This window comes from Pseudomonas laurylsulfativorans (genome assembly GCF_002906155.1).
GTDB classification, from domain to species: Bacteria; Pseudomonadota; Gammaproteobacteria; order Pseudomonadales; family Pseudomonadaceae; genus Aquipseudomonas; species Aquipseudomonas laurylsulfativorans.
The window spans coordinates 576717-634387 of the sequence record NZ_MUJK01000001.1 but is presented as its reverse complement, the minus strand read 5'-3'; the positions used below and the strand labels follow the sequence as shown (position 1 = coordinate 634387).

Sequence of the window (57671 nt, the reverse complement as noted above, 5' to 3'; positions counted from 1 at the left end):
GTCGGGCGCCATGTCTTCATGTTGGTTTTGGTCTCTCTTGAAAGAGAACGAGTCGACATCATAGACAAGTTTAAGAGATCAATAAGAAATACACCTGAAATTATGACTGGTTACTATGTGACAGGTGATTCTGATTTTGTCCTGGTTGTAACTTCTAAAGATATGGAGGATTACGAACGATTCACAAGAAAATTTTTCTACGATAATTTGGATATTAAGCACTTTAAGACACTGGTCGTCATGGATCGAATAAAACCTGGCTTTACTCTTCCGATAGAGATTGAGTAGCTGTATCGCTCGCCATGTCGAAATTTAACGGAGTTATCTGTCCTTCTGTTGATAGGTAGGGCGGTCTTGAAAAAATTCAATTTTTTTTAGTTCAGTAATTGACCTGAATTGGGAATTCCGTGTTGGCGACGCTGATGGTAGTTGTTTTAAGGCCAGCGCGTCGCTTATTTAAAATAAGTCGAAATTTCAGCCTGTCTTTGGATATCTTGTAGTTTTATTGAATATGTAATTTGAGTTTCACTACTAAAAGGCGTTCACGCTCTTTTTTCTGTAATCTGACTGCCTAAGGAATTTTTTCAGCCGCAATATTGAGCTCCATGATGTTCGTCTCTCCTGGTGCTAGCCAAAGGATGTCATCACCGAACCGAGCCGTTTCTAGGCACACCATGTTTTTCCAAGAGTCCTCCTGAAACTGATCGAGGAGAAGCGCTCGCTCTTGCCATGGATTCCACAAGATCGCTGATCGGCTACCTTTTGTGGACACGAATATTCGGCGGTTCCACCCCAGGTCTTCAATTGTGAAACGATCTGGGGGTTGGATGTAGGCGCGAGTGGTTTCCTTGCCAATCACTGGTTCCTCGTGCTGCATTTTCTTCCTCCATGCGTCCAGCACATCGAAATATTCATCTCCCAAAAGGCCTTCGAACCTTACCATTTCAGCATTGCTGACCGCGTAGTGCAGACATTCGCCGACCAAAATTAAGCTTTCGTTGAGTGCTATGGAAAGCTGACCATCAATTGATCAAAGCTCTTTTCTTCAGTCGAAAGCTGAGATCGGTGTTGGCTATTCGCTAGTGCCAGAATGTACAAAAATGATTGCGATTGAGGACATAACGTATGGACTATCCAGATTGCTAGCCTCATGTCAGTCTCGTGGCACAAATTTTTTCGCTAGATCCTAGGGTCTATTGTTGATTGGCGTAGAGGCAACATGAAAAAAGTGAAGCTGGATCGTATCAACCGAGCAATCCTCGAAAATCTGCAATGCAATGCTCGGATCAGCAATCTGGAGCTGGCCGAGAAGATCAATCTTTCCCCCAGCGCCTGCCTGCAAAGAACCAAGGCGCTTGAGGATGCCGGCTACATTCGCGCCTACATGGCGTCGATCGATATCGATGCGATCTGTATCAACGTCATGGCCTATGTCATGTTCAGCCTGCGCGATCATGCTGGGCATCTGCGTGTTCAGTTCGAACGCTTCATTGCCAAGCGTCGTGAGCTGGTCGACTGCCTAAAAGTCGATGGCGAGTTCGACTACATCGCCCTGGCAACCTGTTCGACCGTTACCGATTTCAATACTCTCTGTGAGCAACTGCTCGATGAAAACCCCAACATCCTGAAAATCAGCAGCAACATCATTCTCGACAAAACCAAGTGGTTTGCCGGCTATCCGCTAGAGAATCTGATTTGGCGGGAGTGACGGCGAGCGAGCTGCACAATCTGCGGTAAATGCCCGCGCATCCCGCAACAAGTGCAATGCACACAGGCTATCTCAATCTTTTGCATCGCCGTCTTTGCGGACAATGGTGGTTTTATCCTGAGGGAGAGAACAACCATGTCTGCATCTGCGTACGTCACCCTGGAAACGACACTGGGGGCCTTTACACTCGAGTTGTTTGGCCGGCAGGCACCGCTGACCACCGCGAATTTTCTGGCCTACGTGGACAGTGGTCGCTATGACGGCAGCAGCATTTTCCGCATCGTCAATCCGTCCAATCAGCAACCGGAAGATCCTGTTCGCATTAGTGTCGTGCATGGGGGCACGCGCCCCCTGGCAGCCAATAACTTACCCATGGTCGAACTCGAAAGCACTTTGCAGACCGGCTTGAGCCATCGACATGGCAGTGTGTCGTTGGGGCGTGACGAGGCCAATAGTGCCGAGGGTGATTTTTTCATCTGCATCGGCGATCAGCCGCACTTCGATTATGGCGGCGCTCGCCATCCGGACGGTCTGGGCTTTGCGGCGTTCGGGCAGGTCTGTGCGGGCATGGAGGTGGTCGAGGCGATCTGGAACCATGCCGGGGCGCAGGAGTATTTGCCGCCCGAGGCCGAGATCGCCATCGTGCGAGCCTATCGTCAGCGGCGAGGTGTGTGATGGGGCGCCTTGCGGATGTAAAGGCGATGATGGCAGCGCGTCTATACGATGCGTTTTTGCTTCCCCGTAGCGATGCATACCTCAACGAAGACCTGGCCCCAGCTGACGAAGCCTTGTATTGGCTGACTGGTTTCAGTGGCAGCGTAGGGCTGGCGGTTTTGACACAGGAACGCGCGGCGCTGCTGGTCGATGGTCGCTATACCGAGCAGGCCCGCCAGGAATGCGCTCAGTTTGAGACCTTGATGCTGGACGACAGCAGCCTGTTCAGGTGGCTGCGCGGGCAGTTGAAACCCGGCGCAACCATCGCCTGCGATTCAAGGCTTCACAGCGTCGATGAGTGCGCGCGCTGGCAAGTCATGGCGACGGAATCGGGTTTCATCTGGAACGAGTCCCTGGACAATCCGGTGGTTGAATGCTGGCGCAATCGCCCGGCGGCGCCAAACAGCCAAGTGCTTGCCTGGGGGCTGCAACATGCAGGTATGGCTGCGCAAGACAAGCTCGAACACCTCACTGCCAGCTTGGGCGCTTCACAGTGCGATGCCTTGTGGCTGCCGGCGCCGGATATGTTGGCCTGGCTGTTGAATGTGCGGGGTCAGGATATCGATATCGCACCATTGCCGTTCAGCAGCGCCCTGCTGTACGCCGACGGCAGACTTGACTGGTTCATCGACGCTGACCGTCTGCAGCTGCCTCAGGGCTGGCTGCCCGCTGTGGTGTCTGTGCGTTCACCTCAATGGCTCGACCAGGCCATCGCCGAACTGTATGGCCAGCGGGTATGGGTTGATCGCCGAATGTGCACGGCGGCTGTTTATCGTCAGTTCGAGTCCGCCGGTTGTGTCTTTTATGAGGCGCAAAATCCTCTGCTATTGCAGCGTGCCTGCAAGCAGCCAGCCGAGTTGCGTGGCAGCCGTGAAGCGCATCGTATAGACGGGCTCGCCTTGTGTCGGTTTCTGTATGAATTCCACTGCCGCTGCGGCCGGTTTCTCGGGCAAAGCGAATTATCGGTTGTCGAATCTCTGGAGGGCTGGCGTACTCGGCATCCGGATTACCAAGGCGCGAGTTTCGAGACCATCGCGGCCACCGGTGCCAATGGAGCCCAACCTCATTACTTGCCCAAACCTGGGCGGGCGGCAAAGCTCAAGCACGGCGAGCTGTTGCTGATTGATTCCGGTGGCCAATACCCCCAGGGCACGACCGACGTGACCCGGGTGCTGGCTTGCAGTCCCGCCACCGCACGCCAGCGTCACCTCTATACGACCGTGCTGCGTGCTCATATTGCACTGGCCAGTTGTTTGTTCCCCATTGGCACCAGTGGCCAGCAACTGGACAGCGTTGCGCGTCAGGTGATGTGGCGAGAAGGGCTGGATTACGCCCATGGTACCGGGCACGGGGTTGGCAGCTATCTGCATGTGCACGAAGGGCCCCACAGAATTGCCCCCCACGCCAGCGCGGTACCTCTGCAAGCGGGAATGGTGACCTCAATCGAGCCGGGTGTTTACCTGTCCGGTGAGCTGGGGATCCGCATCGAGAACCTCTATGAGGTCGTTGAGGTCGAGGCGTATCCGGGGTTCCTCACGTTCCAGGCCCTTACACTGGCGCCGTTTGCTATCGAACTGATTGACCGTGGACAGCTGAGCCAGGTCGAAGCTCAATGGCTTGATGATTATCATTGGACTGTTCGGGTGTCATTGGCGGCCTCACTGGAACCAGACGTCGCCGCATGGTTGCTGCGGCAAACGCTACCGAACAACATGCAGTTTCGTGCTGAATAACCGTTGATTGTTTTTCCTGGCCCCTACAAAAGCGCAGTTAGATTTCAGTGGGGCTGACATCATGTTTCCAGCGTTCGCGAGCGCCTCAAAACAATTCTAATAGTCGGTTTGCCTCCCACTTCATATTGGGAGAGCAGGCGTTGCCAGTATAGAGGCGAGCATGAACAGTTCAGAAAGTGTGATTCCCGACGGGTACGATCGTATACCCGTGCCCCAGTCCGAAACGGTTTCCGGAACCGGGCTAGCGCTCATTACTTTTGGGATAGGGATGACCTTACCGGTGTTCTGGTTGGGTGCAGACGTGACTCAGAAAGTTGGATTCTCGACTGCTGCGCTGATTTTCGTCGGGGTATGTGCGGTGCTCGGCTTGCTGTTTGCATTGACCGCAATGGTCGGTGTGCGGACACGGCTAAGTACCTACATGATTCTGCAGTTTTCCTTCGGCCGCCATGGCGCCAAACTGATCAACCTGACCATGGCTGTAACCTTGCTGGGGTTCTACGCCGCCACGGCGGATATCTTCGGCAGTACCGTGGCCAGCGCGTTGCAAAGTTCCTGGGGCATTGTCACGCCGGCGTGGGTGCACTGTGTGTGGGGGAGCATCCTAATGACCTTGATGGCCATTTATGGGCTGCGCGGCCTCGATCGGCTGTCGATTTATTCGGTGCCGCTCATGGCGCTGTTCATGCTGTTTGCGTTGTACCTGGGTTTCCAGCGTGCAGCGCCCGGCCAGCTGGGTGGGTTCACGGGCTCGGGTGACAGCCTGGCACTGGCCATCGCCAGCACCATCGGCATGGTGATTCTGACACCGGTATTGATGCCTGATTTCACTCGTTATGCACGTACTGAAAAAGATGCCTTGATTGCCATTCTTGGAATGGCCGCAGGTTTTCCGTTTGTGCTTATCGTCGGTGGCTTGTTGTCGATCATTACCGGCCAGAGCGAAATCATGTTGATCATGGCTAGCCTGGGCGTATTGCTGCCGGCCTTGGCCGTACTCGTGTTCTCCACGTGGATTACCAACACTGCAAATTTGTATTCCGCAACGCTCACGCTGGCGACCGTGAGTCGCACAGCGAGCTGGAAGCTGACAGTGGGGGGGAGCGTACTGGCAACCGGCCTGGCGGTAGGTGGGTTCATGACGCATTTCCTGGATTTCGTCATGGCCTTGAGCATCGTGATCCCGCCATTGGCGAGTATCTATGTCACGGATTTCTTTTTGGTACGTCATCAACGCTATGACATCGATGCACTGAAGCATTCCGCCGCATTTGGCTGGCCGGCACTGATCAGTTGGACGCTGGCCAGTGCAGTCGCCTGGATGACGTCCTTTGAAGGCTGGACGCTGACATCGCAACCCACGTTGGACTCACTACTGGTCGCCCTCGTCGCGTACCTGGTGCTCCACCGATTGACCCCTGTTTCTACGGTAGTGCCGTCGCACTCGTAAACCGATAACTCCCCACCCAATGCGTTGACCCGGGGTTTACCCGGAGGGCGAAGCCATGCCCGTTTTTAGAAAAACGAACACTGCAGTGTGTGTTCGACGGGGCTGGCTCGCCTTTTTTCCGCCAACCGCAACGCCCATAAAAAGCTTTAGAAGTTCAGGAGCAGTTTCAATGAATATCATCCGACTCATCGTGATAGCCGCACTCGGGTTCAGTTGCGTAGCCCATGCGCAGGTGTCCAGCACATTGGCTTTGACCTCCGAGTACCAGGTTCGTGGAATCGGTTACTCCGGCAATGATCCGGCATTGAGCTTGAGCCTGGACTGGGCCGGCGAGAGCGGGTTGTTTGTCGGCGCCTGGGCGACAAACACCGACAGCTATGAAAGTGGCAACCCCTATGACGATGGCGCGAATATCGAGATCGACTTTTACGGTGGCTATAACGGTCAACTGGAAAACGGCCTGCGTTATGGCGTGATCGGTTACTACTACACGTTCCCTTCGACCAACTACAACATCAACTATCCGGAGATTGGATTCAGTCTCGGTTACGGTAACCTCAATACCTATCTCTACTATTCCAATGACATGATCAGCACGTCCCAGTCGTCACAGTATGTGGCGGCCGACTACACCTTCAATCTGCCGTTGGCAGTCGATCTCACTTTCTTGGCCGGTCACTCTTTTGGCGAGTACTTTCGCCAGACAGAAATGACGGGCGCCCATGAATACTCGAACTGGGAAGTTGCACTCAAACGCAGCTTCGGCCCGGTCAATACAAAACTGAGCTGGGTCGACACCGACTTGTCGGGTCGTTACTACAACAGTGGCGAGTACTTGCGTAACGACGGACGCCTGATCTTCACCGTTTCCCACACTTTTTGAATAACAGCCGGCGGCCTTGCGGCTGGCCGGCGTTAGCTTGACTGCCGGAGGACTTATGACAATCCGTGTGGCTACCGATATCGGTGGCACTTTTACTGACCTGGTTTACCTGGAAAACGGCGTGATCAACGCGGTCAAGGCCGACACCACACCGCCGAACTTTGAACAGGGACTGCTCAATGCGGTCGCCAAAAGTGGCGTCAGTTACGCCGATATCGAGTTTTTCGCCCATGGCTCGACTGTGGTGATCAACACCCTGACCGAACGCAAGGGCGTCAAAACCGCCTTGCTGACCACCCGTGGATTTCGCGATGTGCTGGAGATTGCCCGGGGCAATACACCGGATATTTTCAATACCTACTACCGCAAGCCGCCGCCTTTCGTGCCGCGTCATCTGCGCCTGGAAGTCTGTGAACGCTTGAATTATCGCGGTGAAGTCGTCACCCCACTGAACCTTGAAGCTCTGCCAGCCATGCTCGACATCTTGCGCGGGGAGGGCGTCGAGGCGATCGCGATCTGCCTGCTGCATGCCTATTGCAACCCCGTGCATGAACAGCAATTGATGGCAGCCGTGAGCGAGTTGTGGCCGCAAGTGGCGGTCATCGCTTCGCATCAGGTCAGCCGTGCACTGCGTGAATATGAACGCACCAATACCACGGTGTTGTCGGCTTATGTGATGCCGGCTACGCGAGACTATCTGGATAATTTGTCCACGCACCTGACAGATAAAGGGCTGCAGTCAGCGCCCTTCATCATGAAGTCCAACGGCGGCATTTCCCCGGTCAATGCGGCCAAGCAGGATCCGATCAGCCTGGTGGAGTCCGGGCCGGTTGGTGGCATTCTCGGGGCGCAGGCCTACGGCCAGTTGATCGGGGAAAACCAGTTGCTAGCGTTGGATATCGGCGGCACTACGGCCAAGTGTTCCTTGATCCATGACGGCAAGGTGGACATCAGCAACGATTACGTCATCGAGAGAACCGCGATCAGTGCCGGTTATCCGATCATGACGCCTGTCGTGGACATCGTTGAAATCGGCAATGGCGGTGGCAGTCTGGCGTGGGTCGACGCGGCGGGTAGTCTGCGTGTAGGCCCGCAAAGCGCAGGCTCCACGCCAGGGCCGGTCGCTTATGGTCGAGGCGGCATGGCACCGACGACCACCGATGCCAACCTCTATACGGGCCGGATCAATCCAGATGACTTCGCCGGTGGCGAAATCAAACCGGATGTCGACGGGGTGGAAAAGGCTTTTGCGAAACTGGGAGAACAGATTGGCGTATCGGCCAAGCTGCTGGCCCATGGTGTATTGCAAATCGCCAATGCCAACATGGTCAATGCGCTCAAGTTGATTTCGGTCAACCGTGGTCATGATCCTCGTGACTTCGCGCTCATGGCCTTCGGCGGTGGCGGAGCATTGCATGCCACTGCCCTGGCTGCGGAACTTGGGATTCCGAAAGTCATCATTCCGCCGTTCGCCGGTGTCTTTTCGGCGTGGGGCATGTTGATGCTCGATTCCCGCCGCGATTACATACAGACTCACCTTCAACTGCTCGATGACGAAGGGCTGCATGGCCTGACCAGGGCTTTTGCCAGTCTTCAGGCCACTGCCGAAGCACAATTTGCCGACGACGGCATGTCGCGCGAAAAGCTCCGTTTCGAATGGCACATCGATGCGCGTTATTCCGGCCAGGAACACACCGTCAAAGTCGCCCTTGATGAGCTGCAGTTGCCGTCAATACTCGAGCGCTTGCACGCGCAGCATGAACAGGCCTACACCTTCCGGCTGGAGTTGCCGATCGAGGTCGTCAACCTCCATCTGGTGGCATTTGGCGAAGTGCCAAAATCGCCCATGGCACCCATAGGTGTGAGTACATCGACTACAGCCGAAGCTGCATTGAGTGGGCGGCGCTGGGTCGAGTTCGAGCCTGAACAACCAGTCAAGACGCCCCTGTACCAACGCTCGGCGCTGCTCAGCGGTATGCGCATCGATGGCCCGGCGATCATCGAAGAAGCGACCACCACGACAGTCGTTCGCCCAGCCGATCGGCTTGAAGTCGACAAGTTCGGTGGCCTTCATATCCATATCAACGTGCAGGAGGTTTCGGCATGAGCAACGCCAATCCATTTACCCGCGAAATCATCAAGAACGCCTTGGTTGCGATTGGCGAAGAGATGTTCATTGCCCTCAAGCGCACCAGCATGAGCCCGATCATCTACGAAGCACTGGATTACGGCATTGGCCTTACTGATGCGACAGGCCAGTTGATTTCCCAAGGCAACGGCATTCCTGGCTTTATCGGCACACTCGATGGCGCCGTACGCAGCGTGATGGAGAAATTCCCGCTGACCGATATTTTGCCGGGCGACATGTTCATCACCAACGACCCTTACGGCGGCGGTGGCACGCATCTTTCGGATGTCTCGATGATCATGCCGGTTTTCCATAAGGAGCGTCTGATCGCCTGGACGGCCAACAAGGCTCACTGGACGGAGGTGGGTGGCAAGGATCCCGGCAGCTTCAGCTCCGATGCCTCGGAGATTTACCAGGAAGGCTTGCAGTTTCCTACCGTACGCATCTATGACCGTGGGCGGATCAATCAGGCTGTGGTGGACATCATTGCTGCCAACGTCCGCCTGCCAGACATGACGCTGGGTGACCTGCATGCCTGTGCAGCTGCGTTGCGCGTGGGGGAGCGGCGGCTGTTGTCGATCGTGGCCAAGTATGGCGAGGAAACCACCCTTGATGCCATCGAGCGGTTGCTCGAGCACGGCGAGGCGATGACTCTGGCGGCGTTTGCAGGTCTGCCCAAGGGTATTTTTTATGCCGAGGACGTCATCGACGAAGACGGCCTGGGCAACGGGCCGTTCACGGTGAAAGTCAAAGTCGAGATCGGTGAAGGTCGCTTCGTGGCTGATTTCACGGGCTCAAGCCTGCAAGCGCAAGGGCCGATCAACAATACCTTGTGCGGTCTGCAGTCAGCGGTACGCGAGGTGTTCATGGGCGTTGTGCGACCTGGTATTGCGGCCAATGCCGGGTGTTTCCGTCCAATTGAAGTGATCTGTCCGCCTGGTACCATCTGCACGGCTCAGCGTCCGGCGCCGGTGTCTGCTTACTTCGAGTCAATGGTAGCAGCAGCCGATGTGATACGTCGGGCATTGGCTCAAGTGTTGCCGGATCGCTTGATCGCTGGGCAACTCGGCTCCGTGTGCTCAATGGTATTGAACGGGCGCCACTCCATCACCAATGATGAGTACCTCATGGTTCAGCCGTTGGTTGGCGGTTGGGGCGCCGGGCATGACAAGGATGGGGAGAGCGGTCAGTTCTGTGTGGGCAATGGTGAAACCAGCAATATTCCGGTCGAGTTGACTGAGCGTTGTTATGAGGTGTTGGTCGAGCGCTATGGCTTTCATCATGAAGAGGGTGGCGCGGGGCGTCACTGTGGCGGAAGAGGGGTAATGCTCGATTATCGAATCCTTTCGCCCAAGGCTTGGGTGTCAACATTCTTCGGGCGCGGCATCACCCCGCCGTGGGGCATCGACGCGGGTCATGAAGGCTCGTGCAACTACGCCGAAGTCATTCGCGCACAGGGGCCAACCGAGCGCTTCAGTCGAGCCAATCGTGTAGAGCTTGAAAAAGGCGATTTGCTGCGTTTGGTCACGGCGAACGGCGGTGGTTGGGGGCCGACAAAAGCGCGGAGCCTGGAGTCCATTCAGGACGATATCAAAAACGACTACATCTCGGCTGAACAAGCTCGGCGCTACTACCCCAAGCAGATGTCACGGATTGAACTCAACGGCGACGTTTGATTGCCGAGTCTGGTAACGACACACATGCCAGCAATACCTGCCAGGGACGGCTTGGCTTCGATTGTTTTTATCGAGGACGAATGATGTTTTCTCATCGAAAGGTCGATGCTCTTTCCAAGCAATTGAGTGACGTTTTATTAAAACTTGCCGCCGGACAGCAGGCGGATATCCCAGGCGACGATGTAATCCATCGCTATCCGGAGTTGATGGCGAGCCTGATGCACTTTCGCCAGGCATGGATTGATTTACAGCACAAAGCCCATTGCCATGAGGTTACCCGTTCAGGCATAGGACAGGTCGAGGCTTTAAAAAAACAACTGCAAGAAAAAGAAGGCGAGATTTCAGCCCTGCATCTGGGCCTGGATCAGACAGGGCTTTTGATCGAAGAAAGCAAATCTCGGCAGGAAGTACATGAGCTTGAGAAGCTGGTGTGGAATGGAGTCAACGATACGTTGACCGAGGGCTATTGGGAACTGGTTGTCATTGGCGAGGACGTCTACAACAACGCAAACACCTTGCGCTGGTCGAAGCAGTTCAGAAGGTTGATCGATTATTCCGAATCAGAGTTGGCAGCCTCTTGGGGTAATTATGAGCGCCTGATCAATGCCGAGGATCTTGATGCAGTGCTGCGAGTAGTCGACACCTACCTCCAATCTGGAGATAGCAGCAACTGCTACGTTGTTGAGTATCGAATGCGGCACAGGACTAAAGGTGACGTTTGGTATCGCGAGAGAGGCAGGGTCGTCCGGGATCACTATGGAAAAACCTGTCGAATGATTGGTGCTGTACGAGACATATCTGACGAAAAACTGGTTGCCGCCATCCATGAAAGAGAGATCACCCGTATACAGGCAACTTACGGTCAGATTGCCCAGGTTGTTAGTGTTATAAAAACCATTGCCGACCAGACGAATATGCTTGCACTGAATGCTGCAATTGAAGCCGCTCGGGCTGGCGACGTTGGACGAGGCTCTTCCGTTGTGGCAGACGAAGTGAAAAAACTGGCCAAGCGAACGAGTGTGGCTACACAGCAAATTCAGGAGATGCTCACTAAGTGTTGAGCTGCTATTGCGGGCCTGATGGTGCGTGAAGGTTAAACCGAATAGTCCCTAGTTTCGTAGTCAAGTCAAACCAACTTCATAATGGCCACACTATATGCACCCGTTACGACAACGCCTGCACAATGAACTACACGCGCGCCCGTCTCTTTACTTCGATGAGCCGGCCCATGTGTTTCATCTGGCCTTCCTCGGCAGCGATCAGGAGTGCTGTGCATTCCTTGAAAACTGCTGCCGTGGCCCCCTCGATCTTAATGCCGCCCAAGGCATTACCCAACTCGATGGCCATGCACTGAAATGGGAACGCCATGCCGAGTTTTTCACCCTGACTCTGGTGGTCACCTCATCAGGTGATGACTTGTCCTGGACGTCACTGCCTGAAGTGCTGGCGCAGAAGGTTGAAGCGCATTTGCCGCAGCTGATCAACTCGGTGCAGATCGTAGTGCGTGGCGAAGCCCACTTGGATCTGTCCCGTTATGGCTTCAAGGATTCGAGCGGTTCTTGCGTGGGTGGTGGCGATGCAATGGTCTGGAGCGATTTTCGACTCAGTGAGGACGGCAACAATCACATATTGTTCGTCAACCGGCGTCTGAACGCGTACCGCCAAGGCCGTATGATTCGCCGCCTACTGGAAATCGAGACGTACAGGATGATGGCCTCGTTATCATTGACCACGGCCAAGGAATTGAGCGCGCAGCTCGATGTTTTTGACAAGACCTTGGTAACTCTCTCCGAGCGTAATGCCGACTCCTACGGCAGTAATGCGAAAGCCCTGCTTGCAGACATTTCCAATCTTTCTGCACAAGTGGTAAGCAGCACCGCGAGAACCCGCCACCGCTTCGGCGCAACGCAGGCCTACGCTCAACTGGTGTTTGAACGCTTGGGTGAATTGCGAGAAAGTCGCGTGGGAGATTGCCAACGCCTTGGCGTGTTTATAGAGCGCCGCTTCAAACCCACTGTCAGATACTGCTCCGCCACAGAGCAGCGATTGGAGCACTTGGCCAAAAGCGTGGCAAACCTGGGTGATCTTTTGCAGGCACGCGTTCAGGTCGAAATGGAAGAACAGAACTCGGAAATCCTCGAAAGCCTGAATATCCGCGCCTATGCACAGATAAAGATCCAGCGCGCAGTTGAAGGTCTTTCGATTTTCGCTATTGCCTACTACCTGCTCAGTCTGCTCAAACTTGGCTACTCCGGACTACACCTACTCGGCGTTGCGGTGGCTCCGCGAGAGGCCCTGCTGGCAATGTCGCCGCTTGCAGTCGGTACTCTTGCGTTGATTGTGCTTCGTATCCAGAAAGTCAAAGCGCATTGAGGTTATGGGGGCGTATAAGCAAAGAACTGGGTACACATGAGGTCATAACGATCTCGTTGCGATGTCGGTCTTCCTGAATCAAGAAGGATTGCCCCGGGAGCGTGCCTGATGAGAGAGAAATAGATTGTAGGATCGGCGAAGTAGGGTATGACGTGTTTGTGGCGGCTAACCATGCCGCACTCCGTTGAAATTTATTTTGTAAGGGGCTTAGCTGGCCAACTGATTGGCAGTCCGCTGTATTGCTTTACTTTGTCCGGCGGAGAAGTTCGACCCGACGAGCTGGTAGGGAGGAATACCGAACGGGTAGCGAACTGGCATTAATTCTGGGCCAGGTCTGAGCTTTAGCCACAGCTCTGCCAAGGTGACTTCACACCCAGGTGGATGCAGCTTAGGTGCAAGTAGCTGCAGCGGGTAGAGCACGAATGAGCGGGTCAGAATTTCGGCTCTAGGCAGCTGGACACCTTCAATATCGCCAGTCAGGCCGTCAAAAAGGAGTAGATCAATGTCGAGTGTGATCAACCGCTGCGTCCCGCTCCTTCGACCATGGAGGTGCTCGATTCCTTTAATCCATGCGACGAGTTCGCGAATGTTGAGATCAGTGGTCGCATACATTACCAGGTTGTAAAAGGGCGGGTGGTCTCCGTCAAGGGAAATGCTTTCATAAACGGGTGAGCAACGGATATTTTCCAGATGCTCTTCCAGCATTGTAAGAGCGATCTCGATGTGTCTTTCACGCTCAACATTGCTGCCCAGGCCGAGATAGATTTTGTGATTTTTCATGAGGCCTGACTCGCTGATCTGAAACCTATTTGATGACGTAATTCCTTGTGGCATCAAATAGGCGATAGTAATGGCGCCTTCCAATGGCATGACCTTCAGAGTGACTTCAACTGATGGTGTAATTCAGTAGTAGTGTCGCCAGGAGAGCGACGATGGAGGCTACTACCGTCCCCCCTGTAAACTTTTTCAATGCATCTGAGAGGGATACATTTAAGTATTCCTTCACTACCCAGAATGCCGAGTCGGTGACATGCGCCCAGCCAATTGAGCCAGCGCCGATGGCAATAACAAGAATCTCGGGCTTAAGGTGAGGGTCTGCAGCCAACATTGGATGAATCATTCCAGCGGCGCTCACCATTGCTACTGTCGCCGAGCCAACCGCGAAGTGCATCAGCCACGCAACAAACCAGGCAAGGATAATCAAATTAATATCAGATCCTGCGAGCAGCCCTGAGATAGCTTTACCCACCCCACTTTCGATCAGCACAGCATTGAATGCACCCCCCGCGCCGATGACAAAGATAATATTGGCTAAGGCTGGAAAGCTACGCTGAGTCAGTTCCAATAGCTCGATCATGGTGCGACGTTGACGTAAGCCAAGCGACCAGTAGGCAAAGCCCACAGAAATCATAAGCGCAATTAAAGGGTTTCCAACGAACTGTGCGGCCAGCTTTATCCACATTTCGTCAGGGAGGCCTGCGGTTGCTGTTTTAAAAACCATGAGGATGAGAGGTAAACCGATGGTCAACAGTGTAATCCCGAACCCTGGCAAGGTTCGCGCCGCACCAACGCTTTGTCCTTGGGCTTTCAGAAATACTTGCTGACTTGCTGAGGCTTCTCGCCCGCAGTAAAGGTTTACCCAAATAGGCCCTGCGACAATGATTGTCGGAATACCAACTAAAAGGCCGTAGATAATCACAGTCCCAACATCAGCCCCCATCATCACAGTAATAGCCATCGCGGCTGGGTGTGGGGGAAGAATGCAGTGGATGGTCATCAAGGAAATGGCGAGAGGAATGCCCAAAAACAGGGTGTTTATCTTTGTTTCCCGCGCTACGACATACACAAGTGGAATCAGGAGAACAAAGCCGACTTCGAAAAATACCGGGATTCCTGCGATGGCCCCAACGATGGCCATTACCCAATGGGCTCTTTTAGAGCCTAGGTTATCAAGTAAGGTTTTAGCGAGGCGCTCAGCTCCGCCAGACTCCTCTAGAATTTTACCGAGTATGCCTCCGAGTCCTATGATTGCTATCAGGAAGCCCAGCGTACCGCCGATGCCTGATTCGAGCGTACTTATGATTTTTGGAACAGGCATCCCTGCACCAAAACCGACCACAAAACAAGCGATCACGAGAGCTATGAATGCATGAAGCCTGACTTTCATAATCAGAAAAATAATTAAAGCAATCGATGTAAATAGAACCCCTAACAACCATGTAGATTCTTGCATTGGCATGCCTCGCACCTTGTTTTTATTAGCGCAGCGTTGAACGGGATGATAATAAAGTGCCGAAGCCTTAAATTATTTTCATAGCTTTTGGATTTAATATTTATCAGAATTTTTGTATGAATGTCCCCCCTGAGGAATACTCCCAAGGGGGGGGCTTTCGGCTTAAGGGTTTGGCCAAGTATCCAAGATTTTATGGCCGAGATATTGGTCGAAACACACACACCTCAACCGATAGTCTCAGACGAATAGGAATCTGGCGAAGGCGGGAACACTATCGTCTTGGTATCGTTTAGAAAAACCCGACCATGCACATAGGCATGAATAGCGCGTGCCAGAACCTGGCTTTCAACATCGCGTCCCAACGAAACATAGTCTTCAGGGCTCTGAGCATGAGTGATGCGAACGATGTCTTGCTCGATGATCGGCCCTTCGTCCAAGTCTGCAGTCACGAAGTGTGAGGTCGCGCCAATCAGTTTCACGCCGCGATCAAACGCCTGCTTGTATGGGCTTCCGCCTTTGAAAGACGGCAGAAACGAGTGGTGGATGTTGATGATCCGCCCCGACATTTGCTGGCACATCTCATCAGAAAGGATTTGCATGTAGCGAGCTAGGACGATGAGCTCGGCGCCGGTTTGGCGAACGATGCGCATTTGTTCAGCTTCAGCCTCTGCTTTGTTTTCCTTGGTTACCTTGATGAGGTGATAAGGAATGCCATGCCCCTCTACTACCTTTTGGAAGTCCAAGTGGTTTGAGATCACGCCAACGATGTCGATTGGCAAGGCACCGATGCTCCAGCGATAGAGCAGGTCGTTTAAGCAATGGCCGAAACGAGACACCATCAAAATGACTTTGCGTTTAGTACGCTCATCAAAGAATTCGTAATCCATCTCGTATTTCTCTACAAGTGGTTGAAATTCTCTTTCGAGATCTTGCAGTGAGCAACCTTCCTCAGAGCGGAAGGTAATGCGCATGAAGTAGTGATTGGTGCTCTCATCGTCAAATTGGGCGCTGTCACGAATATTGCAACCATGCCCAGACAAGAAAGCAGTAATATCAGCGGTTACGCCCCGGATCGAAGGACAGGTAACACGAAGTACGTTATTTTTAGCTTTGTTCATCTGAGATCACCTTAAACGGCAACTGCTGCCTGGTTGGTAACAATGTGGTGCTGACGCTTGAATGCTGTAACGGTATTGGCCAGCAGGCATGCGATAGTCATTGGGCCGACGCCACCTGGAACTGGGGTAATTGCAGAGGCATGCCCTGCTTCGTCAAATGCAACATCACCCACAATCCTGGAACGCCCGTCGCGATCAATTCGGTTGATACCAACATCGATAACTACTGCACCAGGTTTGATCCAGTCACCCTTTACAAGCTCGGGGCGACCTACAGCGACAACGAGGATGTCTGCGGTACGGCAGAGTGCGGGGACGTCTTTAGTTTTTGAATGCGCTACGGTGACAGTGCAGTTCTCGGCCATCAGGAGCTGTGCCATAGGCTTGCCGACGATGTTGGATTTGCCCACGACCACGGCGTGCAGACCTGCGAGGCTGCCTAGTCGGTCTTTGAGCATCATTAGGCAGCCTAGGGGAGTGCATGGAACCAGGGCATCTTGACCAGTCGCAAGACGGCCAGCGTTCAAGATATGGAATCCGTCAACGTCTTTATTTGGATCAATGGCGTTAATAACCGCATTAGTATCCAAGTGTGCAGGCAGGGGAAGCTGCACCAAAATGCCATTTACTTCCGGAGCGGCATTTAGCTCCTCAAGTAATGTCATCAACTCGGTCTGAGTTGTATCGAACGGAAGTCGGTGTACAAACGACTCCATGCCAATTGCAAGCGTTTGCCGGTGTTTTGCGCCTACATATACACCGCTGGCCGGATCCTCTCCCACAAGGATAACTGCCAGGCCGGGCGTAAGACCGGTTTTCGATTTGATTTCTGCGACTTCATCCGTGAGTTTCTCGACAAGATCAGCTGCATAGCCTTTCCCGTCGATACGGTCGGCCAGGAATGGTTTATTCATGGAACTTTACCTCAACATCAAAAACTGGCGTGGTTGTTGTTTTTTTACGCAAGTAGGGGGATGGGGTATGAAGTTCATACCCTTGGCAAAACTTCTTTAGTCAACGTTGACTAAGGACGCGCCACGATCCATAAATTTTTTGAACTGGTCTTCTGGAACAAAGGCGCCACCGGTCGTCCAGATGACGTGAGTAGCCTGGGCTAGTTTGCCTGTTAAGCCTTGAGCTTCCTGATAGGCACGACCTTGCGTACTTTTGACAATAAATTCAGGCCCCGCGAATCCGGCGGTTGCCGAAGGCTCGAGGCGAATGGATTGAGTCGTCTCTGCCATCCAGAGCCAGCGGAATAAGTCGTCATCGGCCACTGTAAAAATTCCGGATAACATTGGCTTCATTACATCCGCTACGAATGCCGACATACGCGCTACTGCCATGCCGTCAGCTTCGGTACGGTTGGTCAGGCCAACGTCGTAGACCGATATCAGTTCTTTCGAACCACTCATCATGTGCACCAGTGCACAAGGCGACTGGACAGGCTCAACAAAGAATGCGTGCGCAGCATCACCGAAGATTGCTTTCAAGCCATAGGCTGCGCCACCCGGAGCGCCGCCGATACCGCACGGTAGATAGATGAAAAGAGGATGCTCTTCATCTACGGTTACACCTGCCGCTTCCAATTGGCCCGCGAGCTCGCTTGCCGCTGCGCTGTAGCCGAAAAATAGCATTTCGGAGCGTTCGTCATCCACGAAGTAGATGGTTGGATCGCCTTCGGCGTCGATACGGGCACATTCGACCGCAGTAGTGTAATCAGCCTTATGCTGAACCACTTCAACGCCAAGACGAGTCAAGCGTTCGACTTTCCACTGTTTAGCATCGGACGACATGTGAACCACAGCACGGAACCCAAGTGCGCGTGCTGCGATGCCCACGCTCAGGCCCAGATTGCCTGTACTCCCTACCGCGATAGTGTGCTGCGCAAAAAGTGCTCGAGCCTGCGTACTTGCAAGAACAGTGATGTCGCCACCAGGCGTGAGAATTCCGCGTTTCTCTGCCATTTGCTTGGCGTACATGAACACTTCGTAGACGCCGCCTCGGGCCTTGATAGATCCGGCAACAGGCAAGTCGCCGTCAGCCTTGACGAATACGCGGCCATACTCGGCGGCCTCATATCCAACTGCTTTCCGCAGGCTTGTGGCTTCAATCAGCTTGGACTGAATCAGTCCTTTCGACTCAGTCAGCTCAGGGAAGCAAATCTGCAGCAGCGGGGCCAACAGTTTCCAGTTTTGTTCGGCTTCTTTGACTTGAGAGGCTCGGATCGGCAGAGATGGGTCAGCGATGCCGTTTACCTTGAGTGCAGGATTCAGCCAAAGCGCGGGGCGTCCAGCGAGTACATCGTCACGCGCTGGATCATTGGGAAGTTGAACGCTCATTTTTCATTTTCCTACTGCATTGAGAGATCGGCGAGCGATGGATTCATGCCCGCCAAAGTTCCTCAGGCATAGATTGGGAATTCAGCAACCAGCTTTGCCACAGTTGCACGGCTCTTTGCGATAACCTCTTCAAGGGCAGCCTCGGCGCCCGCCTGAGCGTCGAAGATGTCAGCGATCAGGTTGCCGATGACTTCGAATTCTTTCGCGCCGAAGCCCCGGGTAGTCCCGGCAGACGAACCCAGTCGAAGACCTTTCCATTCCGAAGGTTTCGCACTGTCGAACGGAATCGGGTTCTTGTTCGAAGTGATATTGATCGCCGAGAGAACATCTTGAGACTCTTGGCCTGTCAATCCTTTTGATGAAACGTCTACCAGAACAACATGAGTATCAGTGCCACCACTGACGATGCGCACACCGCGCTTTTGAAGAACCTCTGCCAGGAGACGGGCATTTGCTTTGACGTTTGCGCCGTAGGTTTTGAACTCATCAGTCAGCGCCTCGCCCAGGCAGACAGCTTTACCAGCGATGGTGGCCAGGTGTGCGCTGCCCTGTACACCGGGGAATACAGCTGGCTGCAGCTTCTTGAATAGATCTTCGCGGTTGGTCATTACCAGACCGCCACGGGCACCGCGTAGAGTTTTAGTCGTAGTGCAGGTGACGATGTCGGCATGCGGAATCGGGGAGGGGTGAACACCTGCCGCTACAAGGCCCGCGAAGTGAGCCATGTCTACCAAGTAGGTAGCGCCGGCTTTGTCTGCAATCTCACGCATGCGCGGGAAATCGATTTCTCGCGGATAAGACGAGCCACCCGAGATGATCAGCTTCGGCTTATGTTCCAAGGCAAGCGCTTCGACATTGTCGTAGTCGATACGGCCAGTTTCGCGATCAACACCATAGGAAACGATAGTGAACCAACGGCCTGACTGGTTGGGTTTGGCGCCATGGCTCAAGTGGCCACCGGCAGCGAGATCAAGGCTCAGGACTACGTCACCTCGTTGCAGCAGGGCGAAGAAAACCGCTTGGTTAGCTTGAGTACCCGAGTGTGGCTGAACGTTTACATATCCACATCCGAACAGTTCTTTCGCACGATCAATGGCTGCTTGTTCGACGACATCAGCGAAATCAGCACCACCGTGGAAGCGTTTACCCGGGTAGCCTTCGACGGTCTTGTTTGTAATAACTGACCCAAGGGCGTCAAGCGATGCGAGGCTTACAGAGTTTTCAGATGCAATGAGTTCGATCTGACCTTGTTGGCGTTTTTTCTCGTTTTCAAGCGCGTTGAAGATCAGCGGATCGCGTACTGCAAGATGATCGTGGAAATAGGACTTGGTCATTGCTGCGGTTCCCGTCTTGGTTTTTTCATACCCTAATCCTTGGCCAAGATGAGAAAAAGCGAATAATATTTCAATATTACATTAGCGTTTCTTACTGATTGGTCGTGTTAGGTGGAGGGATAAAAGCTCATGGATATTGGTAGATTGCGGGCGTTAAGGGAGTTATCCATTCGTAAAACCATGGCGGCGGTAGCGGAAGCGCTTCATGTCTCTCCATCTGCTGTGTCTCAGCAAATTTCCCTTCTGGAGCAGGAAGTCGGAATCGACCTGGTCGAACGGCGTGGACGGGGGGTTAACCTGACCATTGCCGGTCGTATGCTGGTTGAGCGTGCAAACCGAATTTTTACGGAGCTTGAGTCGGCCCGTGCAGACATGGCAGAGCTGAAGGAAGTGGTTGCAGGCGAACTTCGCGTAGCAGCCTTTCCCTCAGTGGCGGCAGCCTTTATCCCTAAGACCATTCGCGCGCTTAGCGCCACCCATCCTCAGTTGCTGGTGCAGTTTGACGAGATGGAGCCGGAGGAGGGGTTGAATGCGTTGAGAAGCTGGCAAACGGACGTTGCTCTGATCGATGATCTCAATATTCCACCTGGCCTGCTTGATCCGGGCATCGAAACCATCCCGCTGATTGAGGATGTTTTTAACGTGATGATGTCTCCCAATCATCGGCTGGCACACATGGAGGAGGTCACGCTGGGTGATCTCAGTGGCGAGCTCTGGGTGATAGATACGGCTTCCAGTACCTACACTCGCGTATTGACTGATGCGTGTCAGAACGCTGGTTTCACACCCAACATCGTTGCGCGCTGTAAGGGGTTCGAAGTTACTCTCTCCTTGATCCGCGAAGGCTGCGCAATTGCTATTTTCCCCGAATTACGAGCCAGCTTCGACCTGCAAGATGCACGGGTCTGTCGGCTGGTTCCCGAAATTCGACGCAGGATTTTCGTAGCGTTCCGCAAGGGTGAGAAGAAAAGCCCAGCGCTCCAAGCATTCATCCAAAGTATTTGTGCTCATACAACTGATTTCGCTGATCCTCCTGCTGCCTGATCCTCTCAGAGGGTCAGTATCTATTGCCCCATCCCCTCCGACCGCCAGTGTCTCGACGCACGGACGTCATTTCGTGCGTCTTGCGCTTCATACAAAATCATTAGTTTTGCTTACGTGATATTGAAAAAATATTCGCTTTTTCTGACTTTGCACAGGGGCTACGGTATTTGAAAGCGTTTTTGCCCCGTCACACCGGGGCCTTTTTAAAACAATAAAAAGAGGGCCTACGATGCCACTTTCCATAAGCGCTTACTGCGCATACCGGGTGCCCTGACGGCGTCCATCTTGTTTTCTGCCCTCCACATCGCTGTTCAAAATCCCGTCCGGTTTCGGTGCGTCGGCATCGTGCGGCCTGGATTTACTCGTGACATTTCTGGAGCATTAAAATGAAAAAAGAAAACAAGCTGATCAAAGTCTGTGGTGGCCTTATCGGCATCACCCTGATGACTTTATTGTCCGCAAATGCCAGTGCTGGTGTGACGCTGGATAACGTGAAGAAAAAAGGCTTTGTACAGTGCGGAGTCAGTGACGGACTTCCAGGGTTTTCCTTTGTGGATGCCAAGGGGACTTTTGCCGGTTTCGACGTAGACGTTTGCCGTGCGGTCGCGGCGGCGGTCTTCGGTGATGCGAGCAAGGTCAAATACTCTCAGCTCACCGCCAAAGAACGCTTCACGGCGCTGCAGTCCGGCGAAGTGGATCTGCTGTCCCGCAGTACCACCTGGACGTCCTCACGGGATGGCTCCATGGGCATTCTGTTTACGGGCGTCAGTTACTACGATGGCCAAGGATTTTTGGTTAATAAAAAACTGAGTGTGAAAAGTGCCAAAGAACTGAATGGCGCAACGTTCTGCATCCAGGCGGGGACAGTCACCGAGCTGAACCTCGCCGATTACTTCCGTGCGAACAAACTGAAATTTACTCCCATCTCATTTGATACCTCTGACGAGAGCTTCAAGGCGCTCGAAGCTGGGCGCTGCGACGTGCTGACATCTGATCAGTCGCAGCTTTATGGGCAGAGATTAAAACTCGCGACTCCTGACGACTACGTGGTGCTACCAGAAGTTATCTCAAAAGAACCGCTGACTCCTGCCGTAAGACGAGGTGATGAGGAGTGGTTTACGGTGGTGCGCTGGACGTTGAATGCAATGCTCAACGCTGAAGAATTGGGCGTCACTTCCAAAAATGTGGCCGAGCAAAAGCAGAGCACCAACAATCCTGATGTTGCGCGGCTGCTAGGAAGCGAAGGTGCTTTGGGTAAGGATTTGAATCTGCCGAACGACTGGGCTTTCCAGATCGTCAAGCAGGTAGGTAACTACGGTGAGTCGTTCGAGCGAAACCTCGGTGATAGCAGTGACTTGAAGATCAAGCGCGGGCTTAACGCGCTTTGGAACAAAGGCGGCATTCAGTACGCAGCACCTGTCCGCTAAGTCTTTTCCGCCCGGTCTTAGGCCGGGCGTTTTCTTGTCTGTCCTGCCGGTGTACATATGCAAATGAACAATGGCTCAAAGCGCCAGGTGTCATTTAATGACCCCGTTGTGCGCGCACTACTCTTCCAGATCCTGATCGTTGCCGCAGTGGTTACGATGGGATGGACTCTCTACCAAAACACGTACACGAACCTAGTGCATCGAGGAATCACTTCTGGCTTTGCATTTCTTGAGAACAGCGCTGGATTTGGGGTTGCACAGCACCTGATTTCTTATAAGGAAGCCGATTCATACGCGCGTGTTTTCGTCATAGGTCTGTTGAACACGCTGCTAGTAACCTTGATTGGCGTAATCCTGGCGACGATCCTCGGCTTCATCGTCGGCGTGTCACGGCTGTCGAAGAACTGGATCATTGCCAAGCTGGCAACGGTTTACGTGGAAGTCTTCCGTAACATTCCGCCGCTGTTGCAGATCCTGTTCTGGTACTTCGCGGTGTTCCTGACCATGCCGGGGCCACGCAGCAGCCATAACTTCGGCGACATCTTTTTTGTCAGCAGCCGTGGCTTGAACATGCCAGCGGCGCAAATTGCGGATGGGTTCTGGGCGTTCGTGGTGAGTGTCGTGATGGCCATCGTCACCATCGTGCTGATGTGCCGCTGGGCCAACAAACGCTTCGAAGCCACTGGCGTACCGTTCCACAAGTTCTGGGTGGGCCTGGCGCTGCTTTTGGTGATCCCGGCGCTGTGTGCATTGATCTTCGGTGCGCCGCTGCATTGGGAAATGCCTACGCTGCAAGGCTTCAACTTTATTGGCGGTTGGGTGCTGATCCCGGAATTGCTGGCGCTGACCCTGGCCCTGACCGTGTACACCGCGGCATTCATTGCCGAGATCGTGCGTTCGGGCATCAAGTCGGTCAGTCACGGCCAGACCGAAGCGGCGCACTCGTTGGGTTTGCGCAACGGCCCGACCCTGCGCAAGGTGATCATCCCGCAAGCCCTGCGCGTGATCATTCCGCCGCTGACCAGCCAATACCTGAACCTGGCGAAAAACTCCTCGCTGGCCGCCGGTATCGGTTATCCGGAGATGGTGTCGTTGTTTGCCGGTACGGTGCTGAACCAGACCGGCCAGGCCATCGAGGTGATTGCCATCACCATGAGCGTGTACCTGGCGATCAGCATCAGCATTTCCCTGCTGATGAACTGGTACAACAAGCGCATAGCGCTCATCGAGCGGTGAGGAAACCAGCATGAGTTCTCATACTTTCAAACCTGATATGCCGCCACCGAGCAAAGTCTTCGGGCCGGTGGCGTGGATGCGCGCCAACATGTTTTCCAGCTGGCTGAATACCTTGCTGACCTTGTTCGCGTTCTACCTGATCTACCTGGTGGTACCGCCGATCCTGCAGTGGGCGATCCTCGATGCCAATTGGATGGGCACTACCAGGGCAGACTGCACCAAGGAGGGTGCTTGCTGGGTGTTCATCCAACAGCGCTTTGGTCAGTTCATGTACGGTTATTATCCACCGGAACTGCGTTGGCGCGTTGATTTGACGGTGTGTCTGGCAGTCATTGGCGTGGCACCGTTGTTCTTCTCGCGCTTCCCGCGTAAAGCGGTATACGGCCTGGGCTTCCTGGTGTTGTACCCGATCATTTCCTGGTGCCTGCTGCACGGCGGCATATTGGGCTTGCCTGTCGTGGCGACCAGTCAGTGGGGCGGCCTGATGCTGACCCTAGTGATCGCCACCGTCGGTATCGCCGGTGCGTTGCCGCTGGGGATTGTCCTGGCGCTGGGCCGTCGTTCGAACATGCCGGCGATTCGTGTGGTCTGCGTGACCTTCATCGAATTCTGGCGCGGCGTGCCGTTGATCACGGTGCTGTTCATGTCCTCGGTGATGCTGCCGTTGTTCCTGCCTGAAGGCATGAACTTCGACAAGCTGTTGCGGGCACTGATCGGTGTGATCCTGTTCCAGTCGGCCTACGTGGCCGAGGTGGTGCGTGGCGGTCTGCAAGCGATCCCTAAAGGTCAGTACGAAGCGGCTGCGGCGATGGGCCTGGGTTACTGGCGCAGCATGGGCCTGGTGATTCTGCCGCAAGCCCTGAAGCTGGTGATCCCCGGCATCGTCAACACGTTCATTGCACTGTTCAAGGACACCAGTCTGGTGATCATCATCGGTTTGTTCGACCTGCTCAACAGCGTCAAGCAAGCGGCTGCCGATCCGAAATGGCTGGGCATGGCCACTGAAGGCTATGTGTTCGCGGCCCTGGTTTTCTGGATTTTCTGTTTTGGTATGTCGCGCTATTCCATGCATCTGGAACGCAAGCTCGACACTGGCCACAAGCGCTGAGGCGCTACCCAATTTAGGAAGTTTTGTGATGAGCGAAGCAATCAAGCAGCCTGTAAGCCCTGAAGGCATTATTCAGATGCAGGGCGTGAACAAGTGGTACGGCCGGTTTCACGTACTCAAAGACATCAACCTCAACGTCAAGCAGGGCGAGCGCATCGTCCTGTGTGGCCCGTCGGGTTCCGGCAAGTCCACCACCATCCGCTGCCTCAACCGTCTGGAAGAACACCAGCAGGGCCGCATCGTGGTCGATGGTGTGGAACTGACCAACGACCTCAAGCAGATCGAAGCGATCCGCCGCGAAGTCGGCATGGTGTTCCAGCACTTCAACCTATTCCCGCACCTGACCATCCTGCAGAACTGCACCCTGGCGCCGATGTGGGTACGCAAGATGCCCAAGCGCAAGGCCGAAGAAATCGCCATGCATTACCTGGAACGCGTCCGCATTCCGGAGCAGGCGCACAAATACCCGGGGCAACTGTCCGGCGGTCAGCAACAGCGTGTGGCGATTGCCCGTGCCTTGTGCATGAAGCCGAAAATCATGTTGTTCGACGAACCGACCTCGGCCCTCGATCCGGAAATGGTGAAAGAGGTTCTCGACACCATGATCGGCCTGGCCGAAGACGGCATGACCATGCTTTGCGTGACCCACGAAATGGGCTTTGCCCGCACCGTGGCCAACCGCGTGATCTTCATGGACAAGGGCGAGATCGTTGAGCAAGCGGCACCGAACGACTTCTTCGATAATCCGCAGAATTCGCGTACACGCTTGTTCTTGAGTCAAATCATTCACTGATTCGACTGCCTTACTGGATTTCGACTTTGATAGTTTTTGTCAGGGCTCGTGATAAAAGATCGGTCTCTCTGTTCGAGCCGGTCTTCTGGTTTGGTCACCTTCGGTCACGTGTTCTGCGCTTGGTTTCCTGAGTAATTGGGGAACCCTTTTTATTTGGTGTGTTTATCGTTGCTGGTCTTACGTATTGACTCCGTCCCCAGTCAGATGGGCTCGCTTATTCACGGCTGGGTTCCAAAACCTCACGCTGAGAGAAATCAATATGCTCGATTCCAAACTATTACGTAGCCAAACCCAGGAAGTGGCGGATCGTCTGGCTTCCCGTGGTTTCAGCCTGGATGTCGCGTGCATCGAATCACTGGAAGATCGCCGAAAAGCGGTGCAGACCCGCACCGAGCAATTACAGGCAGAGCGTAATGCCCGCTCAAAATCTATTGGGCAGGCAAAGGCTGACGGCGAAGACATTGCTCCCTTGATGGCTGCCGTTGCGCGCATAGCCAACGAACTTGAGTCTGGCAAAAGCGAACTAGACAGCATTCAGAAGGAATTGGACGATATCGTTCTGGCCGTTCCCAACTTACCGGACGCCAGCGTACCAATCGGCTCCGGTGAGGAGAACAACATGGAGATGCGCCGCTGGGGTGATCCGCGTGTGTTCGACTTCGATATCAAAGACCATGTAACGTTGGGTGAAATCAGCGGAGGTCTGGACTTTGAGGCCGCAGCCAAGCTGTCCGGCGCTCGCTTTTCTGTTTTGCACGGCCCGATTGCTCGCCTGCACCGCGCACTGGCGCAATTCATGATCAACTTGCACACCTCACAGCATGGGTACGAAGAAACCTACATCCCCTACATGGTTCATGCGTCTGCTCTTCAGGGAACCGGCCAACTGCCAAAGTTTGAGGATGACCTGTTCAAGATCACGCGTGAAGGTGAGGCTGACTTCTATCTGATCCCTACCTCCGAAGTCCCGTTGACCAATCTGGCGGCAGGGCAGATTCTCGATGCAAAACGATTGCCCCTCAAATTTGTCGCCCACGGCCCATGCTTTCGCAGTGAGGCAGGTGCTTCTGGTCGGGACACTCGAGGCATGATCCGACAGCATCAGTTCGACAAGGTCGAGATGGTTCAGGTGGTTGAGCCGACGAAATCCATGGACGCTTTGGAAGAGATGACCGCCTGTGCCGAACGTGTTTTGCAGGCGCTTGAGTTGCCATACCGTGTTCTGGTTCTTTGCACCGGCGACATGGGTTTTAGCGCGGTCAAAACCTTCGATTTGGAAGTGTGGGTGCCGAGCCAGGACAAGTACCGAGAAATCAGCTCATGCTCCAACTGCGGTGACTTCCAGGCCCGGCGCATGCAAGCGCGCTGGCGCAACCCAGAAACTGGCAAGCCGGAGCTGGTGCACACCCTCAATGGTTCTGGGTTGGCGGTGGGGCGCACCTTGGTTGCGGTACTGGAAAACTATCAAGAGGCGGACGGATCCATCCGTGTGCCGGAGGTGCTCAGGCCCTATATGGGTGGTATCGATAGAATTCGGTAGATGCCTTATAGCTCAACCTTCTTGATCCGCAGACCGGTGGTCGCACCACAGTGTGCGCACCAAAAGCGGGCACACGTAAAACTCGTCAGGTCTAGGTCTTCAAAAAACTCACACCGGTGAAGTCGTCGAAACTAAAGGCGGCAATCATAAAACGCTGAAGGAATGGAAAGCTGAACACGGTTCGGCGACCGTTGAGTCTTGGCTGAGCAAGTGATGTTGGTTTGAGTACAAAAGGGCCCTTCGAGGGCCTTTTTGTTAGTTAAACAAATTAGCGCCGCCGGCAACGCTCCAAGCCGCAGCGGTGCTCTTTCTCACAGCGTTGCCGTTGCTGGCGAGTGGCAAGAAGCAAAGATGGCTCAGTTTGGATCAATCTGCCGCATGTGCATGTCAGACATTCGTTCGCCGTGCACCTTCAGCTTGGAAAATGCTTCCTCCATTGCCAGTAAATCCCCCCTTGTCAGCTTAATGTCCAACGCCCCCAGGTTTTCTGTCAGATGATCGACTCTGCGTGTGCCTGGAATTGGGACGATCCATGGCTTTTGTGCGAGTAACCAGGCCAAAGCTACCTGGGCCGGTGTTGCGTTTTTGGCGGTGGCCACCGTCCTTAGGATATCCACGACTGGCATGTTGGCGGCCATGTTTTCTGGGAACATCCGGGGAAAGGTTGCCCGGAAGTCAGTCTTCGTGTCGAACTTCGTGTTTTGATCCATTTTGCCCGTGAGGTAGCCTTCGCCTAGCGGCGCCCATGGCACAAAACCAATGCCCAACTCTTCACACGCGGCAAGCACACCGTTGTGTTCTGGATCACGGCAGAATGAAGGAGTATTCAGACTGGATGGCCGAGACAGGCTGTACGGCATGGGCTCGTCGAATGGTTCGGGCACTGGCTTCCGACAAGCCGAAATGCAGGATCTTGCCCTCGGCGATCAGATCTTTCATGGCGCCCGCTACGTCTTCAATCGGTACGTTCGGGTCGACGCGGTGTTGGTAGTACAGGTCGATGTGGTCGGTTTGCAGACGGTTTAGCGACTGTTCTACAACCTTTTTTATGTGTTCTGGACGGCTGTTGAGGCCAATAGTGCCGTCGATAGCGAAGCCAAATTTACTGGCTATTTTCACTTGGTTTCGGAACGGCTGGAGGGCTTTACCAACCAGTTCTTCGTTGATGTAGGGGCCGTAGACTTCGGCGGTGTCAAAAAAAGTAACACCCTTTTCGAAAGCGGTGCGCAGGGTATTGATGCCTTGGTCGATATCAGCCGGTGGGCCATAGTTTGCACTGATGCTCATACACCCGGCACCGATGGCTGAAACCTGCAGATTGCCTAGATGACGTTTACTCATTTTTCCTGTTCCTCTCGACGGGCTTTTGGGTAGTGGGATTGAGGAGGAGGGGCCTGAGGCGCCTGCCCACGCCGAAGCACCGATGGCCAATGCCACACTTGCAAGCGTGGCTTTAGCCACAAACTCGCGGCGTCCAAGAGATTTGAAAAAGTCAGAACTTGAATCGGATTCTGGCTTATCGCTGTCCATGGATAAACTCCTGAAAAATTGTTCGCGGCGGCGCACTTCTATGCGCACAGAAACCGTCATCCACTGACAAGACAGCCACTACGACGAGCTCGCCCGTGGGCGGAAAGGCAATTGCACTCTGGCTACTTCAGATCAGGCTTTATCGTGTGGGGTCGCGTCCGGTGGCGACCACGGCGTGACCTGCAGTCAAAGCCACTTGAGCCAAATGGACGCCAAATCTCTGCTTGCGCCAGTGATGAGCCAAACCTTTTTGTCAGCCATACGATTTTTCCTTAGAGGTTGAGGATCTTGTGTCTGGTGTGGCCGGGGCCCCTATCGCCCGCTCACCAGGACGATCCATTCTCTCGTTCAGAGGGTGCGAAGGTTTGCACGGTTTGGGTAAAAAATTGCCTGAAACGACGAATCGAATCGCTTTCAGCCTCATCGCCGGAAGCCAGCGGCCTGGATCAACATCATTTAAATTGGAACAGGCAACCATCCCAATGGAATGGGCAATCAGTCCTTGTCTCTACCCCCACATAATTTTCGGCTAAGCCACGTTCGCCCGATGTAGCGGTACCAATCGCTCATGCCCGTGGATAAACAGGTCGAGTACGCGCATGGAAAATACTGCAATACGATTTGCTTGCAATAGCTGTGGAGTGTGTTGCAAGGGGCGCCTGATTCCTCTGACCTTGAATGAGTCGAGACAGTGGCTACAGCGGGGTCATGACGTCGCGGTGATACTGGAGGCATTTGACGAGTCTCTTTGGCCTGCTGACTCTGAGAAATTCAAGCACAACGCTAAACGTGCATCGCAGATTCATAGTGGTAACGCCAAGATCAACGTTATTGCGATTTTCGCAGCGAACGCGCTTACCCAATGCCCAAATCTGGATGATCAAAATCAGTGTGGGATCTATGAGGAGAGGCCGCTGGTGTGCAGGATTTATCCTGCAGAAATTTCCCCATTCATCACCTTGGATCCTGCGGATAAGGTGTGCCCTCCTGAGGTCTGGGAGGCGGGCGAGATAATCGTGTCTGATCGGGAAGCCAACCCTTCGCTGCAAGTTAAGATTGCACAGTCCAGGGACGAGGACAGGCTAGATGCTCACGCTAAAGTGGCGATCTGCGAATCTATGGATATGACGGTTGCGGCATGAAAGGAAAACGCTTTGGCTGTGTATTTGCCGGATCGACAGAGTCTGATGACTGCACTCAATCATTCTGATTCAGAAATTCGAAGAGTGGGCCATACCTCCTGGCGCGTGCGCATCGAAGATCACGAGTTGCGGGAGACAGTCGGAAGCCGTGGTGTGCAAATCGATACAGCGGAACTCTCCAGCTACATCTTCCACAAACTGTAGGGCATATTAACGCTCGGTTTATGCATTCAGTTTTCACGAAATATCAGGCGTGAAGGCACCGAGTCGATATGAAGCTCGTCAAATAATGCAATTTATCGCTCTTATCAGGCAAAAATGAATGCGGTTGTCACATTCATAATCTACTCATTCGAATCTCGACGTGGATAGATTAATGACTTCTCTGTTTTCACCCTATCGCTTAAAAGATGTCACGTTGCGCAACCGGATCGTGGCATCCCCTATGTGTCAGTACCAGGCTCATGATGGGCTGTTGTCCGATTGGCACCAAACTCATTACGAAAGCCTAGCCAAAGGCGGTGCGGGTTTGGTCGTTGTGGAGGCCACTGCTGTGTGCCCTCGGGGGCGCATAACGCCTGGAGATGCGGGGATCTGGAGCGACTCTCACATTGCCAATCTCGCATCCGTTGCGCTCGCGATCAAGGATGCCGGCGCTGTTCCTGGTATCCAACTCGGTCACGCGGGACGCAAGGCGGGGTGCACCCCACCATGGCAGGGTGGGCACCCACTCGCCGAATCTGACCCGCAGGCTTGGCAGCCCGTTGCGCCTAGTGCTCTGCCGTACATGGCAGAGTCTCCCCACATACCTGGCGAAATGACCGTGGACGAGATTCGACGTACCCAGGCCGACTTCATGCACGCCGCATCACGGGCATTCAGAGCAGGATATGACTGGCTGGAGTTGCATTTTGCACACGGTTTTCTCGGTCAAAGCTTTCTGTCTTCGAAGTCCAATACGCGCTCGGATCAATATGGTGGATCACTGCTCAATCGTGCGAGGTTCTTGCTAGAAACCGTCGATGCAGTCAAGCAGGTATGGCCCGGCAACCTCCCGTTAACTGTGCGTTTCGGTGTTGTCGATTTCGGAGACAATCTCGAAGAGTCCATGGCGGAATCAATTCAGGTTCTTCAATGGTTGAAAGACGCCGGTGTGGATTTTGTGGATTGTTCTCTGTCGCTCGCAACAGCGGGTGAACCCGTGCCATGGGGGCCCAACTTCATGGTGCCGTATGCCGAGCGTGTACGCGCCGAGACAGGATTGCCAGTAGGGACAAGCTGGATGATCACCGATGCAAATGAAGCGGATGGATTCGTGCGAGAGGGTCAACTCGATTTGGTCTGCTTTGCTCGGACGCTGTTAGCCAACCCTCATTGGCCGTTCCTGGCGGCTCGGACATTGAACATCCCTGACCCTGAGTCCGTGCTTCCAACGCCATACGCCTATTGGTTGCAAAACTGGGCTGGTTGAATCTTCGTAGCGCGCCCGATTCGACCTCAAATATTCGGGAGTCAGCGAAGCGTATATAGCCCCCCCCACACAGTCCCTGTAGTCGCTGGAGATCTTAATTGGAGAGCATCCATGAGTCGTTCACCGTGCCCAGTTGGATTTACCCAATCAGTTGAAATTGTAGTCCGTGCGCTCAATGTTCCAGCGCTAGTCAGTGTACTCACGGCTCGGATAGATCAATTCACTTGCACCTACTCAGGGTTTATCGGGGCGCTCGTACAGGTGAGCGAGCGCAAGGATGCAGTGCATATGCAGATCTGTTGGATATCCAGGGAGTCCGGTGAACAATCACTGGCAAAGACAAAAGACGGTGAGCCAGACCTCTTCCAGATTGCGAGCGATTTACAGGCCAGTGCCATGATCTTTCGCACCTTCGTTGTGGCCGCTGACAGGTGTGCTCCATGCTGAGCAGGATTTCTCGGGCGCCAGCGCTCGTTGTTTCGAGCAACGTCGTCCTACGTAACATATTGTTACGGTCGATGTGCCGGAAAAATCTCCGTCGAATCAGGCAACAAAACCCGCCGATCAGGCAATCCTCGCCACGCTTGGAAACGCATACTCAAACCTGGAACTGGCGCTTGTAATCGCCAGGCTGAGCTCTATTGGATTTTATTGGAGAGGCCACCATGGCAGACCGTAACAAGGTTCAGTTCAAGATCAATGGCGAACATCGAGTCCTTGAACTCGACTCTCGTACTACGTTGCTGGATGCCATTCGTGAGCACGCCTTTCTCACTGGAACCAAAAAGGGATGCGATCAGGGCCAGTGTGGGGCTTGTACGGTTCATGTCGACGGCGAGCGGGTATTGAGCTGTCTTACCCTTGCTGCGCAGGTTGATGGGCGTAACGTGACCACCATCGAAGGGCTGGCTCAAACTGACGGCACATTGCACGCAGTGCAGGCCGCCTTTGTTGAGTTCGATGCTTTCCAGTGCGGCTACTGCACCCCTGGCCAAATCATGTCAGCGGTTGCTTGCATACGTGAAGGGCACACGGGGTCGGATGATGCCATACGTGAATACATGAGCGGCAACATCTGCCGCTGTGGTGCATACCCGCACATTGTCACCGCTGTGCGGACGGCGGCGGCACGTTTGCAGGAGGGTAAGGTATGAGGGCCTTCGATTATGTTCGCTCCAGCGATATCAATACCGCGCTCCAACAATCCGGTCTCCCCGAAACCCGATTCCTGGCAGGGGGTACGACATTACTCGACTTGATGAAGTCTGGCGTAGAGCGTCCGGCTCGCTTAGTTGATATCAGTCATTTGCAAGGTTTAAACGATATCACGGTCGTCTCTGATCATATCCATATCGGTGCCTCAGCTAAGATGAGTCATGTCGCCGCCCACGCTCAGATTCAGAGCCAAGCGCCCGTTTTAAGTGAAGCTCTTTGGCGTGCTGCCTCTGCACAGATACGGAATATGGCTTCGATAGGCGGCAATCTTTTACAACGCACCCGGTGTACCTATTTTCGTGACCCTGCTGCTTATCCTGAGTGCAACAAGCGTAACCCTGGATCAGGATGTGCAGCCCTCAACGGGATTAATCGCAACCATGCCGTGCTTGGCGGGAGTGATGCCTGTATTGCTGTTTATCCCGGTGACCTGGCCGTGGCGTTGGTTGCGTTTGATGCCACTGTTTTCATTCGTGGTGCAACAGATCGGCAAGTGGCTGTAGATGACTTTTATCGGTTGCCTAGCAACCGCCCAGACATTGAGAACGATCTATCTGTAGGGGAGATGATTGTCGGGGTGGAAGTACCGGTGGTGCCGGCTCTCAAAAACTCACATTACCTCAAAGTGCGTGATCGAGCTTCGTATGAGTTTGCTGCCGCCAGTGCAGCGGTCGGTCTCGAATTCGAAGACGATGGCCACACCATCAAAGATGTGCGCATTGCTCTGGGTGGAGTCGGCACCAAGCCTTGGCGGGCACGTCAGGTAGAGCACGCGCTTATCGGCAAGCCCTTCACTGAGAAAGTGCTGCGGGACGCGGCTCGCTATGCGGTGGATGGTGCTCAGGCCCGTGAGCACAACGGCTTCAAGATAGTGCTGGCGCCACGGGTTATCGCGCGCGCATTGATGACCGTCGGAGGCTTGGTATGAACGAACTCTTCAATCCCGACATTGATCGGCGGACACTCCTGAAAACTGCCGTTGCAGGATCTGCTGTCATGTACGCAGGCCTCGCGTTCAACCCCTTGACCGGGGACGCGGCGCCGCTGGTTGGCAAGGAGTCTAATGGTTCTCTTGGCGAGCGCGCACCCAGACAAGAGGGCGGCCTCAAGGTGCGAGGTGAAGCACGCTATGCCATTGAGCAAGCCATCGACGGCATGTTGTACGGTGTGGCGGTGCAATCGACCATTCCTGCTGGACGTGTCACTGGCATCGATACTAGCGTGGCCGAAAAAGCACCTGGTGTCGTTGCCATCTACACGCATCTAAACCGACTGGCAATTCAGCCAGCCATTCCCTTTATCAAAGGCGGCGCCGCCACCGAGAATTTCACACCATTGCAGGACGATCTGGTGCGCTGGAATGGTCAGCACATCGCGTTGGTAGTGGCCGAAAGTTTCGAACAAGCCACTGAAGCCGCGAGTCTGGTCAAGGTCAGCTATGAGCAAACCCAAGCGATCATCGACCCTGATGATCCACGTGCAAATCCTCAGCCCATTGATGATCTGCAAGCGAAATGGGGCGATGCGAAATCGGCCTTGGCTTCAGCTGCGGTCAAGGTGGAAGGCGTTTACACCACACCTCGCGAGTACAACGTCCCGATGGAGCCCCATGCGTGTATTGCTCATTGGAGTGGCGACAATCTGACGGTATACGAGTCGAGCCAGTGGGTGGGTGGTGCCCGCAACGTCATCGCTCAGTGGATGGGGGTGGACATGGCAAACGTCCGTGTGATTTCTCCCTTTATCGGTGGTGGGTTTGGTTGCAAAGTGGCGCCACATCCGCATGTCGCCATGGCGTGCGCGGCATCGAAAGCTTTGGGTCGCCCTTTGAAGTTGTCGCTGACTCGTCCGCAAACCTTCACTGGGTACGGTGGCCGACCGCGCACCAGCCAGCGGCTGGCGTTGGGTGCCACGAAACAGGGCGTGCTTGTCTCAGTGATGCATCAGGGGTGGAACGAGACCGCAATTGACGATACTCACTTAGAACCAAGCACCTCAGTGACGGCGCTCATGTACGCCACGCCCAATATGCTTGCGCGCCATAGCATTATCCCGGTGAACACCGTCAACCCAGGCTGGATGCGGGCGCCAGGTGAGAACATCAGCACCTTTGCGCTCGAAACAGCCATGGATGAACTGGCCTATGCCGTCGGGCTCGATCCCATTGAGTTAAGACTGCGCAATTGGGCGTCTCAAGACCCGAAAGCCAACATCCCGTGGTCGACTCGGCGCCTCAGGGAAGGCTATATCGCCGGCGCTAATGCATTTGGCTGGGCTAACCGGAATCCGCAGCCGCGTTCAATGCGCGAGGGCCGCGAGCTGATCGGTTGGGGGATGGCTGCGGGTACTTACCCGATCTGGCGCACCCCAGGAGAAGCGAAGATAATCATCCATCGAGATGGTCGGATCGAGGTATTGAGTGGGGGGACGGATCTTGGCACGGGCACGTACACGATCCTTGCCCAAACAGCCGCCGAAGTTCTAGATGTTCCGACCAGTTCGGTCAAGGTAAGCCTCGGCGATACGGATCTACCTCGTGCACCCATCGCTGGTGGGTCTCAACTGGCGAACAATCTGACTGGCGCCGTGTACAAGGCAGCGAAAGTCGCCCGCAACGAACTCCTGCGTCTGGCAACAACCGATCCGAAATCGCCGCTGCACGGTATGGATGTTAGCAACCTGGTATTCAAGAGTGGGCGAATCAAACCCTCACAAAGACCGGGCGACGGCATAGCATTGGCAGGCTTGCTCAGGGCACTTGGCAAGGATCGGCTTGAGATTACGACGGACACTTTCAAGGCTGGTGCTACTGAGGCTGATCGTAACGCAGCAGCGCATGGGTTTAGCCAAATGCAATCGGCTACTAGCGGTGGAGTCTCCGCGCATAGTTGGGGAGTGCATTTCGTCGAGGTTCGGGTAGACGAGGACTTTGGTACGGTCAGGGTCAAGCGCATGGTTGCAGCGTTCGACAGCGGCAGGGTGTACAACCCGAAGCTTGCCGAGAGCCAATGGATAGGCGGGATGATCATGGGGCTTGGCCAAGCGTTATTTGAGGAAGGCCAGATTGATCGGCGTGACGGTCGCGTCGTGAACGCAAGCCTGGCGGACTACGTCGTTCCAGTGAATGCCGATGTCCCGGAAATCGTCACGATTGATGTCGGTATACCCGACTTACAGGCCAGTGCACTGGGCGGCAAAGCGGTGGGTGAATTGGGAATCGTTGGGGTCGCAGCAGCGATCAGCAATGCGGTTTACCACGCAACAGGAAAGCGTATTCGCGATCTACCGATCACCATGGACAAGCTGCTCTCCTAACCCATGAACAATCTTGATCTTCAGGTACTTGAGCAGGCAGCGAAGTGGCTCGATCAGGGGTATGGTGTTTGGCTTTGTACCGTCTTGGCCACCTATGGCTCAGCTCCGCGTAGCCCAGGTGCAATGCTGGTGGCGCTGCCTACGGGAGACTTTTGTGGATCGCTGTCAGGAGGCTGTGTTGAAGAGGACTTCCTGGAGCGACTGGGTCGCGAGGAGTTTGCTTATCGCAGCCAGATCATTCGCTATGGTGAGGGTGGGTTTGCTCCAAACCTTGCTCTGCCGTGTGGCGGCGTGCTGGATGTTCTAGTGGAGCGTTTTAAACCTGACTGCGATAGTCGCGAGCACTGCGCTGTTCTATTGGATGCGCTGAAGGGACGTCAGCAGGTAGTACGCCATGTGAAATTGGATTCCGACCAAGTGCAAATCGAGACAGACACTACGGCGTGTGCGCCCATTTCTGTCGAGTCCGATCATGTTCGTATACGGATAGGCGCGGCTCAGAGGCTACTTATTGCGGGACTCTCACCCGTCGCCGAATTTTGCGCGGGCTTTGCTGCAGCGCTGGGTTTTGAGGTCGTAGTGTGCGACCCGCGTCCGGAATTAACTGCGCATTTCAAGATGCCCGGAGTGAAGCTGATTGAAGTTCACCCAGCTACTTACATCTCTCAAGGCGGGTGTCACGCCGCGACTGCCGTCGTAGCGCTGACTCACGATCCTCGACTGGATGATTTGACACTCATGGAAGCCGTTACGACTCCAGCGTTCTATATTGGCGCCATGGGCTCAAAACGTAATAGTCAGAACCGCCTGGAGCGGATCAGGCGCATTGCCCGGTTGGATGATCAAAGTGTCAACCGTATCCATGCTCCGATTGGTCTGAATCTCGGGAGCAAAACCCCAGCCGAGATCGCGCTTGCGGTTATGTCCGACATCGTCAGGGTGAAAAATGGAATTGTTCGTGGCGCGCTGTAGCGTCGGGGTTCTTTAGGAGATGAATATGCTTGCTGCTTCTAAAAATAGCCTTACCGACGGCGACACTGGCCGTTTGGTTGACCTCGTTAGCCAAATTGCGCGCAGTGATTGCGACTACCAAACAGCCATTCCGGGCCTAAGCCTTTATCGACGCAATGCGGTTACAGAGCCGTTGCACTGCATATATGGCTTGGGTATCGGTTTATGCTTGCAAGGCAGCAAGCAAGTCATGGTGGGTGAGGAGGTGCTCACTTATGCTCCGGGGCAGTCCCTGGTCACGAGCGTAGACCTTCCAGTGATAGCGAATGTCACCCAAGCCAGCTTCGCGCAGCCGTATTTAGGCATGATGCTGACTTTCGACAACACCATGGTTATGCAGATTGCTGAGCGTCTTCAGCTATCTCAACGCATTAAAGATGATGGGTTTAGACCTGTCACTGTTCAGACCTTGGACGTGTGTGTGCTGAACGCTTTTGAGCGGCTGGTTGAACTGCTTGATGAGCCATGTTTGATCGCCGCAATTGCTCCGCTAATCACAGAAGAGATCGTAGTTCGATTACTGAATGGTGCCCACGGGCCGCAATTGCTCCACATTGTCAGTGCCGGCTCTCCGAGTCAGCACATCGCAAAGTCGGTAGCTTGGCTCAAGCTCAATTTCAGTCGGGCGCTGCGCATGGATGACCTAGCAGCAACAGCGTATATGAGCCCCTCCACATTTCGTCAGCACTTCCGGGCGGTCACCGGAATGAGTCCGCTGCAGTATCAGAAACAACTCAGGCTGCAAGCTGCGAGACAGATGATGTTGAGTCAGAATGTAGATGCGAGTAGTGCCGGCGGACTGGTCGGATATGAAAGCTCATCGCAGTTCAGTCGCGAATACAGCCGTCTTTTTGGTGAACCACCTCAAAGGGATATAAAACGCATGCGTGTCCAATAGCGGTATGTTTCGACAGCGTAACCGCTCATGAATAATCCTTGTTCGTCCCTGAAAAACCCTAGCCTTGAAGCTGGACTGCACTGACCTGTGTTCCTTGGCATTGCATTAGGGAAGGATACCGAGCAGCGCTTCGGGGGTGAATGCTGGGAAAAAGCCGCACTGATCATGCAAGGCTTTCAGTCGAGAATGAGCTGAGCATTTGACCAGTATTTGAAGCTCTCGTAGTTGCTCGCCAAGGTGGATTGGTAGCCTTCTAGAGTCTTTTGCGCGGTTCAGCTTTTATGGCGGCGGCAGCGCTCCGAGCCGTAGCGCACCTCCCCCCAACAGCTTGCCCACTTTTTCCGCCATGCGAAGGGAAGACCACAGGTCACGCAGGTTTTGACTGGCAACTCACTCTTTTTTCAAAACGAACCACCTCCATCTATTTTGGCAAGCAACAACTAACACTTTTACGCATTACGACAATCGTTGAGTAAATTTGAGGCTAGGCCAATTTTCCGGCTACGGTCGCACGATGATTACAGTGATATTCCTACCACCCCGTGTAGCTCTGCTTTCTCATCAAAGTAGCCTTGGCTGCGCCCTTGATTTCTGGGAAGTCTGCTGCGAGTTTTTTACGATTTCTTTACGGTAGGTTTTGTTACTCACCACGATACTGGCCGCGATTTTTAGATCGTCCATGTGCCTTGCTCTGCAATTGGCCCTGGAAAAACGTATTGCCCAAGGATGGCATGCAGTTACTCCCCGCTAATTGAGAGGGCGCCACCTTGAGTGAGACCGCGACCGCTACACACGTAGACTCCCATTCCAAAACATCAGGGGTTGGCTTGCTCGTCGCCGCTGTCGGTGTGGTTTACGGAGATATTGGCACGAGCCCCCTCTACACGTTGAAAGAGGTCTTTTCCGGGCATTACGGTGTTCAGGTGAATCACGATGGCGTGCTTGGCATTCTGTCGTTGATCTTTTGGTCATTGATCTGGGTCGTCTCGATCAAATACGTATTGTTCATTTTGCGTGCCGACAACCAGGGCGAAGGCGGCATCATGGCTTTGACTGCGTTAGCTCGTCGCGCAGCAGCACCTTACCCGCACATGAGCAAGATACTGGTTCTACTCGGTCTGTTCGGCGCTGCACTTTTTTACGGGGACAGCATGATCACCCCGGCTATTTCGGTGCTATCTGCGGTCGAAGGATTACAGTTAGCATTTGATGGTATCGAGCGCTGGGTTGTGCCTATATCAGTGGTCGTGCTCGTCGCCCTGTTCTTGATACAGAAACATGGCACAGCCCGAATCGGCATCCTGTTTGGCCCTGTCATGGTGCTGTGGTTTGTGGTGCTGGGCGCCCTCGGTATCCACGGCATTTTACAGCGGCCCGAAGTGCTGCAAGCGCTAAACCCTGTTTGGGCAGTGCAGTTTTTTGTTGCTCATCCTGGCATGGGTGTAGCGATCTTGGGCGCCGTCGTATTGGCATTGACCGGTGCTGAAGCACTGTATGCCGACATGGGCCATTTTGGCCGCAAGCCGATTTCTCTTGCATGGTTCATGTTGGTGTTGCCGGGGCTGGTACTCAATTATTTTGGCCAAGGCGCCTTGATCCTGGAAAACCCAGAGGCTGTGCGCAACCCGTTCTATTTACTAGCGCCGAGCTGGGCACTGCTGCCTATGGTCGCGCTCTCCACACTGGCGACCATCATCGCTTCTCAAGCCGTAATCTCCGGTGCTTTCTCCCTGACGCGCCAGGCCATCCAACTAGGGTACGTCCCTCGGATGTTTATCCAGCACACCTCCAGCCAAGAGCAGGGGCAGATCTACATCGGCACGGTCAACTGGGCGTTAATGGTCGGTGTAGTGCTGCTGGTGATTGGCTTCGAGTCGTCCAGCGCTTTGGCTGCCGCTTACGGGGTTGCAGTGACAGGCACTATGCTGATCACCACCATCTTGTCCTCGGCTGTAGTGCTTCTCCTCTGGAAAACACCGCGTTGGCTGGCCATCCCATTGCTGCTCGGCTTTCTGTTGGTAGACAGCCTTTACTTCGCAGCTAACGCTCCGAAGATTTTTCAAGGCGGAGCGTTCCCAGTGATCGCAGGCATTGGTCTGTTTATCTTGATGACCACCTGGAAGCGGGGGCGGAAGATCATCGTTGAGCGCTTGGACGAGACCGCACTTCCTCTGCCGTTGTTCATCAGCAGCATACGTTCGCAGCCACCGCATCGGGTTCAAGGTACTGCAGTGTTTCTAACGGCCAAGGCTGATGCTGTCCCCCATGCGCTCTTGCACAACCTCTTGCATAACCAGGTTCTGCACGAACAGGTGGTGTTGCTCACAGTGGTGTCTGAAGACAGCCCGCGTGTGACTGCTGATCGGAGGTTCGAGGTCGAGGCTTACGGTGAGGGATTTTTCCGAGTTAGCGTTCATTTTGGCTTCATCGAGGAGCCTGACGTACCCGCTGCGTTGTGTCTCTGTCACTTGAATGAGCTGGACTTCAGCCCAATGCGTACCACTTACTTTCTTAGCCGCGAGACGGTTATCCCGACCAAGCGTATCGGGATGGCTCGGTGGCGAGAAAGCCTGTTCGCCTTTCTACTCAAGAACGCCAACAGCAACCTTAAATACTTCAATTTGCCGCTGAATCGAGTGATCGAATTGGGCACGCAGGTTGAGATGTAGAGGAGCGCAGTTAAGGGAAAGCGTCCTTGCTCTCGCTGTGTTGGTCAGAATGGGAAATCCAGTTTTTTCTGCACAGCAAATTCGCCTGGCGCTTTGCCTCGTTCGAAAGCAACTAAATACGACATCTGTACGGTCAAAGGTTTCGCTTCTGACTGCTCGCCAGAAACCTTCAGATGTACTTTGCGAGTCGCATATTGAATTGAAACCTCAAGCCCTTGCAGCTCATTGATCAGCTCCTGCATCTCGTCGTATACGGCAAATTTGGCGCTTTCTGAATAATCGCTGGCGCAGTCCCTGTAGTCGCGAAAATAGTCCACGAGTGACGCAAACACCTCTTGGGCATCACGCTGCATTTCAAAGCCGGGTTGGGAAACATCTACTGTGGAGCTTTCTGCAAGCTGAGCGAGCTGGTGTCCAGTCGACAGGGGCAGCGCCGGTAGTGTGATGTAGTCGCGCTCAATACGGGCTTTCTCTGCTCTCAACTCCTCTTCTGAGGGGATGTCGAAGGGCTTGTTGAAGGCATCGATGTCTGCGATCTCGAAAGCAACTGCGAGCGCACGTCGAGTATCAGTGCTTGCCGATTTGGCATTCTCAACGCGTTGTACAGTCCGTACGTTCAAGCCTGCAAGCTCGGCCAGAGTCTCCTGTGACCATTAAAAAATCTCCCGCATTTTGCGGATGAGTGCGGCAAATTCTTCGAGGCTCAACACGCGAGGCTGGCTAGACGAGGTGTTTGTATTCATTTTCAAGCTCCATGAGATAGTCGGTACGGCTCATGATGAAGAAGCTGCTGATGACACAACACGACAGGAACCCGACAGAGAAGCGACAAGGTATGAGGCTCTGGTGAGGTAACGATGAATTGAAGCAAGCATGCAGACATGTGCATCTCTCCGCTCAGCGTAGGCGTGATAATGTCTTCCGAGCCCGTGATTCTAGTGCGGGCTGGGGAATGACCTTTCTAATCGCCGCCAGAGGCTTATTCCCAATTTAAATTTGAAGCAGTGGTTGGTCCACTTCTCCAAGGCAAACCTCAAGCATGAATTCAACGAAGCTGAGAGTGGATTTAACTGACGGCTGGGCTCCACCAGTGGGCTCGCTCACTCGCGTGCTATTAGTCGGAGCCAAAGCGTGATGTTCCGCATGCCTTCGAGCCAAGCCGCGCGCAAGCGACCATAGGTGGGGATGCAGCCCGAGCTGATCCAAATACCGGTGCATGATCACCCTCGCTACAGCCCCTTTACCATCGGGAAACGCTTGAGTTTGGAGAAGGTGTAAGTGGTGGGCTAGCGCCGCAACGATACGTCGACGAAGCTCAGGTACCCTCATCAATGTGAACTGCTGGTTCGCTGAGTCAGGTGCACTCTTCAGAACTTCTGGCTCTGTATGGTACCCGTCGATGATCTTAGAAAAATGGGCGTCAGAGTCGATCAACATTCTGCTCAAGCACGCTGCGGTTTCAGGCGCGACCATGCCAGCCAGGAAAGCTGTCTTCGTTACAAGCAAGTCTGCGCTCGCCAGTATTGACGGAGGTATCGAGTCAGGGAGGGCCGGGCTTGGGAAAATCATGGCGCTGACACTATCCGTGCTTGAAGCGCTTGTCATGCAACAAGTGTAGATTTCTGAACGAGCGAAGCGGTGCATAGCATTTCGTGGAATGCACAAAAGCTCACAGGCTAGGATGAACTAACTACCTCTCGATACCATGTCTTCCTGGGGCGGACAGATCCTAAGGGCGAGCAATGGGGGATATCGCTAGTTCGGGCCACCTGGCCCGGCTTGGTGTTAGGTTTTTCAGGTGGAGGTGAAAGTGCTGTTATCGATCAAGGAATACCAACCCGCGCCCAAGATCCCACAGAGCATTTGGATGACCCTCGGGCTGCCGTCACGCGGTACCAGGCTTCATGACCTGATTGACCAAGGACTGCCTTTTGAAATCCTTGAGCGGATAGCCAGCGTTCTGCAGATGCAGCGAGGGGATATTTCCAAGGCTATTTGTGTATCTCCCTCAACGATGGCGCGAAGGGCGAAAGCAGCACGATTCAACTCCTTAGAAAGCGATCGCTTGGTCGCATTGATTGCTGTCTTTGAGAACGCCTTGACCCTGTTCGAAGACGATGTCGCCGCTGCAACGGAATGGATGAGTACGCCGGTTCGTGGGCTTGGTTCGAAGCGTCCTCTGGATATGATCAGGACGAGGGTGGAAACGAAGGCTGTCATCGACCTTATCGGTCGACTGGACAGGACGGTGCTCGTGTGAGACTCGTCAGGCCAAGGCTTAACGCCTCTCTCTATGTGCTGCGAGGTGCTGCATCTCGCGCTCTGGGATCCGCTGACTTCCACGATTTCGGTTTCTGGAACGCATTCTCGGAGCTCCTCAACCGACATGGAAACAGCATCGCCAATGGGGTCATCCCGATCTTGGCGCTCAATTTCATCAAGAACCGCCAGGTACTGAATCGCTTGGTCAGATCCAGGCTGCTGCCTTTCTAAATCCCACAAAGCGTAGCGCCGTTTGCGTTCGCGCTGCCAGAGACGATTAGCGTCGCTCATCATTATTTGTCTTTCCAGGCGTCAGTGAGTTCGTCTATTCGACCGCAATTTGAGGCTTTTTCGAAAGGACAAGGCAGCGTCGGAAGAGGCGTTCAGACTGCGCTTTGAGACGTACCACTTCTAAATCCGAACGCGTTGGAACAAGCCACCTATCGAGACGTCAAACCTGACCTAAGGTTCTCGGCAGGGTGCAACGCGCACCATCAAGGTCGTTTGAGCCCTGACAAGGTCATCGGCATTCGGGGAATCGAGCATTTCATAGATCGGTTCCTGTGACGTCAATTATTGCTCGGAAGCGACGCTTAACCACGATCGCGTAAGCCTAAGCGCTTGATCGAGTGCGCACGCTCCTGATCGTGTGAGTGGTAATACGTGTTCTGGGTAGTGCTGAGATTGCTATGACGCAGATCGACCTGCAGGTCTTTGGCGTTCCGCAAGGGTGCGTCGAAGGTCGCAGAGGTATGGCGCAACCAGTGTAGAGAAGCGACCTTCAAGCTTTCCATCTCGTGAACCGCACGACCCTCGATGCGCATTCTTTCAAGAGCTTTGTCGAAGACAACTTGGAGGAGGGCGCGTACCTGTCGATCCGACAGGCCAGAACGTCCTCTGAGGGTCTTGATCAAAGGTGTGGTCTCGCCGATCTCAGGAAGTTCGGGTAACCCCAAGAACCGACGATAGCGCTTCAGATATAGATTGATATATTCATCCCTGACAGCAATCTTTCCGATCTTGTTACCTTTGCCCACGGCGTGATACCACCAGCTGCCTTCAGGATCTTGGCGGAAGTCACCCATAGAGGGCTTCCAGTTTTGTCGCCCGACAACATCAGACACGCGTAGATACATAGCAAACAATGTTGAAAGTATAAACAGTGTACGCTCATGCCGAGCAGGTTCGGACTCCGCCAGCTTTTCAGCCGTTTCAAGCACATAGCTCCATTGCAGCGGCGTCAATGCACGTGTAACCGCGGTCTCTTGAATATCATCACTATAACGGCCAGACTTTTTGATCATTCGGAAAGGGTTTGCCGCTGCATAGCCATCTTCAACCATAAATTCGAAGAAGCGACTGCAAATCGAGAAAACTTGATTTATTGTGCTGTTAGCTGCGCTATATGTGCTCTCGATTATTCCTTGCACTTGATCATCGGAGTCATTCCGTGGTTTCGCCGATTTAATGTTGAATGGACGCCAGTTAGGATTAGGGATAACAGGGTCTTCGAGCGCGGCCTGCGCATCATTATTTTTCACGAAACGGCTACGCGTCACAGGCCCAATCCAGTCTCGAGGTGGATTACGGCAAAAACTCAAATAATCCTGAGCGTCCTGGCGCTTTAGTTTATTCAGCGGCTTCTCGTTAATTAGCAATGACCACAACAGCAACCGCTCAATATGGATGCGATACGAGCTGAAGGTCTGAGCGTTATCGGAAAATGCCCGCAGGAAAGATCGTACGGCTAAATAACCACGTGCAGCCCCTAGCACAGAGGGGAACGAAGCAAGGTAAGCCTTAACGCACGGGGTAGTTGGCTCGCTGCAACTGAAATTCTGGTCAAGGAAAGACTCGTATGTATTGAATAAGGGCTTCGGCGAGCGAGACATTTATGACCACCAGACGTTAGTTAGTGCCATTAGAAGACTTCCAGTTATGACAGTAATCGGAAGTAATAAGCCTATTTTGCATAATCGGCCTCACTTCTCATGAAGCTGGGATTTAAGAAAGCCCGATGGTATCGCGCTCGTTACTATCGCGCAACTCTAGATCCTCGCCGCACCGAATACCTGAACTTATCTCAATATTTCGTTAAATTCCCGCACTAACCTCCCGTTTACTTTACAGACATCCATTCGAATACCTATTAAGAAAGGAGACACCTGTGAATGCATCCTTTTAGTCTCCTGATTTCGTTACATGCTGTAGTCACGGTAAAATCTCGTAAAAACGTCACATCTACGCTAATGACTGGAATTTCTGGGTGGCGGGTAGTCAGATGGTTTAAATCCACTGGTGAAATCTCACGATTTTGTGTCCGGAAAGTAAGATCCGCAGCACTACATGAGGTCTAGTGCAGAGCAGTTCTCAGCCCAGTTTTTTCAAAAAAGCATTATAGGGTAGAGCTACTAGGCTAAGTCAGGCTTGATCTTCGGCAATCCAAGCGCTGGGATTGCGCAAAAATCTTCCTACGCAATCAGAGCGGTCGGAGCGGTCGGAGCGGTCGGAGCCTAGATTTATCTCGTCAAATCTTCACAAAAAACACGACAGGCCATGTCTCACGATTTCGTTAAGAACAGATAACACATTGTATTTATTGGTTTTTATCTCGAATCCGCAATCAGGGTTAAGCGAAGCTGTCTCACGATTAATTGATAAACTCTAAGCTAGCAACAAAAATGATGAAATCTGCTGAACCCCACGTAAACAAAGGCTTACAGGCAAAATCTAGGATACATAGCAGTCTCATGATTACGTAGCAATCGATGGTGAGATCAGCACTACATTTTTTGCAAAATACATATAAATCAATTAGTTAATGGCTTATCGAGGAGAAATCTCGTCATTTCGCGACTGCCTCAGTCAACTTTGAGTATTCGCTCGAAAGAGCTTGAGCGGAGGTGGCTTTCAGATACTGTATTTAACATAATATACATTATACGTAATATCGTATCCTTACGTGGGGGTCAGTGGTGGCCAGATTTAAAGTCAGGCATAGCCTCTCTCAAACATCACCTGGCCCAGCTTGCTGGCTGGCGATGTAATTCACATTGAATGCATCCTGCAATCCGCGCTCTTTGTGATAACCAACCACGCAGGCCAACCTCCAGCGCAACACGCTATCAAGACGTTTTAAAAACGACGCCAGGACTCGGGGAAAACTGATCGCAACCGGCGTGTGGACTGACATGATCTGTTGACGCTGTTTCATGCCGTTCCTGAGACTGCATATCCAGCAGGATTGTTTTGAGAGATACCGCAATGTGTTCACCAATAGTAGGTATTCATACGAGTCTGAAAGCGCGAATTTTCTGTCCCGACTCTGACTGAGGAGCATCGTTATCAAGGACGCTGGTTTCACAGGTCGTTCCCTGATTCTGATCAGGCGTCATAAAGCTCTTGAGCAGTTGCAGCAAATGTTGATGAGCATCCCGCAACCCGGATGCTTTAAGGTACTTGTGCCTGTTTTCAATCGTCCGGTCTGGAAAGTGAACCATTGCAGTCATCCATCGTGCAGTGATGACCCGGTTTCACGGGGTGATTCAGGTATTTTGTGGTTAGAAATCACGAGATATCACCGGTCGGACCGGCAATATTTGTGTTTCAGCGCACTATTATCCTTTGTGCTTCAGCGTGGATGAGTAAGGCAGATGAACGATTCAATGGATGAGGGTTTTGCAGTACCCTGCCCCTTTTATATTTGTTTAAATTATAACTAAACTAAATGTCAGTTTAGTTTAGTTATAATTAAGCACCCTCTTTGCCAGTTGGTATATGAGCGTTGATCTCATCAAGTTCTGCACGGATAACTTGCGAGCAAGCGATCTGCAAATGCAGGCAGATCCGCCGTGGCCAAACGGTTGATCCCGGCTGCGCGCTTGCGTCCACCCCCCGTTGGGAACTGACGACAGAACGCATCCGCCGTCAGCTCAGTGCCGTCAGGTACACGAAGGCTGAACGCCCAATCACCATCGGCCCTGGCACTGAGCAGGCCAATGGCCTGTCGCGGGGCCTGAGCGGCTAGTTTATTGGCCAGCACCCCGCTGACCCGGCGCGCCCATGGTTGCGATGGCAAGCGATAGAGCCGCGCGCCGTCGCCTGCACACCACGGCGCCAGGTCAGCGGCAGCCGCCATGTCTGCGGCGTGCCCCGCTCTGAGGATCTTGAAGCTCGTGCTTTCGCGGATGAAGTCGATTGGATTGCGGTAAGGCCACAGTTCGCCTGCGAGTGCCAACGGATCGAAATGCAGGTCCTCCAGGCTGTCGCCGTAGGCGTTGTAATTCAACAACTGACCCAGCTCTTCCAGGGCCACCACTTCTTCTTTGTTCAACCCGTGCCGTTCGGCCAGTGCTCGCGCCGGACCGGCCAGGCCATCACCAAACGCGCCGACCACCGCCCAGCGGTGCTCTCGTCCCGAGAGGTAGTTGTCCACCAGGATGCTGGTGCACACGTGGGCCGCGGTATCGATAAATGATTCGAACCCCGGATGTCGAGGCAGCTCACCCGCATAGTGGTGATCGAAATAGCGCACCCGGGCACCTGCATCGAGCAAACGCTGCGTCTGCTCGCGGTTCTGCTCGTGAGCCACGTCCAGCACGGTGACTCGCTCGCCATGAGCGGCCGTGACCCGGCTGAGCAGTCCGATGTCGCGCTTGACCCCACTGATCAAGCGCACTTCGCGGTCCAGTTCCCCGGCAAGACGCAATTGTTGCAGCGCACAGAGGCCATCTGCATCGCCATTAAAAGCGCAGAGATCAATCATCTGTTTTCTTCCTCAGTGCATCATCTCGCCGCCGTTGGCATCCAGTTGCGCGCCATTGATTGCACTGGCGTAGTCCGATGCCAGGAACAGCGCAGCCCGGGCGCACTCTTCATCAGTGCGCATACGTCCCCCCGGGATCCCGGCACTCAATTCGGCACGTACCTGTTCTTCACTGACGCCCCGTGCAGCGGCAGTCTGGCGTACGAGGGCCTGAACCGGCTCGCCCCACATCCAGCCACATGCCAGGGCGTTGACCCGCAGACCATGCACCGCCTGCTCGGTCGCCAGGTAGCGCACTGTCGCAGCCAGCGCGCTTTTCGAGGCGGCATAGGCAGCACCACCCTCATAGGGCTTGCGCACTCCCAGGGTATTGATCATGACAATGGCGCCGGCGCCCTGAGTGCGCATTTGCCCCAGCACGGCGCGGCTCATGTTCAACGAGCCGAGCAGATTGACTTCCAGGGCCTCGCGCAATGGTGCGTTGTCGCCCTCCTCCACGGCCTGAAAGCCGCCATGGGAGAAGGCGCTGTTGATCAGCGCATCGATGCGCCCGAATTGTTCGAGGGTGTTTGCGGCGAAGTGATTACAGGCATCGATATCAGTAATGTCCGTGGGTACACACAACACCTCGCAGGTGTTGGTGAGCGCCAGGATTCGTTGTTGCGCTTCCAGCAGCCGCCCCTTGTCCCGCGCCCCTATGGCAACAGCGCGCGCACCTTCGCGCGCGGCCTCCAATGCCAACTTGATACCCAGCCCCGGGCCGACACCCGAGACCATCACGACCTTGTCTTTCAACAGCATGGGGAGAGTCCTCTTATTGTTATGAGTTTCGTGTTGCCCAGGTTTCAGGCCTGGATATGCCGGGCTCGATACTCGGCATAGTCGCGTTGCAATATCTCTTCACTGAGGCCGAACTGGTCGGGGCTGTAGTGATGAACAGCACGCTTTTCACGGCCGTTTGCCTGCAGCCATTGCCCCATGGTCGCCCGGGTCTGCATCGTCAATTCAAGACCGGCAAATTGGTAGATCCTTTCGACTACAGCCTGCGGCTCGGCCACGGTGTCTTCGAAGTGCACATCAAGGAAACGCTCTTTGGGCATACGCTCGCGGACCGCCATCGCATGGCGTAACGCACGTGCCATACGCCGGTTCCACTGCTCTCCTACGGCCTCGGCATCGACCTTGTCGCTGTAGAGCAACCAGAGGGTATGGATAAAGCTGGCCAGCGAAGGAATGGTCCTGGCGGGTTCGCGGTGGGTGAGGACAACCTGCGCTTTTGGAAAAACCTCGAACAGCAGCTCCAGGGTATGCAGATGCTGCGGGCTTTTGAGCAACCAGCGGCGGCCAGGCTCGATGCCCCGACGCGCTTGCTGCCATTGCAGGAACTGCAGGGTTCGCTTGAGGTACTGATACACCTGGGTCTGATCCTGGCCGTCAAGCCAGGCGGTGTAGCTCGGCACATTGACGTAGGAATCCATGGCGCACAGGAACGAGTGCTCCATGAGCATGAACTCCTCATCGGGCTGCTCGGCGTCCAACGGGTGGATGGCGAGCAACTGCGGGAGGAACTCGATCATCCCCGCGACTTCGGCGCGCGCCCGGGCGATACGCTTGAGTGGCTGTTCCAGTGTTTCACCGGGCAAGGGTGCGGGGTAACGGGTTTCCCACCATTGTGCCTTGCTGAACTGCGGGTCCACCGCCAGTGTGCGCTGCAGCAGTGTGGTTCCGGTGCGCGGCAGGCCGACGATCACCAACGGTTCATCGATGGGTTGCTCAAGGATTTCCGGATGACGCCGAAGGTGATCCTCCATGACCAGGCGATTGACCAACTGCCCCAGCAGTTTTTCGCGCAACAGGCCCCGTCCGGCGGACGACAGGCACGCTTCACTGTTCAGGGCGTCAGCCAGTATCAGCAGACCCTGGCGAAAATCGCCGGGACCGAAATCCTCGAGTCCACCGGCACGAGCGCTGGCTTCAGCTAGCAAGGCATCAAGGGCAAAATCATTGGCGCTCATCGCACAAGCTCCTTCAGCTCATTGCGTTTGACCACGCGAGTGGTCGGGTGCACGGGATGCTTGGCCCCCACCCAGCGCAGGCAGAGGGTGCCATGGGGATGGCTGGCGGTTTCCAGCCAATTCTCCAGGCCGGGATCAAAGCCGCTGAGCACCATGCGCAAGCGGCCATCCTCGTCCAGGCGCGCCGAGTGCTTGTTCAGGCAGATGCGGTGGTAGCGGTAGTCGAGCGACTCCATCCAGTAGTTGTTGATCTGCACATTCCAGAAGTCGCAGTCGGGCACCCGATCGACCTCGATCAGCAATGCCTCGTCTTCGGCCAGGGCCCAGTAGGAGTGGTAATAGAAGATGTTCGGGTCGCCCCCCACTGACTGGCACAGCGCCTGGTCGGCGGCCGGCAGTTGATTGGGGTGTGCCTGGTAACCCTGGGCCCAATCGGCAAACAATCGGGCGGTGTTCTCGACGAAACTGCCCACCCTTTGCAGGCTTTGCTGCAAGCGTGGCGCAGACATCGGATCGGGTATATGCCCCGCACTCAGACGCTCTATTCGCAGTTGTGCCGGTTGCTCGCTGCTACGGTCAAGAAAAGTCTGGCGCACTATCAGGGCATTACTCTGCGGCTCCAGCCGCAGCCAGTTACCTTCAGCCGGAGGGCGTTGACTGAGGATGATTTCAAAGTTGCCCTCGGCATCCAGCGCCAGTAGCCCGGCATCGAGGAAACCGGTCTGAATCATCTTGCCATCCGTCTCATAGCCACCCTTCTGGGAGCCGAAGCTGAGGTAGGCAACGCTGCCACGGTTACCGCTGACCCGGTAATCATGTTCGCCGTTCAGGCGCGCATAGCTATACAAATTATCGGGGTTGTCAGCGCCAATTTTCGCCGTTTCATGGGACGGGGTGATGAAGCCGGGGAAGTCCGGATCAGCAAACTCCAGGTGCATTTCCAGGGCAATCCGCAGTAAGCGAGTGAGATAGCGAAAGCCTTCGGCACGGGTCTGCACATCGCCCGGTGCTTCGGGGCGCAGTATCTGCTCGCCACTGCGGCGCAATTGCTCGCAAAAGAGGTTCCAGCTCTCTCCGCTGAGAACCTCCTGATCGATCCTGTCTGTAACCATGTCGCTCTCCTCTGTCGGCGGACACCCCGCCTCTGCCAGTGACCTTAGGGAGTACCCGCTTGCCGGTTCTTCGTCCAAGCGGACTAAGCGCCCGCCTAGTCCGCACGGACGAGGAACCGTCTCACCCTGAGCGGCGAGGATCGCGCCTGAGCCCTTGGCTTGCTCCCCGCCGCGGTTCGTGGCGCGGAGACACCCTCAGAGGAGTTACCCATGACCACAGAGAAAAACCTGGTCCGTTCAGTGACCGTGGACATCGCCGCTCCGGCCGAATTTGTCTGGTCGGTACTGATCGACCTTGCGCGTTATCCGCAGTGGAACCCGTACACCGTAAAGGTTGAGTCGAGCCTGCAATTGGGCGAGCCGGTCAATCTGTTTCTACCCAATCCCGGGCGGCCAGGTGAGCGGCTGCACGTGATCGAGTACCTCGCGGACTTCGAGCCCCACCGGTTACTCGCCTGGGAGATGTATGCCAACGCCGACAATCCCGACGCTGCCCGACGCGAACAGCACATCGAGCGCACCGGCGCGGGCAGTTGCCGCTACCACACCACCGACCAGTTTCTCGGCGCGACCGCTGACCAGGTCATGGCCAATCATGGTCCCTGGGTGCAACAGGGCTTCGACGCCGTTGCCCTCGCCCTCAAGGTCCGTGCCGAGATGCTTTACGCGTCCGTCGCGTGACCTTCAGCCGCTGTCGCCCTCTTCGTCCGAGCAGACGAAGAAGCGCCAGCGGCGCTTTACCTACCGTGACGTCCAGCCGGAGCCCAACCCGGCAGAACTCGAGGAGGTATCCGATGTTGACTCATCTGCAATGGCTGGAAGCGGAAAGCATCCAGATCATCCGCGAAGTGGTCGCCGAGTGTGAAAACCCGGTGATGCTTTACTCCATCGGCAAGGACAGCGCCGTCATGCTGCACCTGGCGATGAAAGCCTTCGCCCCGGGCAAACCGCCCTTCCCCTTGCTGCACGTGGACACCACCTGGAAGTTTCGCGAAATGATCGCTTTCCGCGACCAGACCGTTGCACGCCTGGGCCTGGAATTGCTGGTACACGTCAATCCCGAAGGCGTGGAAAAGGCCATCGATCCGTTTACCCATGGCTCGGCCCTGCATACCGACGTGTGGAAGACTCAAGGTCTGAAGCAGGCCCTGGATCACTATGGTTTCGACGCGGCTTTCGGCGGTGCCCGCCGTGATGAAGAGAAGTCGCGGGCCAAGGAACGCATGTTTTCCCTGCGCTCCGAACAGCATCGCTGGGACCCCAAACAACAGCGTCCCGAGCTTTGGCGCTTGTACAACACACGCAAGCGCAAGGGCGAAAGCCTGCGGGTATTCCCATTGTCGAACTGGACCGAGCTGGATATCTGGCAGTACATCTACCTCGAACAGATCCCCATCGTGCCACTGTATTTCGCCAAAGAGCGTCCGGTGGTGCAGCGCGACGGCACGCTGATCATGGTCGACGACGAGCGACTGCCGCTCAAGCCGGGAGAAACCCCGCAAATGCGCAAGGTGCGTTTCCGCACGCTCGGCTGTTACCCGCTGACCGGCGCTATCGACAGCGACGCCGACAACCTGCCGGCGATCATCGGCGAGATGCTGGTCAGCCGTACTTCTGAGCGTCAGGGTCGACTGATCGACAGCGATTCGGCTGGTTCCATGGAGAAAAAGAAGCAAGAGGGGTATTTCTGATGAGCGCGCTGAACGACACCTTCAATAGCGACCTGACACCCTATCTGGAACAGCAACAGAACAAGCAACTGCTGCGTTTCATCACCTGTGGCAGCGTCGACGACGGCAAAAGCACCTTGATTGGCCGCCTGCTCTATGAGTCCAAGGCACTGTTCGAGGACCAGCTTGGCCAACTGGAAGTCGATTCGAAAAAACTCGGCACCCAGGGTGACGAACTGGATTTCGCCCTGTTGGTCGATGGCTTGAGCGCCGAGCGCGAGCAAGGCATCACCATCGATGTGGCCTACCGTTTTTTCGCCACCGACAAGCGCAAGTTCATCGTTGCCGACACCCCCGGCCACGAACAATACACCCGCAACATGGTCACCGGCGCCTCGACCGCCGACCTCGCGGTGATCCTCATCGATGCCCGCCAGGGCATACTCACCCAAACCCGTCGGCACAGTTACCTGGTGTCCCTGCTGGGCATCCGCAAGGTCGTTGTGGCCATCAACAAGCTGGACCTGGTGGACTATTCCCAGGCGGTATTCGAATGCATCGAAGCGGATTACCGCGCGTTCGCCACGCAGATTGGCTTGCATGACATCCAGTGCATCCCGCTCTCTGCGCTACGTGGCGACAACATGCTTGAAGCCAGCCCGAACACCCCCTGGTATCAAGGGCCGACCCTGCTCCAGCACCTGGAAAATGTCCCCCTTGAACAGGCGCGACAAGTCGAGGCCGCGTTCCGCCTGCCCGTACAATGGGTGAATCGACCAAACCTCGATTTTCGTGGTTACTGCGGCAATGTCGCGGCCGGCAGCGTCAGCGTCGGTGATCGTATCCGGGTGCTTCCATCAGGACAGCAGAGTGAGGTCAGCGCGATCTTCGGCAGCGCCGGGCAACAGCAAACAGCCCTTTGCGGCCAGGCCGTCACCCTGACACTCAAGGACGAAATCGATATCAGCCGCGGCGACTTGATTGCGCTGGCTGACGCGCCGGCGGCCGTCGCCGACCAGTTCGAGGCGACGCTGGTGTGGATGGACGAAGAGCCAATGTTACCCGGGCGTCCTTACCTGATGAAGATCGGATGCCGGACCGTCAGCATGAGCTGCGCCAACCTCAAGCACCGGGTTGACGTGAACAGCCTGGAGCACCTGGCTGCCAAAACCCTGGAGCTGAACGGTATCGGTGTGTGCAACTTGCACCTGGACCGGCCGATCGCCTTCGATGCTTATGCCGACAACCGCGATACGGGTGGCTTCATCATTATCGATCGCTTGAGCAACCGAACGGTCGGCGCCGGCATGCTGCGCTTTGCCTTGCGCCGCGCACAGAACGTGCACTGGCAAGCCATCGACGTGAACCGCGAAGCACATGCGATGCTCAAGGGGCAGTCGCCGCGAATCCTGTGGTTCACCGGATTATCCGGCGCAGGCAAGTCGACCATTGCCAACCTGGTGGAACGCAAGCTGTATACCCTCGGCCGGCACACTTACCTGCTCGATGGCGACAATGTTCGCCATGGCTTGAATCGCGACCTGGGCTTCACTGAAGCAGACCGGGTGGAGAACATCCGCCGGGTCTCGGAAGTGGCGAAGCTGATGCTCGATGCCGGCCTGATCACCCTGGTGTCGTTCATCTCGCCTTTCCGTGCCGAGCGCGAGATGGCACGCCGCCTGGCGGGAGACGGTAATTTCCTTGAAATTTTCGTCGATGCGCCGCTGGCCCTGGCCGAACAGCGCGATCCCAAAGGTCTGTACCAGAAAGCCCGGCGCGGTGAGTTGAAGAACTTCACCGGGATCGACTCACCTTATGAGCCGCCCGTAGCGCCGGACATCCATATCGATACCCGCAATGAGTCAGCCGAGACTGCCGCCGAACGTATCGTCGAGGCACTGCTGGCACTGTAAAAGCCAATGAGCGCGGCGCTATACCGGCATGTGCCGGTGTAGCGCTGCCTCTATCACATCGCCCGGCAACCTGCCTAAGCCAAACGGACGATTTTCCCGCCAGGGACGCGATCAATACTCGAATGACAAAAACAAGCAGTAGTGAGGCGCATACATGACCCTCCCTTTTTCGGTCTGCAAGGACCTTGCTCCCAATACCGATATCCCGTCTTCAGAGCTCAGCAGCTTGCTCGCCCTGGTCTATCAAGGCCCCCTGGAGCCCACACCCTGGTCCGGCCTGCTGGAAAACTTGCGCCAGCGTTTCGAGGCCAGCTTCTTCACCTTGGTGCTGCGCAACCCCGACCATGAACGGCCGGGGCTGATCGTCAATGCTTCGATTCATGGGCCCCTGCTGCCAGGCGAGCCGTTTTACAGCGAGCAGTACTACTCGATCTGCCCCTTCATCGACTGGCCTGTCGAGCAGGTGGCCAGTGCCGATCAGGTACTCGGCGCCGACGCCTGGCTCGCCCACGACTTCTACCGTAGTTATCTGCAGCCACTGGATCTGCGCCACGTTCTGGTCGCCAACATGCGCACGCCCACGGGCATGCACTGCGCCTTGTTCGCTTGCCGCAACCACGCCAGTCGAGACTTCGATACAGCGGAGATTGCCCTGATTCGTCTGCTTTTGCCCCACCTGCAACAAGCAGTGGACCTGCATTCGGCCGTGGAGCAACTGGACTCCGAACGCCAGCTCTATGCCGCGACCATTGACCGTCTGATGGTGGGCACGGCGATCCTCGACGAAGACGGCACAATGATGCGTTGCAACCGCGCCGCCCAGCGACTGTTCGACAGCCGTGACGGCCTGGAATGCAGACACGACAAGCTCCGTGCCTTCACCAGCCAGCAGAACCGCAGTGTGCAGCAAGCCATCCAGGCGGTGTTGAAACAACGCCAGCGTGGTCTGGATGACATCGAGGTATTGGCCCTGACTCGACCAAGCGGCGAGATGCCACTCAATTTACTGCTACGCCCCATCCCCGTGAGCTATCAAGCCCGCAACGGCGCACGACGGCCGGCCGTAGCGGTGTTCATCCGCGACCCGGCGGACTCACCCCAGGCATCGCGCAACCTGCTGCGTAGCCTGTTCCAGCTGACGCCGACAGAAACAGAAGTGGCCATGCTCGTCATGGACGGGCAAACCCTCGATGAAACCGCCCAGGCACTTGGGGTTTCTCGCAACACGGTGCGCGCCCATTTACGCGGCGTGTTCGCCAAGACCGGCGCCACCCGCCAGGCTCAATTGGTCAAGACACTGCTCAACAGCGTGGCGTCGCTCGGATAGTCAATTGACTGTTAATACGAGGTTACGCTCCCCCCACACGAGCAAGTCGAATCGCCGGCAAGCCGGCGATGGACTCAAGTGCGCCGCGTTTATCCAGTTCGCACGCGTTATCGTTAACGACCATCGCTGGCAAACCAGCTCCTACAAGGGACCTGCAAATCACCCGGGAAACACAGATGACGCAATACCTGTAGGAGCCGGCTTGCCGGCGATGGACTCAAGTGCGCCACGTTTATCCAGTTCGCACGCGTTATCGTTAACGACCATCGCTGGCAAGCCTGCTCCTACAAGGGACCTGCAAATCACCCGGGAAACACAGATGACGCAATACCTGTAGGAGCCGGCTTGCCGGCGATGGACTCCAGAGCGCCGCGTTTTATCCGGTACACACGCGTTATCGTTAACGACCATCGCTGGCAAGCCAGCTCCTACAAGGGATCTCCAAATCACCCGGGAAACACAGATGACGCAATACCTGTAGGAGCCGGCTTGCCGGCGATGGACTCCAGAGCGCCACGTTTATCCAGTTCGCACGCGTTATCGTTAACGACCATCGCTGGCAAGCCAGCTCCTACAAGGGACCTGCAAATCACCCGGGAAACACAGATGACGCAATACCTGTAGGAGCCGGCTTGCCGGCGATGGACTCCAGAGCGCCGCGTTTATCCAGTTCGCCCGCGTTATCGTTAACGACCATCGCGAGCAGGCTCGCTCCTACAGGGCCGGGTGATAGCGGGCCGCGCGCCAGAGGTTTTTCGATTCTTCTGTCAGATGGCGCAAGCCACTACGGTCCAGCATGCGTTCCGACTCCTCTTGCACCGCGGCCAGCACAGCGGCCTCGTCGACGGCGTGTACGACGTAGTTTTCCATCAGGACCTTGCCATCGACGATGGTGGTACACACATCTGCACCGTTGGCGAAGCACGTGACACGGTGGACCGGCATGTTCATCGGCATCAGGTGCGGCTTGTACAGGTCGATCAGAATGATATCGGCCTTCTTGCCGACTTCCAGCGAGCCGATCTCATGGTCCATCGACAGTGCCTTGGCGGCGTCGATAGTGACCATTTCCAGCACCTTGCCCTGGGGCAGGATGTCCGGGTCGCGGAAATGCCGACGGTGGTAATGCATGCACTGGAACATGTGGCGGAACATGTCATAACCACGGTCCGGGGCGGCGCCGTCGGAACCGATGGCGACGGTTACATTGGCCTCGATCAGTTCCGGTACCGGGCAGCGACCCAGGATCGACATGATGGCGCTCGGGTTGTGCACGATCTTGGTCTGTGTCTCGCGGCACAGGGCGATGTCTTCCTCGGTCAAGTCAATGCAGTGCGACATGAAGGATGTCGGGCCGAGCAGCCCCAGTTCACGGTGCGCCAGCGTCAGCGTACCGGCCCGGTGGCCATCCTGGGTGAACGTGAGGCCATAGCGCTGGGCCAGGGCCAGGTAATCCTGTGCCTGCTGGCGGAACAGCGGTGCCAGTTCCCGATGGCCGGGCTCGTATTGTGGCGCGTACACCGGCAACGTGAGGGCAATGCGCACCCGGCCGTCACCCATGCCGTCGCAGCTCCTGGCGATTTCTTCGCAAGTCTCGAACATGGTCTCGAAACTGACGTCGCGCCGAATGGGCGGCTCGCTCGACCAGTCCAGGTAAGTATGCGGCCCTGGAGCCCGCGACGGCCCGACCGCGACCACCGAGCGGGTACCGATTTCGGCGATCGCCCGGGCGTGGCGTTGCGCGTAGACCGGGTCGTCGACGCGCATGATCGAATCGCCTCCACCCAATAGCGACACGCCGGTGGTGGTGCCGCATTTGAGCCGCTCCAGTGCCGACAACCTGGCATCGGCCTCCCAGAACTCGACGCCAGACGCCGAGGTGTAGATGGTCTGGCAAGCCTCCATCCAGGCATCGCCCTCCCCGCCACCGATGGTTTTCAGCATGGCGTGGCCGGCATGGGCGTGGCTGTCGATCAAGCCCGGGAGCACCGCCTTGTTGCGTGCATCGATGACTTTGTCAGCCGTGAAGCGAGCCCGCAGTTCATCCGTGTGCCCCACCGCTACGATGCGGTTGCCAAGCACAGCCACTGCGCCGTCGTTGATGACGCGCCGTTGTTCGTCCACGGTGATGACCACGCCGTGCTCGATCAGCAGGTCGACTTTGTTGAGTGTATGTTGAGTCACAAGCGGCTCCGCAGCAGATGGCCATTTTTCGCCACGACGACTCCGCGGCTGATCACCGTGCGCGCCAGTGGACGAGCCACGACGGCTTCACCCAGCGTCTCTGCAGGCAGCAACAACAGATTGGCGGATTGCCCCGTTGCCAATCCGTAATCACTGCGCCCAAGTGCCCGGGCGCCGTTGCTGGCGGCGGCTTCGAACGCCGTGCCGATTTCAGGGTCGGTCCGCATGCCGCAACGCAATGCGAGCAACATCGCGCGTTCGAGCATGTCGCCGTTGCCCATCGGGGTCCATGCGTCGCGAATGCCATCGGAACCGAGGCAGACGTTTACCCC

Annotated in this window: 44 protein-coding genes and 7 pseudogenes (2 of these 51 cut by a window edge); 32 read left to right on the top strand and 19 right to left on the bottom strand. The window is 55.1% G+C overall.

Features of this window, described 5'->3' with window-relative positions; genetic code table 11:
• Positions 1-288: the 3' portion of an Lrp/AsnC family transcriptional regulator gene (locus tag B0D71_RS02850; RefSeq protein ID WP_103393385.1), read on the top strand. The gene continues 183 nt to the left of window position 1, outside the view; 288 of the gene's 471 nt are visible here — the last part of the coding sequence; its start codon lies off the left edge, out of view; it ends in the stop codon at positions 286-288.
• Between the two features lie 283 nt (positions 289-571).
• Here B0D71_RS02850 and B0D71_RS02845 read toward each other — a convergent pair whose 3' ends face one another.
• Entirely contained in the window at positions 572-985 is a 414-nt protein-coding gene (locus B0D71_RS02845) for an aldose epimerase family protein (RefSeq protein ID WP_103393384.1), read from the bottom strand.
• 234 nt (positions 986-1219) lie between these two features.
• Here B0D71_RS02845 and B0D71_RS02840 point away from each other — a divergent pair, with 234 nt between their 5' ends.
• The 10 genes and pseudogenes from B0D71_RS02840 to B0D71_RS02800 all read left to right on the top strand — a co-directional run bounded on the left by B0D71_RS02840 (position 1220) and on the right by B0D71_RS02800 (position 12665).
• Entirely contained in the window at positions 1220-1708 is a 489-nt protein-coding gene (locus tag B0D71_RS02840) for an Lrp/AsnC family transcriptional regulator (RefSeq protein WP_103393383.1), read from the top strand.
• Between the two features lie 135 nt (positions 1709-1843).
• Positions 1844-2383 carry a peptidylprolyl isomerase gene (locus B0D71_RS02835; protein ID WP_103393382.1) on the top strand — a complete coding sequence of 180 codons (540 nt, stop codon included), beginning with the start codon at positions 1844-1846 and terminating at the stop codon, positions 2381-2383.
• Positions 2383-4155: an aminopeptidase P family protein gene (locus B0D71_RS02830; RefSeq protein WP_103393381.1), complete on the top strand. Its 1773-nt coding sequence runs from the start codon at positions 2383-2385 to the stop codon at positions 4153-4155. Before B0D71_RS02835 ends, B0D71_RS02830 begins: the two co-directional genes overlap by 1 nt.
• Before the next feature lie 160 nt (positions 4156-4315).
• A complete protein-coding gene (locus B0D71_RS02825) occupies positions 4316-5605 on the top strand; it encodes a purine-cytosine permease family protein (protein ID WP_103393380.1) in 1290 nt (429 codons plus the stop codon).
• Between the two features lie 169 nt (positions 5606-5774).
• Positions 5775-6488, top strand: coding sequence for a TorF family putative porin (locus B0D71_RS02820; protein ID WP_165798677.1), 714 nt, complete (start codon positions 5775-5777; stop codon positions 6486-6488).
• Between the two features lie 55 nt (positions 6489-6543).
• Positions 6544-8595, top strand: a complete 2052-nt coding sequence (locus tag B0D71_RS02815) for a hydantoinase/oxoprolinase family protein (protein WP_205885959.1) — start codon at positions 6544-6546, stop codon at positions 8593-8595.
• Positions 8592-10292: a hydantoinase B/oxoprolinase family protein gene (locus B0D71_RS02810; RefSeq protein ID WP_103393378.1), complete on the top strand. Its 1701-nt coding sequence runs from the start codon at positions 8592-8594 to the stop codon at positions 10290-10292. The genes B0D71_RS02815 and B0D71_RS02810 overlap by 4 nt, the downstream gene beginning before the upstream one ends.
• A gap of 80 nt (positions 10293-10372) precedes the next feature.
• Positions 10373-11065 (top strand): annotated as a pseudogene (locus B0D71_RS32055) (PAS domain-containing protein); the annotation flags it as partial.
• Positions 11066-11341: pseudogene (locus tag B0D71_RS32240) on the top strand (methyl-accepting chemotaxis protein); the annotation flags it as partial.
• A 106-nt stretch (positions 11342-11447) separates the two neighbouring features.
• Positions 11448-12665: a DUF3422 domain-containing protein gene (locus B0D71_RS02800; protein WP_103393377.1), complete on the top strand. Its 1218-nt coding sequence runs from the start codon at positions 11448-11450 to the stop codon at positions 12663-12665.
• Positions 12666-12700: 35 nt separating this feature from the next.
• On the opposite strand, the pseudogene pabB reads toward B0D71_RS02800, so the two are convergent.
• The 7 genes and pseudogenes from pabB to B0D71_RS02770 all read right to left on the bottom strand — a co-directional run.
• Positions 12701-12838 (bottom strand): annotated as a pseudogene (gene pabB / locus B0D71_RS31655) (aminodeoxychorismate synthase component I); the annotation flags it as partial.
• 34 nt (positions 12839-12872) lie between these two features.
• Complete coding sequence (folK, locus tag B0D71_RS02795) at positions 12873-13445, bottom strand: 2-amino-4-hydroxy-6-hydroxymethyldihydropteridine diphosphokinase (protein ID WP_103394002.1); 573 nt, start codon at positions 13443-13445, stop codon at positions 12873-12875.
• Positions 13446-13551: 106 nt separating this feature from the next.
• Positions 13552-14898 carry a GntT/GntP/DsdX family permease gene (locus B0D71_RS02790; RefSeq protein WP_103394001.1) on the bottom strand — a complete coding sequence of 449 codons (1347 nt, stop codon included), beginning with the start codon at positions 14896-14898 and terminating at the stop codon, positions 13552-13554.
• Between the two features lie 224 nt (positions 14899-15122).
• Positions 15123-16016: a formyltetrahydrofolate deformylase gene (purU, locus tag B0D71_RS02785; RefSeq protein WP_103393376.1), complete on the bottom strand. Its 894-nt coding sequence runs from the start codon at positions 16014-16016 to the stop codon at positions 15123-15125.
• Between the two features lie 11 nt (positions 16017-16027).
• On the bottom strand, positions 16028-16930 hold the full coding sequence (gene folD / locus B0D71_RS02780) for a bifunctional methylenetetrahydrofolate dehydrogenase/methenyltetrahydrofolate cyclohydrolase FolD (protein WP_103393375.1): 903 nt from the start codon (positions 16928-16930) through the stop codon (positions 16028-16030).
• A gap of 96 nt (positions 16931-17026) precedes the next feature.
• Positions 17027-18358, bottom strand: coding sequence for a D-serine ammonia-lyase (locus B0D71_RS02775; protein WP_103393374.1), 1332 nt, complete (start codon positions 18356-18358; stop codon positions 17027-17029).
• A 62-nt stretch (positions 18359-18420) separates the two neighbouring features.
• Complete coding sequence (locus tag B0D71_RS02770) at positions 18421-19692, bottom strand: serine hydroxymethyltransferase (protein ID WP_103393373.1); 1272 nt, start codon at positions 19690-19692, stop codon at positions 18421-18423.
• 129 nt (positions 19693-19821) lie between these two features.
• Between B0D71_RS02770 and B0D71_RS02765 the strand changes: the two genes are divergently transcribed.
• The 7 genes and pseudogenes from B0D71_RS02765 to B0D71_RS31650 all read left to right on the top strand — a co-directional run.
• Positions 19822-20736 carry a LysR family transcriptional regulator gene (locus tag B0D71_RS02765; protein ID WP_103393372.1) on the top strand — a complete coding sequence of 305 codons (915 nt, stop codon included), beginning with the start codon at positions 19822-19824 and terminating at the stop codon, positions 20734-20736.
• A gap of 461 nt (positions 20737-21197) precedes the next feature.
• A pseudogene (locus B0D71_RS02760) lies at positions 21198-22163 on the top strand (amino acid ABC transporter substrate-binding protein); the annotation flags it as partial.
• A 57-nt stretch (positions 22164-22220) separates the two neighbouring features.
• Entirely contained in the window at positions 22221-23399 is a 1179-nt protein-coding gene (locus B0D71_RS02755; RefSeq protein WP_103393371.1) for an amino acid ABC transporter permease, read from the top strand.
• A 10-nt stretch (positions 23400-23409) separates the two neighbouring features.
• The gene (locus tag B0D71_RS02750; RefSeq protein ID WP_103393370.1) at positions 23410-24507 is read left to right on the top strand and encodes an amino acid ABC transporter permease; all 1098 of its coding nucleotides are present in this window, start codon (positions 23410-23412) and stop codon (positions 24505-24507) included.
• Between the two features lie 28 nt (positions 24508-24535).
• Positions 24536-25300, top strand: a complete 765-nt coding sequence (locus B0D71_RS02745; RefSeq protein WP_103393369.1) for an amino acid ABC transporter ATP-binding protein — start codon at positions 24536-24538, stop codon at positions 25298-25300.
• Between the two features lie 259 nt (positions 25301-25559).
• Complete coding sequence (serS, locus tag B0D71_RS02740) at positions 25560-26840, top strand: serine--tRNA ligase (protein ID WP_103393368.1); 1281 nt, start codon at positions 25560-25562, stop codon at positions 26838-26840.
• 11 nt (positions 26841-26851) lie between these two features.
• Positions 26852-27054: pseudogene (locus B0D71_RS31650) on the top strand (histone-like nucleoid-structuring protein, MvaT/MvaU family); the annotation flags it as partial.
• A gap of 142 nt (positions 27055-27196) precedes the next feature.
• On the opposite strand, the pseudogene B0D71_RS02730 reads toward B0D71_RS31650, so the two are convergent.
• A pseudogene (locus B0D71_RS02730) lies at positions 27197-28181 on the bottom strand (aldo/keto reductase).
• A 788-nt stretch (positions 28182-28969) separates the two neighbouring features.
• Here B0D71_RS02730 and B0D71_RS02720 point away from each other — a divergent pair.
• The 7 genes and pseudogenes from B0D71_RS02720 to B0D71_RS02690 all read left to right on the top strand — a co-directional run bounded on the left by B0D71_RS02720 (position 28970) and on the right by B0D71_RS02690 (position 37422).
• Positions 28970-29716: pseudogene (locus B0D71_RS02720) on the top strand (YkgJ family cysteine cluster protein).
• Positions 29717-29888: 172 nt separating this feature from the next.
• Entirely contained in the window at positions 29889-30983 is a 1095-nt protein-coding gene (locus B0D71_RS02715; RefSeq protein ID WP_103393367.1) for an NADH:flavin oxidoreductase/NADH oxidase, read from the top strand.
• Between the two features lie 665 nt (positions 30984-31648).
• Complete coding sequence (locus tag B0D71_RS02710; protein WP_103393366.1) at positions 31649-32137, top strand: (2Fe-2S)-binding protein; 489 nt, start codon at positions 31649-31651, stop codon at positions 32135-32137.
• Positions 32134-33126, top strand: a complete 993-nt coding sequence (locus B0D71_RS02705) for an FAD binding domain-containing protein (RefSeq protein ID WP_103393365.1) — start codon at positions 32134-32136, stop codon at positions 33124-33126. Before B0D71_RS02710 ends, B0D71_RS02705 begins: the two co-directional genes overlap by 4 nt.
• Complete coding sequence (locus tag B0D71_RS02700; protein WP_103393364.1) at positions 33123-35513, top strand: xanthine dehydrogenase family protein molybdopterin-binding subunit; 2391 nt, start codon at positions 33123-33125, stop codon at positions 35511-35513. Before B0D71_RS02705 ends, B0D71_RS02700 begins: the two co-directional genes overlap by 4 nt.
• Before the next feature lie 3 nt (positions 35514-35516).
• Complete coding sequence (locus B0D71_RS02695; protein ID WP_103393363.1) at positions 35517-36485, top strand: XdhC family protein; 969 nt, start codon at positions 35517-35519, stop codon at positions 36483-36485.
• 25 nt (positions 36486-36510) lie between these two features.
• Complete coding sequence (locus tag B0D71_RS02690) at positions 36511-37422, top strand: AraC family transcriptional regulator (RefSeq protein ID WP_103393362.1); 912 nt, start codon at positions 36511-36513, stop codon at positions 37420-37422.
• A 272-nt stretch (positions 37423-37694) separates the two neighbouring features.
• Here B0D71_RS02690 and B0D71_RS02685 read toward each other — a convergent pair whose 3' ends face one another.
• Positions 37695-37811, bottom strand: a complete 117-nt coding sequence (locus tag B0D71_RS02685) for a DUF2256 domain-containing protein (protein WP_103393361.1) — start codon at positions 37809-37811, stop codon at positions 37695-37697.
• A gap of 378 nt (positions 37812-38189) precedes the next feature.
• Between B0D71_RS02685 and B0D71_RS02680 the strand changes: the two genes are divergently transcribed.
• The gene (locus tag B0D71_RS02680; protein WP_103393360.1) at positions 38190-40091 is read left to right on the top strand and encodes a potassium transporter Kup; all 1902 of its coding nucleotides are present in this window, start codon (positions 38190-38192) and stop codon (positions 40089-40091) included.
• A gap of 44 nt (positions 40092-40135) precedes the next feature.
• On the opposite strand, the gene B0D71_RS02675 is transcribed toward B0D71_RS02680, so the two are convergent.
• Complete coding sequence (locus tag B0D71_RS02675) at positions 40136-40711, bottom strand: transcriptional regulator (RefSeq protein ID WP_240635658.1); 576 nt, start codon at positions 40709-40711, stop codon at positions 40136-40138.
• A 779-nt stretch (positions 40712-41490) separates the two neighbouring features.
• Here B0D71_RS02675 and B0D71_RS31185 point away from each other — a divergent pair.
• Both B0D71_RS31185 and parS read left to right on the top strand, forming a co-directional pair.
• Entirely contained in the window at positions 41491-41709 is a 219-nt protein-coding gene (locus tag B0D71_RS31185) for a hypothetical protein (protein ID WP_133160912.1), read from the top strand.
• Between the two features lie 192 nt (positions 41710-41901).
• On the top strand, positions 41902-42351 hold the full coding sequence (gene parS, locus B0D71_RS02665) for a type II RES/Xre toxin-antitoxin system antitoxin (protein ID WP_240635657.1): 450 nt from the start codon (positions 41902-41904) through the stop codon (positions 42349-42351).
• A gap of 595 nt (positions 42352-42946) precedes the next feature.
• Here parS and B0D71_RS02655 read toward each other — a convergent pair.
• From B0D71_RS02655 to B0D71_RS02625, 6 genes are all read right to left on the bottom strand, one after another.
• The gene (locus B0D71_RS02655) at positions 42947-44245 is read right to left on the bottom strand and encodes a tyrosine-type recombinase/integrase (RefSeq protein WP_103393356.1); all 1299 of its coding nucleotides are present in this window, start codon (positions 44243-44245) and stop codon (positions 42947-42949) included.
• 1115 nt (positions 44246-45360) lie between these two features.
• Positions 45361-45567: a hypothetical protein gene (locus tag B0D71_RS02650; protein ID WP_103393355.1), complete on the bottom strand. Its 207-nt coding sequence runs from the start codon at positions 45565-45567 to the stop codon at positions 45361-45363.
• A 579-nt stretch (positions 45568-46146) separates the two neighbouring features.
• Positions 46147-47118: a DHH family phosphoesterase gene (locus B0D71_RS02640; protein WP_103393353.1), complete on the bottom strand. Its 972-nt coding sequence runs from the start codon at positions 47116-47118 to the stop codon at positions 46147-46149.
• Between the two features lie 12 nt (positions 47119-47130).
• Complete coding sequence (locus B0D71_RS02635) at positions 47131-47919, bottom strand: SDR family oxidoreductase (RefSeq protein ID WP_103393352.1); 789 nt, start codon at positions 47917-47919, stop codon at positions 47131-47133.
• Between the two features lie 44 nt (positions 47920-47963).
• Positions 47964-49133, bottom strand: a complete 1170-nt coding sequence (locus B0D71_RS02630) for a sulfotransferase family protein (RefSeq protein ID WP_103393351.1) — start codon at positions 49131-49133, stop codon at positions 47964-47966.
• Entirely contained in the window at positions 49130-50245 is a 1116-nt protein-coding gene (locus tag B0D71_RS02625) for a DUF1214 domain-containing protein (RefSeq protein ID WP_103393350.1), read from the bottom strand. Before B0D71_RS02625 ends, B0D71_RS02630 begins: the two co-directional genes overlap by 4 nt.
• 210 nt (positions 50246-50455) lie before the next feature.
• On the opposite strand from B0D71_RS02625, the gene B0D71_RS02620 reads away from it, so the two are divergent.
• The 4 genes from B0D71_RS02620 (at position 50456) to B0D71_RS02605 (ending at position 55155) form a co-directional block, all read left to right on the top strand.
• Complete coding sequence (locus B0D71_RS02620; RefSeq protein WP_103393349.1) at positions 50456-50926, top strand: SRPBCC domain-containing protein; 471 nt, start codon at positions 50456-50458, stop codon at positions 50924-50926.
• A gap of 65 nt (positions 50927-50991) precedes the next feature.
• Positions 50992-51936 carry a sulfate adenylyltransferase subunit CysD gene (gene cysD / locus B0D71_RS02615; RefSeq protein WP_165798676.1) on the top strand — a complete coding sequence of 315 codons (945 nt, stop codon included), beginning with the start codon at positions 50992-50994 and terminating at the stop codon, positions 51934-51936.
• Positions 51936-53828, top strand: coding sequence for a sulfate adenylyltransferase subunit CysN (gene cysN / locus B0D71_RS02610; RefSeq protein WP_103393347.1), 1893 nt, complete (start codon positions 51936-51938; stop codon positions 53826-53828). Before cysD ends, cysN begins: the two co-directional genes overlap by 1 nt.
• Before the next feature lie 154 nt (positions 53829-53982).
• Positions 53983-55155: a helix-turn-helix transcriptional regulator gene (locus B0D71_RS02605; protein WP_103393346.1), complete on the top strand. Its 1173-nt coding sequence runs from the start codon at positions 53983-53985 to the stop codon at positions 55153-55155.
• Positions 55156-55869: 714 nt separating this feature from the next.
• Here B0D71_RS02605 and B0D71_RS02600 read toward each other — a convergent pair.
• Both B0D71_RS02600 and B0D71_RS02595 read right to left on the bottom strand, forming a co-directional pair.
• Entirely contained in the window at positions 55870-57339 is a 1470-nt protein-coding gene (locus B0D71_RS02600) for an amidohydrolase family protein (protein WP_103393345.1), read from the bottom strand.
• On the bottom strand, positions 57336-57671 hold the 3' portion of the coding sequence (locus tag B0D71_RS02595) for an amidohydrolase family protein (protein ID WP_103393344.1). Its footprint extends 864 nt past the window's final position; 336 of the gene's 1200 nt are visible here — the last part of the coding sequence; its start codon lies beyond the right edge, outside the window; the stop codon is at positions 57336-57338. Before B0D71_RS02595 ends, B0D71_RS02600 begins: the two co-directional genes overlap by 4 nt.

Bases quoted from the DNA above. Each gene is read 5' to 3' on its own strand.
- B0D71_RS02840 (WP_103393383.1), top strand. From the start codon at position 1,220: ATGAAAAAAGTGAAGCTGGATCGTATCAACCGAGCAATCCTCGAAAAT.
- B0D71_RS02835 (WP_103393382.1), top strand. From the start codon at position 1,844: ATGTCTGCATCTGCGTACGTCACCCTGGAAACGACACTGGGGGCCTTT.
- B0D71_RS02830 (WP_103393381.1), top strand. From the start codon at position 2,383: ATGGGGCGCCTTGCGGATGTAAAGGCGATGATGGCAGCGCGTCTATAC.
- B0D71_RS02825 (WP_103393380.1), top strand. From the start codon at position 4,316: ATGAACAGTTCAGAAAGTGTGATTCCCGACGGGTACGATCGTATACCC.
- B0D71_RS02820 (WP_165798677.1), top strand. From the start codon at position 5,775: ATGAATATCATCCGACTCATCGTGATAGCCGCACTCGGGTTCAGTTGC.
- B0D71_RS02815 (WP_205885959.1), top strand. From the start codon at position 6,544: ATGACAATCCGTGTGGCTACCGATATCGGTGGCACTTTTACTGACCTG.
- B0D71_RS02810 (WP_103393378.1), top strand. From the start codon at position 8,592: ATGAGCAACGCCAATCCATTTACCCGCGAAATCATCAAGAACGCCTTG.
- B0D71_RS02800 (WP_103393377.1), top strand. From the start codon at position 11,448: ATGCACCCGTTACGACAACGCCTGCACAATGAACTACACGCGCGCCCG.
- folK (WP_103394002.1), bottom strand. From the start codon at position 13,445: ATGAAAAATCACAAAATCTATCTCGGCCTGGGCAGCAATGTTGAGCGT.
- B0D71_RS02790 (WP_103394001.1), bottom strand. From the start codon at position 14,898: ATGCAAGAATCTACATGGTTGTTAGGGGTTCTATTTACATCGATTGCT.
- purU (WP_103393376.1), bottom strand. From the start codon at position 16,016: ATGAACAAAGCTAAAAATAACGTACTTCGTGTTACCTGTCCTTCGATC.
- folD (WP_103393375.1), bottom strand. From the start codon at position 16,930: ATGAATAAACCATTCCTGGCCGACCGTATCGACGGGAAAGGCTATGCA.
- B0D71_RS02775 (WP_103393374.1), bottom strand. From the start codon at position 18,358: ATGAGCGTTCAACTTCCCAATGATCCAGCGCGTGACGATGTACTCGCT.
- B0D71_RS02770 (WP_103393373.1), bottom strand. From the start codon at position 19,692: ATGACCAAGTCCTATTTCCACGATCATCTTGCAGTACGCGATCCGCTG.
- B0D71_RS02765 (WP_103393372.1), top strand. From the start codon at position 19,822: ATGGATATTGGTAGATTGCGGGCGTTAAGGGAGTTATCCATTCGTAAA.
- B0D71_RS02755 (WP_103393371.1), top strand. From the start codon at position 22,221: ATGCAAATGAACAATGGCTCAAAGCGCCAGGTGTCATTTAATGACCCC.
- B0D71_RS02750 (WP_103393370.1), top strand. From the start codon at position 23,410: ATGAGTTCTCATACTTTCAAACCTGATATGCCGCCACCGAGCAAAGTC.
- B0D71_RS02745 (WP_103393369.1), top strand. From the start codon at position 24,536: ATGAGCGAAGCAATCAAGCAGCCTGTAAGCCCTGAAGGCATTATTCAG.
- serS (WP_103393368.1), top strand. From the start codon at position 25,560: ATGCTCGATTCCAAACTATTACGTAGCCAAACCCAGGAAGTGGCGGAT.
- B0D71_RS02715 (WP_103393367.1), top strand. From the start codon at position 29,889: ATGACTTCTCTGTTTTCACCCTATCGCTTAAAAGATGTCACGTTGCGC.
- B0D71_RS02710 (WP_103393366.1), top strand. From the start codon at position 31,649: ATGGCAGACCGTAACAAGGTTCAGTTCAAGATCAATGGCGAACATCGA.
- B0D71_RS02705 (WP_103393365.1), top strand. From the start codon at position 32,134: ATGAGGGCCTTCGATTATGTTCGCTCCAGCGATATCAATACCGCGCTC.
- B0D71_RS02700 (WP_103393364.1), top strand. From the start codon at position 33,123: ATGAACGAACTCTTCAATCCCGACATTGATCGGCGGACACTCCTGAAA.
- B0D71_RS02695 (WP_103393363.1), top strand. From the start codon at position 35,517: ATGAACAATCTTGATCTTCAGGTACTTGAGCAGGCAGCGAAGTGGCTC.
- B0D71_RS02690 (WP_103393362.1), top strand. From the start codon at position 36,511: ATGCTTGCTGCTTCTAAAAATAGCCTTACCGACGGCGACACTGGCCGT.
- B0D71_RS31185 (WP_133160912.1), top strand. From the start codon at position 41,491: ATGATCTTAGAAAAATGGGCGTCAGAGTCGATCAACATTCTGCTCAAG.
- B0D71_RS02655 (WP_103393356.1), bottom strand. From the start codon at position 44,245: ATGTCTCGCTCGCCGAAGCCCTTATTCAATACATACGAGTCTTTCCTT.
- B0D71_RS02650 (WP_103393355.1), bottom strand. From the start codon at position 45,567: ATGAAACAGCGTCAACAGATCATGTCAGTCCACACGCCGGTTGCGATC.
- B0D71_RS02640 (WP_103393353.1), bottom strand. From the start codon at position 47,118: ATGATTGATCTCTGCGCTTTTAATGGCGATGCAGATGGCCTCTGTGCG.
- B0D71_RS02635 (WP_103393352.1), bottom strand. From the start codon at position 47,919: ATGCTGTTGAAAGACAAGGTCGTGATGGTCTCGGGTGTCGGCCCGGGG.
- B0D71_RS02630 (WP_103393351.1), bottom strand. From the start codon at position 49,133: ATGAGCGCCAATGATTTTGCCCTTGATGCCTTGCTAGCTGAAGCCAGC.
- B0D71_RS02625 (WP_103393350.1), bottom strand. From the start codon at position 50,245: ATGGTTACAGACAGGATCGATCAGGAGGTTCTCAGCGGAGAGAGCTGG.
- B0D71_RS02620 (WP_103393349.1), top strand. From the start codon at position 50,456: ATGACCACAGAGAAAAACCTGGTCCGTTCAGTGACCGTGGACATCGCC.
- cysN (WP_103393347.1), top strand. From the start codon at position 51,936: ATGAGCGCGCTGAACGACACCTTCAATAGCGACCTGACACCCTATCTG.
- B0D71_RS02605 (WP_103393346.1), top strand. From the start codon at position 53,983: ATGACCCTCCCTTTTTCGGTCTGCAAGGACCTTGCTCCCAATACCGAT.